Here is a 57,671-nt window from a genome sequence, read left to right as displayed (position 1 = left end):
ACATTTAAAAATTCAGACACTGCTTGTCCGCGTTCGTCACTAGATAATGTTTTCCATGCTGCCCAATCAATAGAACGTAAATCATGTAAACAATACCAGCCATCTAACGTTGTTGTTGCTTCACTCATTCTATTCACCTCAGTTAATGATATTTTACACGTTAACTATAGCATATATAGGATTAAAAACATCTAAATAAAGTTTCGGTGCATAAAACTGTCACATTTATATTTACTGGAAAACGGGAGAAAATAAGGCTTAAGTAGGCTTTTTTTCTCGGCTGAATTTTATGAAAATATAATCATTTTCATTTTATCTATTTTTTGGGAGCTATAAGTTTAAAATATAGCTGAAAAGAAGTATTCTTAAAGGTAGAGTTTTTAACATTTGTAGGAGGGTTTATTCGTGAGCAATTTATTTACAGCAGTAAAAGAAAAAGTTCAAGGAAAAGGCATTTCTATCGTACTTCCTGAAGGAACTGATGAAAGAATTTTAGGCGCTGCAGAGCGTTTAGCAAAAGAAGAGTTAGTAAAACCAATTTTAGTTGGTAATAAAGAAGAAATTAGCGCAAAAGCTGCTAGCATGAACTTAACATTAGCAGGTGTTGATATTTACGATCCAGCTACATACGAAGAGATGGATGCAATGGTAGCATCGTTCGTTGAACGCCGTAAAGGTAAAGCAACAGAAGAAGATGCTCGTAAAATTCTTAAAGACGAAAACTACTTCGGTACAATGCTTGTATACATGGGCAAAGCACAAGGTTTAGTAAGTGGTGCAGCTCACTCTACAGCGGATACAGTTCGTCCAGCGCTTCAAATTATTAAAACAAAACCAGGCGTTACAAAAACTTCAGGCGTATTCATCATGGTACGTGAAGAAGAGAAGTATGTATTCGCTGATTGCGCAATTAACATTGCACCAAACAGCCAAGATTTAGCTGAAATTGGTATCGAAAGTGCGAAAACTGCTGAACTATTCGGTATTGACCCACGCGTTGCTATGTTAAGCTTCTCTACAAAAGGTTCTGCGAAATCTCCAGAAACAGAAAAAGTTGTAGAAGCAACTCGCATTGCAAAAGAAATGGCTCCTGAATTAACTTTAGATGGAGAATTCCAATTCGATGCTGCATTCGTACCATCTGTAGCTGAGAAGAAAGCTCCAGGTTCTACAATTAAAGGTGATGCTAACGTATTCGTATTCCCAAGCTTAGAAGCTGGTAATATCGGCTACAAAATCGCTCAACGCTTAGGTAACTTCGAAGCAGTAGGACCAATCTTACAAGGTTTAAACATGCCTGTAAATGATCTATCTCGTGGATGTAACGAAGAAGAAGTGTACAAGTTAGCTTTAATTACAGCAGCTCAAGCACTTTAATTCTATAATGAATTAATATGAAAAAAGACCACCCTATTTCTTTTGAAATGAGGGTGGTCTTTTTTCAGGCTGTGGAGAAAGCCTTCTCCACAGCCTATTTTTGTGTCTGAACCTCTTTTTATGTGTCAACACTGATAAAAAAGAGGAAAAGGAGAGATTTCTTATGATGGGTGCTTTAAAAAATCATCGCGACGAGCGTGTATCTGTTTCTGTAGAAGAATTGGTTCCACAAGATCATTTCCTTCGTGCGATTGAAGCGACAATTAGTTTTGATTTTATTGAGGAGAAGTTACGCCCTTATTATTGTGAAAACAATGGCCGTCCGTCAATCCATCCTATCGTTTTATTTAAGATGATGTTTATTGGATATTTTTATGGTATTCGTTCTGAGCGTCAATTGGAAAAGGAGATTAAAACGAACATTGCCTACCGTTGGTTTTTAGGGTTCTCTCTATCAGATACAATTCCAGATCATTCTACAATCAGTTGGAATCGCCGTACTCGTTTCGTTCATACAAATATTTTCGAAGAAATTTTTGATGAGATTGTGAGACAAGCGACGGAGCGCCGTATGGTAGGAGGACGTGCGTTGATGACAGATTCCACACACATTAAGGCCAATGCCAATAAAAATAAATTTGTACATAAATATAAAAAAGAAAAGGCAAAGTTCTATATAGATGAACTAGAAGCTGCGGTAATCGAAGATCGTGAGGCGCACGGAAAAAAGAATTAAAACCTAGAAAGGAAAGTGATACCCCTACTAAAAAAACTCGGATAAGTACAACGGATCCAGATAGTGGATTTTTAATGAGAGATGGAAAACCGAACGGTTTTCATTTTTTAGATCATCGTACGACTGATGCGAAGTACAATATTATTACAGATACCTATATAACGGCTGGAAATATGGCAGATTCCGAGCCGTATTTAGCACGTCTACAAGCTCAAGTTGATAAATTCGGATTTGAAGTGGAAGCTGTAGCTCTTGATGCAGGCTATTTTACAGGATATATCTGTAAGAAGTTATCAGAAAGAAATATATTTATGGTGATGGGGTATCGCCGATTTGGAAAGAGAAATAAAGAAGTACCGAAAAGCCAATTTAAATATGTAGAAGAAATGAATGCATTTGCTTGTCCGATGGGATGTATTTTAGAATATGCGACAACGGATCGCGAAGGATATCGTCAATATAAATCGAATCCAGAAGACTGCGCTGTTTGTCCGCTACGTGAGGTATGCTTTTCAAAGAAACAAAAACAAAAAGTTATCACCCATCATATATGGGAGAAATATAAAGATATCGCTAGAAAAAACAAACTAACAGCTACAGGGAAAAAGTTGTATAAAGTACGATGTTCAACTATAGAGCGAAGCTTTGCGGATGCAAAAGAACTACATGGCTATCGATATGCTCGGTTTCGAGGGCTGAAATCTGTCCAAATGCAGGCTTACCTCACCGCCGCTTGTCAAAACATGAAAAAAATAGCCCTCCATCTAACCAAAAAGGGGTTGGTGGAGGGCTATTTTTCTAAATTCTACTATTTTTTGTTGTTTTCTTTCGCTAAAATCAAAAAAGATTCCAGAGTGTTGGGAACCCTAAAGTGATATTATCCCCTTTAATTAGACGGTGTAAAAAGACCATGTACATACATACATGGATGTTACACTATTACTTGGAGGGGATTTTTCATGACTAAAAAAGGTTCAACATTTATTACATATTCAGAAGAATTAAAGTTAACGGCTGTTCAAAGTTATTTAAACGGAGAAGGAAGTTATAATATGATAAAAGAAAAATATCAGATTAGAAGCTCTACACAACTAAAAAATTGGGTGAAAAAATATAAAGAATCTGGTGAAATTACAGATACTCGTGGAAAAAATGGTGGAATGAAAGGTATATCAAATCCTCTAAAAGGCAAACGCGTTCATTTTAAGACGATTGAAGAGGAACGTGACTACTATAAGGCACAGGTTGAATATTTAAAAAAGCAGTATCCGAATCTGTAAATGGAGGTGCACTAAAATATACGGTGAGATATCATATCATTGAATCATTAAAGGGGAAATATCCAGTTATATGGCTTACGAAATTTGCGGGTGTACATCGTTCAAGTTACTATAAGTGGATTCATACAAAAAGTATGAAAAACATACGACTAGAATCCGAGAAACGATTAAAAAAAGTAATACAATCTATTCATGTAAGGCACAAGGAATATGGTTATCCACGTATGAAAATCGCTTTACAGGAAGAGGGATACTTTATAAATCACAAAAAAGTATATCGCTTAATGAGCGAGCTCAACATTCAATCTATTATTCGAAAGAAGCGTCGCTTCTTTAAAGGGAACTATTCCAATGTTTTTCCGAATGTTTTAAACCGTGAATTCAAAGATCGCCAACAAAATGAAGCGCTTGTTACAGATATTACTTACCTACGATTCCAAGAGGGATTTCGGTATCTTTCTGTTGTACAAGATATTTATAATAACGAAGTTGTTTCTTGGAAAATATCCAAGCGCAACGATAATGAACTTGTATTAGATACAATTGAAATGTTGGCACAAAAAAGAGATGTGCGTGGAACCATTCTCCATTCAGATCAGGGATTCCAGTACACATCTCACGCCTACAACAAACGACTTTTAGGTTTAGGTATCATTGGCAGCCACTCTCGCAAAGGAAACTGCCATGATAATGCCTGTATTGAGTCATTTTTCTCCCATTTTAAATCGGAAATGTTGTATTTGAATCATTTTAAAACAGAAGCAGATTTAATACAAGCAATTGAAGAGTATATTTATTTTTATAACTATAAACGGTTCCAAAAACGACTCAACCACCGAGCTCCGATAGAATATCGAATCTCGATGGCTGCTTAGTCTTTTTAATATTGTCTACTTGACAGGGATAAGACCAAAAGGGTTTCCCAACACTCTGAAAAAAGACCACCCTATTTCTTTTGAAATGAGGGTGGTCTTTTTTGTTTATCCTTTAAAATTTAAGTAGTTTTAAATCTTTAAGGAATATATATAATTTTAATAATAGGGGGAGGGATGAAAGTGACAGTACACCAATTTATTGCGGCAAATAAAGAACTACCAGTAGGGGATTACGGAATGATTGAAGGGGATTTTATAACGATTGTGAAATTAGAAACGTACTATGAGCCGATCAAAAAACACTTTCATAAAATGTGGGTCTATGAAATGGATGGATATTTAGGGAGACCGGGGGAAGGTGTGAAAGTATTATTTCATTATATAAATAGCAATTTAAATGATGGTGAAGAAATAGAAATCTACAGTTGTTTAGATGGAGAAGAGGAACATGAGAAAGATGATAAGCTAGACATTACAATTGATTTGAAAAACCTTCAATTCGGCAAGCACATTAAGTTAAATAAGAAAAAATATATTGAACAATTAGGAGAAACATTTTTCTTAGAAGATAAGCAATTTGTTGTGGTGAAAAAATAAAAGCATGTATATAAAAAAACCGTCGCTATAGCGGCGGTTTTTATTTCTCTAAGCCAAGTGCCTTATTATTACGGTCAATAATACGTTGTAAATTCGTCTCATATAAAGGAACTTCATCTACTGTTAGCTGAGATGAGGTTAACTTTGGCGCGAATTGTTGCAACGTTTTTAAAAGGCGCATCATTAAATCTTGCACTGTAATTGTTTCGCCAAGTAATTCAGATAGTGAAGCCATCGTACTCGGTACAATTTCAGGATACGTAAATTTTGTTTCTTCGCCTTGAATTGCTACGTTGTAAAAATCACGAACGAGTGCGGCACGCTCAGATCCGCTTCCTGTCGCACATAAGTAAATTTGTACAGCAACGCCTCCGCGAATACGACGCTGAGAAATACCAGCAAATTTTTGATCGCGAATGCTCAAATCGTAGCTACCAGGACAATAAGAACCAACAATTTCTTTTGCTTCGATAGTAACATCGTAATCTTTTAACATTTCCTTAATTAAATGCCACATCGTATCGTATCCAAGGTCGATATCAATACCCTTTTCTGTTTCTTGGAATAAAAGTGATACGTTTAAAACACCTTCATCAAGTACGACAGCAAGTCCACCAGAATTACGAACGATAACATTGAAGTCGTTTTCTTTTAAAAAGGAAATACCTTCTTCTAAATGTGGTAGGCGTGAATCTTGAATGCCAAGAACAATTGTATTGTGATGAACCCAAGAGCGCATTGTTGCAGCGGATAGACCATTTCCAATACTTGTGCATAACGTGTCATCCATTGCGAATGACTGAAGTGCATGGAAAGTTGGTCCTAAACTAGACTGATCTACAATACGCCACTCTGGCTGAGATAAAATCGAACGGGAATTGCTCATATAACTAACCCCTTATTTTTAAAATGACAATCTCTATTATAGCAAAAAATGTAGAAAGGGGTTTTCTCATATATAAAGGGAAGTTTAGAGGTGAAAGAATAAAAAGGATGCATTGCATGCATCCTTTTTATTCTGCAATTTTTTCTAAGTTACCGTTTCGATCCATGCGGAAAGATGTTTGTGAGCGTTCCTCATCATCCATTACTGCTAATTTACGAGCACGGTTCATAATATTCATTAGTGTTTCGTAATCCTCTTGTACAGTATGAGATTGTTGTTCTAATTTTTCTAGTTTCTTTTCTAGTTCTTCATTTCGCAGGATTTGCGTTTTAATTTCTTGTTTCAATCTCGTATTCTCGTTTTCAAGAGCTGTTACTTTTATATTTGAAGATCCAACTGTTTGTAAAAAGTAAATAACATCTTGCATTGTTATTGAGCTTTTTGGAGCAGGGACAGTCGGCTTTTGATATGGAGTAGCTTCTGTATATTGAACAGCTGTTTCATACGGTACGTGTTCTTCATAATCAGTTATCGCCGCCGCTGAAGCTGGTGGTGTGTAAAGCAAACGTTTTTTTGTCTGTTCACCGCCCGCAGCACGCATTTTATCTTTACGATGTTTTTTTGCTAGTTGAAGAGCTTGTTCATAGCTATAGCGAACAACAGCATTCCAGCGGAAACCACAAGCAGCAGATGTACGATTTAACTGATCTCCTACTTCTTCAAAAGCATTTAATTGAGTACTTCCTTCTCGAACATGGCGAAGCACCGTTTCAGCAAGTAATAAATCGTCCTCGTCTGTCCAAGCATCTTGTCTTACTTTCATAGATTCAACTCCCTTTCTTTTTATGAACTTCCTATTTTTATAATGGGCAAAAAAATGAGCTTTTATACAAAGCTTTTAAAAATATGGTAGATTTCAATGAAGAGAAGAAATGTGGCTATGAATGATGAAAGCTTTTGAAGGAGAAAATATAAAAAATAGGTAGCTTTATATAGGAATAGAGCTACGCCCGGAGACTTGCAACAAGCTTCAAAGAGCGGTAAAATACCATTTAGTGTTTATTTTTAAATGTACTTGTGAAAAGTTTAAAATAGAGGAAGTGTTATATATAATGGGAAACGAATTTCGTGTGTGTGATGATTGTCAGGCGACGAACGTTAAAACGCTGATTCCGAAGTTAAAAAAAGTAGATTCATGTGCAACGATTGAGGTTGCATGTCAGTCTTACTGTGGCCCTGGTCGTAAAAAATCATTCGCGTTTGTAAATAATCGTCCAGTTGCGGCTCCAACAGAAGACGAATTAATTGTAAAAATTGAAGCAAAGTTAAATAAGTAAGAAAAAGAAGAGTGAACAGATTACTCTTCTTTTTTTATGCCTATGAGATAGCGTTTTGTATGAATTCGTATTTCAAAATAATGGTTGACAGTCTTTTGACGTGGTAGGTAGAATAGAAAGTGTCTGATTCTGATAATCATTATCATGAAAAAGGTCAATTCACCTAATTTTTTTATTATTATTTGAGAATAAATTTCATTTTATTAAATATATGTTGTTGGTTAGGATGGTTGAGGGATGGAAGCGAGCGCAAGGAGTATAGAACAGCAAGATGTGAATGTTAAAGAGATTAAGAGCAGACCGCTCGTTGCTTCTATTATTTTAATAGCAGGTACAATTTTGTTAGCTTTAAGCATGGCAGTTTCTATTTCGTTTGGTGCAGCAGATATTAGTTTAAATACCGTTTGGCAAGCTGTATTTCAGTTTGATGGGTCTATCACGCATCATAACGTAATTCAAGAACTTCGCATGCCTAGAGCAATAGGGGGCGTAGTTGCAGGTGCTTTTTTAGCGGTATCAGGTGCAATTATGCAAGGTATGACACGAAATCCACTTGCATCTCCATCGTTAATGGGGATTACAGATGGTGCTGTATTCGGAATTGCAATTATGTATGCATTTTTCCCTAATTCACCTTATTTAATGTTTGTTATTGCATCTTTTATTGGAGCTGCGTTTGGAGCGAGCATTGTATATGGTATTGGGTCTTCTTCACCAGGTGGATTAACGCCTGTGAAATTAGCTTTAGCAGGTGCAGCAATTAGTGCTTTATTAGGGGCAATTTCATCTGGAATTGCATTGTATTTCAACCTTGCCCAAGAGGTAAGTATGTGGAATGCAGGCGGTGTTGCCGGAGTGAAATGGCAAAGTATTAATATGTTAGTACCGATTGGTCTTGTTTGTCTCGTTATAGCAATTATGATGTCGAGATATATCACAATTTTAAGCTTTGGTGAAGAAATTGCGATTGGACTTGGTCAAAATACGACATTAATTAAATTTATCGGAACAGTACTTGTTCTTGTATTAACAGGTTCTGCGGTTTCTATGGCAGGATCAGTTGGATTTGTTGGACTTGTAATTCCGCATATGACTCGTTTCCTTGTAGGCTCAGATTATAGATGGGTTATTCCATGTTCTGCGGTCTTAGGTGGATTGCTAATTGAATGTGCAGATATGTTATCTCGCATTATTAATCCACCATTTGAAACGCCAATTGGAGCAATTACAGCGCTAATTGGGGTGCCATTCTTCCTCTACTTAGCACGTAATGAAGGGAGAGGAAAGATGTGAGGACGAGCGTCTTAACAAAAAAGAACGTTTCTATTTTAACGATTTTAGTAGGATTAATTGTTGCTATATTTTTAATAAGTTTAAATACAGGAACATTTAAAATTCCTCCAATAGATGTATTAAAGTCATTGGTTGGATTAGGTGCAGAAGATCAATCTGTTATTTTATTTGAATTTCGTATGCCACGTATGGTTATTGCTATATTAGTTGGTTCTGCATTAGCTATGTCAGGTGCAATTTTGCAAGGGTTATCACGAAATCCACTTGCTGATCCAGGTATTATAGGTATTAACGCTGGAGCGGGATTAACAGTTGTTGTATTCGTCTACTTTTTCTTTGGAAAAGTTGGAACAGGTACATTTTTATCTGTATTTATCCTTCCATTCTTTGCGCTAGTTGGTGCGATATTAGCAGCGGTTATTATTTATTTACTAGCATGGAAAGACGGCGTTTCATCCACTCGATTAATTCTTGTTGGTATCGCTGTTGCAGCCGGATTTGGTGCGGTTAGTTTAATTTTCTCTATGAAGATGACATCTAACGACTTCCGTTTTGCAACGATTTGGTTGGCAGGAAGTTTATGGGGAACAGATTGGAAGTTCGTACTAAGTGTACTCCCATGGATGGTTATTTTCTTACCACTTGCCATTAGTAAAGCGCACATATTAAATGTAATGAATTTAGGCGACTCTACAGCAGTTGGTCTTGGTGTAAACGTAGAAAAGGAAAGACGTAAATTATTATTTATTGCAGTTTGTTTAGCTGGTGCATCTGTCGCTGTTGCGGGCGGTATTGGTTTTATCGGTTTAATGGCTCCGCATTTAGCGAGAAGCCTCGTTGGTGGTAAACATCAAATTATGTTACCAACGGCTGCATTAATAGGAACGTTCTTGCTTTTATTTGCAGATGTAATTTCAAGAAGTGTGTTACCAACTTCAGAAATACCGGTCGGTCTTGTTATTTCTGTAATTGGTGCACCATATTTCATATATTTACTTATGAGGACAAAATAAAGGGAGGCTTTTTGTATGGCAACTTTAGCAGTTGATGCGGTATCTGTTGGGTATAATGAAGGGTTAATTATAGATGGATTAACAGTTGAAATTCCGGAAGGACAAATTACAACGATTATTGGACCAAATGGTTGTGGGAAATCCACATTATTAAAAACGGCTTCTCGTATTTTGAAAGCAAAACGAGGTACTGTTTATCTTGATGGAAAAGCAATTGAGAAACAGCCAACGAAAGAAATCGCAAAGAAAATGGCGATTTTACCACAAACTGCAGAAGTGCCAACAGGCCTTACTGTGTTTGAACTTGTTTCATATGGACGTTTTCCTCATCAAAAAGGATTTGGAACATTGAAAGAAGAGGATTATCGCTACATTCATTGGGCACTTGAAGTGACGGGGATGACAGAATTCGCAAATCGTCCAGCAGAAGCTTTATCAGGTGGTCAGCGTCAACGTGTATGGATTGCGATGGCTCTTGCACAAGGCACAGATTTACTTGTGTTAGATGAACCAACAACATACTTAGATATGGCTCATCAACTTGAGGTACTAAACTTACTGAAGAAGTTAAACAAAGAAGAAGGCAGAACGATTGTTATGGTTATTCACGATTTAAATCATGCTTCTCGTTTCTCTGATCATATGATTGCATTAAAAGCTGGGAAGTTAATGAAACAAGGAACGCCAGATGAAGTTATGACAAGTGAAACGCTTCGAAATGTATTTGAAATCGAAGCTCAAATCGTTCCATGTCCAGTAAACTGTAAACCAATTTGTTTAACATACGATTTAGCGATGATTAATAATCAATTGCGTAAAAAAGCGTAATTAATAGAATTTCCCCCTCTTAAAGAGGTGAGAGGGGGAGTTCTAATGGACGTTGAGCTTCTTACCCACGGATGGGAAGTTGAACGCCCGTTAGAACGGGTTATAAACAACAATTAATAAAAATATATTAATTAAATGTTGTTTCGTTTCTTATAGTTACATGCAAATTATAAGAGAAATACAGCTAGAAGGAGTCGGAATATGAAGAATTTTAAAATGGCACTATTAGCAATGGTACTAGTTGTTACTTCTGTACTATTTGCAGCTTGTTCTAACAAAGAAGAAGAAAAGAAAGCAGATGCGAAAACTGAAGAGCGCACTGTACAACACGCAAAAGGGGAAATTAAAATTCCTGCAAATCCAAAGAAAATTGCTGACCTTAGTGGTTCAACAGAAGAATTATTAATTTTCGGTATGAAACCGATTATTACTGCAAATACAACACAAGAAAAAATTGATTCACATATTGAGAAGAAATTGAAAGATGTAAAACCGGTTGGTTCTGCGTGGGGCGATAAAATTAACATCGAAGCAGTGGCTGCTGCAAAACCAGATTTAATTATTGTAAACAATCGTCAAGAAAAGATTTATGATCAATTATCTAAAATTGCACCAACAGTTATGTTAAAGACTCCATTAGACCAATGGCGTCCAAAATTCGAAGAAGTAGGTCAAATCTTCGGTAAAGAGAAAGAAACAAAAGAATGGTTCAAAAAGTATGATGAAAAAGCAAGCAAATTACATGATAAAATCGTTGCTAAAACTGGCGATGCAACATTCATGAAAATGGCTGCATATCCAAATGCATTCCGTGTATACGGTGACTACGGTTACGGTAGCGTAATCTTTGGTGATTTAAAATTACCAGCAGTTAAAGGTACACCAACTGATAAACCGTTAGTACAAATACAAAAAGAAGCTTTAATTGATTACAACCCAGATTACTTATTCGTATTTACAACTGGTGACGGTTCTCAGCGTCTAAAAGAATTCCAAGAAGAATCAATTTGGAAAAATATGAACGCTGTTAAAAACAACCATGTATTTACAATCAGTAATGAAGATGTAAACAAAGGATACTTCCCACTAGGTAAAGAAATGATCCTAGACGAAGTTACTGAGTTCATTTTAGGAAAATAATATATAAAGAAAAATCACCTTTGCTTTGGTAAAGGTGATTTTTCTTTATATAACAGGAATTAATATAGTCTTTCATTTCTTTCTGTTTCCTATATCGTTTATAATATATAGTAAGAATGCAGTAAAGAAAGGGGGTGTCGGAAAGTGGTATATTTAAACGACAAACTCAGCGAAACAAAAGTGTTTAAAGACCCAGTACATAAATATGTACACGTGCGTGATCGCGTTATTTGGGATTTAATCGGAACGAAAGAATTTCAACGCTTGCGCCGTATTAAGCAGCTTGGTACGACATTTTTTACATTTCACGGTGCAGAGCATAGTCGCTTTACTCATTCGTTAGGTGTATATGAAATTATTCGTCGTATGATTGATGATGTGTTTGATGGCAGACCGAACTGGAATGCTGAAGATAGATTGTTATGTTTATGTGCGTCATTACTTCATGATGTCGGTCACGGCCCATTTTCTCACTCGTTTGAAAAAGTATTTTCGTTAGATCATGAGAAATTTACGCAAAAGATTATCGTTGGTGATACGGAAATTAATCGTGTGTTAAGCCGTGTTGATAAGGATTTCCCGCAAAAGGTAGCAGATGTAATTGCGAAAACATCTACTAATAAATTAGCGATTAGTATGATTTCGAGCCAAATTGATGCCGATCGTATGGATTATTTATTAAGAGATGCATATTTTACTGGTGTAAAGTATGGGAACTTTGATATGGAACGTATACTGCGTGTCATGCGCCCGTACGGTAATCAAGTTGTCATTAAAAATAGTGGTATGCATGCTGTAGAGCATTATATTATGAGCCGTTATCAAATGTATTGGCAAGTATATTTTCATCCGGTAACACGTAGTGCAGAAGTAATTTTAACGAAGATTTTACACCGAGCTAAATCGTTGCATGAGAAGTATTATGCGTTTAAAAATCATCCTGTTCATTTCTATTCTTTATTTGAAGAAGAAGTGACAGTAGAGGATTATTTAAAGTTAGACGAGAACGTAATGTATTATTACTTCCAAGTATGGCAAGACGAAGAAGATCCGATTTTAAGTGACTTATGCCGCCGTTTTATGAATCGAAATCTATTTAAATATGTAGAGTTTACAGATAAGCACGGTTTAGATAATTGGATGGAGCTAAGTAGCTTATTTAAAAAGATTGGACTCGATCCAGAGTATTACTTAGTTGTGGATTCAACATCGGATTTACCGTATGACTTTTACCGCGCAGGAGAAGAAGAAGAGCGTCTGCCAATCTTACTTCTTATGCCGAACGGGGAACTTAGAGAGCTTTCGCGTGAATCGGATATTGTTGAGGCGATTACAGGTAAGAAGCGAACGGATCAAAAGCTATTCTATCCGCATGATTTAATCTATGAAGATGGAAGAAAAGGAAAATATAAAGAGAGAATTATCGAGTTGTTAGAAGGAAAGAAATAAGAAGCAGCTAAGAGCTGCTTCTTATGAAAAAACTTGAAATTATTTGTCGCTTAAGCGTTTTCCGCCAACTGCATAATGGTTTTTAGACATTTCTTCGATGAAAACAACGATGTTTTCTTCAGGAGCACCAGTTGTTTCGCTTACTGCTGCTGTTACTTTCTCAGCAAGAGCTTTCTTTTGTTCTTCTGTGCGTCCTTCTAGCATTTTCACTGTTACGTATGGCATGTATAATCGCTCCTTTTATGTAAGTTACACTCTTATTATAGCGGATTATGAGGAAGAACAATCGGAAAAACAAATAATTTCTTTTTTTGACATATGGAAGAGGAGATGAGTTATGGATCAGTTATTTAGATACCCATTGCAACAAATTCCATTGGTAGCAATGGCAATTATTATTGCGCTATCTGTGCATGAATTTGCACATGCGTATGTTGCATATAAATTTGGAGACGATACAGCGAAAAAGCAAGGACGTTTAACGTTATCACCGATGGCTCATTTAGATCCTATCGGTATGATTGCTGTACTAATTCTTGGATTCGGTTGGGCAAGACCAGTACCTGTTAATCCGTATAACTTTAAAAGACCGCGTCTTGCGGGAATATTAGTTTCTATTGCGGGACCGATAAGTAATCTTATCTTAAGTGCAATTGGTTTAATTATTTGGTATAGCTTAATAACGTTTGGTGCGTTAGATGCGATGCCACTTGCAGTAGCGGATACGCTGGATCAATTTTTCCAAATTTTTATTATGCTTAATATTGTTTTACTTGTATTTAATTTATTACCAATCCCGCCACTTGATGGTTATCGCGTTGTGGAAGATTTAGCACCAGCAAATATTCGTGCGAAAATGACACAGTATGAAAAGTATGGATCAATTGCGTTATTAATTCTTGTTATTACACCGCTTAGCAATTACACAATTCAACCTATTTTCAATGTTGTTATTCCATATGTATTAGTATTTTTACAAAATATCATTGCGCCTATTTTCAGGCTTTTTTAATCATTAAGCGAGGAGGAGTTTACATATGACAGAGAAAAAGAAAAAAATCGGTTTTAATATCGTGAAAAATGATTCAACAGATGGACATGGTGGTTTTGGCGTTGGGGCATTAAGTTTAGAAAATATTTCTCCTGTATTTGTTGATGTATTAGAGAAAACTGCGTTCGTTGATATCGGTGCGATGCATGCGCGTAGTACAGTAGAAAAAGGAATTAAGTTTTTAACAAATAAAGATGAAGTTCCAAACGGAAAACCGTTTTGGCTTGTTTGGGTAACAATTGAAAGAACACCAAACGGTGCATATTACGCAGGTGTAACTGCTTGCGAAATGACAGTTGATCGTGAAATTCGCCGCGGATATAAATCACTTCCAGAGCATGTAAATAAAATGGATAAATCCCTAAAGCGTCACATCATGATTGATCATATGGATGAATCATCTAAAAAAGTACTTGGTACATTCTTAAAAGAGCATAATGAAGCAATTTGGAACGAATCTAGTGAAGAATTGCGCCACGCATTATTAGGCGAATAAAAATAGCTGACGGATTTCCGTCAGCTATTTTTTTACCACGGGAGATATTTTTTCCACCAACCCGTCTTTTTCTTCTCTTCACTAACCTTTTCGAACTCTTCCTTATCGTCAACGTGATCCATACAATACTCTGTTGGCTCTGTACCTTTTGCGAAATACATTTTCACAGAAATGGGACAATTTTTTGTAGCAATCTTACCGTTTTCAGGATTAACATCGACTGCAACAACATCTGCTGGTTGTTTGAACTCTTGTTTAGGCTGTCCATCTAATCCTTTTTCCATTGTATCGGTCCATATTTTTTTTGCGTATCCTTGTTCTGCTACGTTTGAAATGGATTTAGGTTGATCGTATCCAATCCAAACCCCTGTTACGAGCTGCGGGGTAAATCCAATCATCCAACTATCAGTTTCTGTAGAACCAGACTTTCCAGCATATGTTCTTGATAGTTTTGATAACATCGATTGACCGGTCACAGCGGCATAACTGCTTAGTTTTTTATTAAACATACCTGCCATCATTTCTTCCATCACAAAGGCTTTGCTTTTATCTAGAACTTGTTTACTTTCTAAATGAGCATCGTATAGCATATTTCCTTCATGATCAACGATGCGCCTTATAAAGATTGGTTTTACTTCTTTCCCGCCGTTTGCAAACATGCTATAAGCATTGACCATTTCAATTGGTTTTACAGGAGATGTGCCGAGAGCAAGAGACGGAACATCTTTTAATGCGCTAGTAATACCGAATTGCTTCGCTGTTTTTGTAAGAATGTCTTCGCCTAAAAATAGATTTGTCTTCACAGCATATACGTTATCAGAAACAGCGAGTGCTTGTGCCATTGTCACAAAGTCGTCTGCATAATAGTTTTTATAATTTTTCGGTTTATATTTGGAAACACCGTCACCTAAAGTGAATACAGTGTATTCGCTTTTTAAGCGCGTAGCAGGGGTGAATCCTCGTTCTAAGGCTGCGTAATATAGGAATGGCTTAAATGTAGAGCCGGGCTGACGAGTGGCTTGTGTAGCTCTGTTAAATTGACTCGTATTATAATCAGTTCCACCAACAAGGGCAGCCACTTCACCCGTTTTTGGATTCATAGAGACGAGGGCAGTTTGGATGTTTGTTGTTTCAGGTATATGATTTTTTACAGCTTGCTCTGCTACAGATTGTAATTTAGGGTCTAGCGTTGTATAAATACGTAAGCCGCCTCGTTGTAAGGCTTGCTCATCTAATCCGATATCACGAAGAAGAGAAGCTTGTACAGCATCTTGGAAATAAGGCGCGACCTCTGCCACTTTTTTCGTATCTAATGAGGCGAAAGTTAGCGGTTCCTTTTTTGCCGAGGCAGCTTGCTGTTTTGTAATATAACCTTGTTCTACCATTTCATCTAGTATGAGGGATTGACGCCCTTTAGCACGCTCCTCTTTTAAAAAGGGAGAGTAAAAGCTAGGTCCTTTCGGAATGCCTGCGAGCATACTAGCTTCTGCTAATGTTAATTCTTTTGCAGTTTTATCGAAATACAGGCGAGAAGCAGCTTCGATTCCGTAAGCACCATGCCCGTAATAAATTGTATTTAAATATCCTTCTAAAATATGATTTTTATTATAGTTCACTTCAAGGCGAACGGTATACATTGCCTCTAATAGTTTACGCTTCCACGTTTTATCATGATCTAAGTATAGGTTACGAGCATACTGTTGTGTAATAGTACTAGCACCTTGTACTTTTGCCATTGCTTTTAAATCGGCAACAATGGCACCAACAATGCGCTTTATATCAAATCCATGATGTTTGTAGAATCGTTGATCTTCAATAGATAGTGTTGCCTCTTTTACATAAGGAGAAATTTCATCAAGAGATACATTATAGCGCTTTTGTGTTTCATTACTTTGTCCTATAACAGTGTCATCATTAGCGTAAAAGACACTCGTTTGCGGCACTGCAACAGGGGGAGGCCCCATAATTTTTGCAGCTATAATGATAATAAAAAAGGAAAAAACGAAAAAAAGAACACAAGAAAACATTACGGTGAAGAAAAGACGTTTATATTTTTTAAGTTTTGGATTCATAGTTTGATCCATCTTTTTCAGCCCCTCATTAATACAAGCATTATTGTATTAGTATTGAGGGTTTTCGTTTATTTTAAACAATGAAATTTTGAAAACAAAAAAGCCCCTTCAATTAAGAAAGGAGCTCAAAGGCACGTGCTGGCCAATCGGTAATGATGACATCTACACCATAGTCAATCATAGTTTGTAAATCTTTATATTCATTAATAGTGTAAGGACGAAAAACGTATCCTTGCCCCTGTGCTAATTGGACAAACTCTTTCGTTAATAATTGAAAGTTTGGATGTAATCCAGTCGCCTCGCGCCTTTTTGCTTCAGCAATAGGATCTGCAAGTGGTGTATCGTACAAAATCGCTCTTGGAATTTCTGGAGCAATTTCTGCTAATAATGAAACGGAATCGTGGTTAAATGATGAAAATACAATTTGATTGGATAGATGATATTCACGAACAAGAGCAACAACTTTTTCTTCAATATTTGGATAATGAAGAACATCTGTTTTTAATTCAATGTTAAGTTGTAAATTTGTTGTAGAGAGCCAAATAAATACTTCTCGTAATGTTGGGATTTTCGCCTCATGAAAAGAAGGATCTTTATGGCTACCAGCATCTAAAGCTTGTAATTCCTCTACAGTTTTCTCAGAAACAAGTCCCACGCCATTTGTTGTGCGGTCCACCGTTTCATCATGAATAACAACTAGTTCACCATCTTTTGATAGATGAACATCAAGTTCAATTCCGTGAGCACTAATGCGTTCAGCCTCTTGGAAGGCAATCATCGTATTTTCTGGATGTGTTCCTTTTACCCCGCGGTGAGCGAAAATAAGTGGTTTATTCATGTGAAAATCTCCTTATCATCTCTTTTCTTTCATTATGAAACTGCTTTGAGAAAAATACAATTCATATGACAAACATTTACAAAAGTATAACAGTTGCACAAAAGTTAACGTTAACGTAAAATGTAATAATTGGTGAAGGGAGGAATACACATGTATAAAATTGATGAAGTAACAAAGCAAGTTGGTTTAACAAAGCGTACACTTCGTTATTATGAGGAAATTGGTTTAATTCATCCCCCAGAACGCAGTGAAGGGAACATTCGCCTGTATACAGACGAGGACATTGCGAGAATTAAAAGGATTGTGGAAGCGAAAGAAGTACTAGGAATTACGCTTCAAGAAATGCAACATTTCTTATCGTTAAAAGAAAGAATGGAACAAAGAAGAAACAGTGAGAATCCGCGTGACCGTGAAGTGATTCAAGAAATTAAAGAGATGCTTGAAAAACAAGTGCAAACGTTAGACGAAAAAATGGAGCAAATGCAGCGTGTTAAGGCAGAGCTAGAGGATAGTTTAAGCCGTGCAGTTACATTTTTAGAGAATACAAAAGGAGAGTAATCAAAATGGAGAGCAAACAAAAATTAGGGAGATTGATTACAGTGGTGGCTACCTTCCTTGCCTTTTCAGGTATAGGAGTAGTCGACCCAATTTTACCAAGTATTGCTGAACAAATTGGTGCTTCGCATTGGCAAGTCGAGATGTTATTTACAGCTTATATTTTAACGATGGCAATTATGATGTTACCAGCTGGAATATTTGCATCAAGATTTGGTGATAAACGAATGATGACGATCGGTCTTGCGATTGTAACTGTATTTGCATTTATATGTGGTATATCGCAAACGATTGCTCAATTATCTCTTTTCCGCGCGGGGTGGGGATTAGGAAATGCGATGTTCTTCGCAACGGCGATGACATTATTAATTGCATTAAGTAAAGAAGTTCATGAAGCAGTAGGATTATATGAAGCAGCTATCGGTTTAGGGATGGCAGGTGGACCTTTATTAGGCGGTATATTAGGTGGACATTCTTGGCGTTACCCATTTTTTGCGACGAGTATTTTAATTTCTTTAGCATTTATTTTAGTTTTCTTTTTTGTAAAAGAACCGGAGCGAAAAGTGAAGCGTAAAGCGGCAGGCGTAGGAGAATTACTTAACCTGGTGAAGTATAAACCGTTTATGCAAGGTGCTATTTCGGGGATGTTATATTACTACGGATTTTTCGTCGTGTTAGCATATTCACCACTTATTATGCATTTATCTGCTATTCAATTAGGATTTGTATTTTGCGGATGGGGATTAGCATTAGCTTACGGATCAGCAATTTTAGCGCATAAGCTAGAAGGTAAATATGAACCAAAAACATTGTTAAAAGGTAGTTTACTCGTATTTGCGATTTTCTTAATTGCACTATTCTTCGTTAAAATCATGTGGTTACAAATCGTGTTAATCGTTCTATCAGGATTAGCATCAGGCTTAAATAACGCGTTATTTACAAGTTATGTAATGGATATTTCACCTTATGAAAGATCTGTTACATCAGGTGTTTATAACTTCGTTCGTTGGTTAGGAGGCGCGATTGCTCCAATTTTATCAGGGGTCATCGGTCATACAGTTTCACCACAAAGTCCGTTTTTAGTCGGTGGAATTGTTGTGTTAGTTGGTTGCGTAATGATCTTAATTCCGATTCGTAAACCGGTAGAAATAGAGACAAAAACCCTTTCTTAAGAAAGGGTTTTCAGGCTGTGGAGAAAGCCTTCTCCACAGCCTATTTTTGTGTCTGAACCTCTTTTTATGTGTCAACACTGATAAAAAAGAGGAAAAGGAGAGATTTCTTATGATGGGTGCTTTAAAAAATCATCGCGACGAGCGTGTATCTGTTTCTGTAGAAGAATTGGTTCCACAAGATCATTTCCTTCGTGCGATTGAAGCGACAATTAGTTTTGATTTTATTGAGGAGAAGTTACGCCCTTATTATTGTGAAAACAATGGCCGTCCGTCAATCCATCCTATCGTTTTATTTAAGATGATGTTTATTGGATATTTTTATGGTATTCGTTCTGAGCGTCAATTGGAAAAGGAGATTAAAACGAACATTGCCTACCGTTGGTTTTTAGGGTTCTCTCTATCAGATACAATTCCAGATCATTCTACAATCAGTTGGAATCGCCGTACTCGTTTCGTTCATACAAATATTTTCGAAGAAATTTTTGATGAGATTGTGAGACAAGCGACGGAGCGCCGTATGGTAGGAGGACGTGCGTTGATGACAGATTCCACACACATTAAGGCCAATGCCAATAAAAATAAATTTGTACATAAATATAAAAAAGAAAAGGCAAAGTTCTATATAGATGAACTAGAAGCTGCGGTAATCGAAGATCGTGAGGCGTACGGAAAAAAGAATTAAAACCTAGAAAGGAAAGTGATACCCCTACTAAAAAAACTCGGATAAGTACAACGGATCCAGATAGTGGATTTTTAATGAGAGATGGAAAACCGAACGGTTTTCATTTTTTAGATCATCGTACGACTGATGCGAAGTACAATATTATTACAGATACCTATATAACGGCTGGAAATATGGCAGATTCCGAGCCGTATTTAGCACGTCTACAAGCTCAAGTTGATAAATTCGGATTTGAAGTGGAAGCTGTAGCTCTTGATGCAGGCTATTTTACAGGATATATCTGTAAGAAGTTATCAGAAAGAAATATATTTATGGTGATGGGGTATCGCCGATTTGGAAAGAGAAATAAAGAAGTACCGAAAAGCCAATTTAAATATGTAGAAGAAATGAATGCATTTGCTTGTCCGATGGGATGTATTTTAGAATATGCGACAACGGATCGCGAAGGATATCGTCAATATAAATCGAATCCAGAAGACTGCGCTGTTTGTCCGCTACGTGAGGTATGCTTTTCAAAGAAACAAAAACAAAAAGTTATCACCCATCATATATGGGAGAAATATAAAGATATCGCTAGAAAAAACAAACTAACAGCTACAGGGAAAAAGTTGTATAAAGTACGATGTTCAACTATAGAGCGAAGCTTTGCGGATGCAAAAGAACTACATGGCTATCGATATGCTCGGTTTCGAGGGCTGAAATCTGTCCAAATGCAGGCTTACCTCACCGCCGCTTGTCAAAACATGAAAAAAATAGCCCTCCATCTAACCAAAAAGGGGTTGGTGGAGGGCTATTTTTCTAAATTCTACTATTTTTTGTTGTTTTCTTTCGCTAAAATCAAAAAAGATTCCAGAGTGTTGGGAACCCTAAAGGGTTTCCCAACACTCTGAAAACCCTTTCTTAAGAAAGGGTTTTCTTTCCTATTACAGAGCAATCCCTTTTCACATATATGTTAGAACCCTCTGACTAAAATATATTTTCGGTATTTTTGTACTTTTAACTATACTTTTTGGATGTTTTGTTTTATTTTTGTTAGGGGACATTAATGATGTCCCTATTATAAATTTGCATTGAAAGGCGTGATTGTACGATGGAACTATGGTTCACTGAAAAACAAACAAAGCATTTTGGAATTACGGCGCGTATTAACCGCACATTACATACGGAGCAAACAGAATTCCAAAAACTTGATATGGTTGAAACGGAAGAGTTCGGAAACATGCTTATTTTAGATGGCATGGTTATGACAACAGAAAAGGACGAGTTCGTTTATCATGAAATGGTAGCGCACGTACCTTTATTTACACATCCAAACCCTGAAAACGTATTAGTAGTAGGTGGTGGCGATGGTGGTGTTATTCGTGAAGTATTAAAACACCCAAGCGTAAAGAAAGCAACTCTTGTTGAAATTGATGGAAAAGTAATTGAGTACTCTAAACAATACTTACCATCAATTGCAGGCGCATTAGATGATGAGCGTGTAGAAGTAAAAGTAGGAGACGGTTTCCTACACATCGCAGAAAGCGAAAATGAATATGACGTAATTATGGTAGATTCTACTGAGCCAGTAGGCCCAGCAGTAAACCTATTTACAAAAGGCTTCTACGCTGGAATTTCTAAAGCGTTAAAAGAAGATGGTATTTTCGTTGCTCAAACGGACAACCCTTGGTTTACACCAGAACTAATTACAACTGTGTTTAAAGACGTAAAAGAGATTTTCCCAATTACTCGTCTATACACAGCAAACATTCCGACGTATCCAAGTGGACTTTGGACGTTCACAATCGGATCTAAAAAACATGATCCATTAGAAGTAAGTGAAGAGCGTTTCCATGAAATCGAAACGAAATATTACACAAAAGAATTGCACAATGCAGCATTCGCATTACCGAAATTTGTTGGCGATTTAATTAAGTAAGAGCGTTAAATTGAAATAAATAAAGTGTAAGTAACTCATTTAAGGTGTTTGTCTAGAAGGCTTGAACATGCTAGTTACTTACACTGCTACAAATGAAGTAGTCTTCTTGTGATAACAAGAAGGCCCAGGTAAATCGAGAAAGAGGAGCAATGCGCTCCAAATTTGAGAAATAGTGAAAGGTTGGGATACCTTAAGTTCCACATAAGGAGGAAAAGAATATGCGTTTTGATGAAGCTTATTCAGGTAAAGTATTTATTAAAAGTCATCCAAGTTTTGAAGAGTCAGAGGCAGTTATTTACGGGATGCCTATGGATTGGACAGTAAGTTTCCGTCCAGGATCTCGCTTTGGCCCTGCACGTATTCGTGAAGTATCAATCGGTCTTGAAGAATATAGTCCGTATTTAGATCGTGAACTAGAAGAGGTAAAATATTTTGATGCGGGTGATATCCCATTACCATTTGGGAATCCACAGCGCAGCATAGACATGATTGAAGAATATGTAACAAAACTATTAGATGCCGGTAAGTTTCCACTAGGTCTCGGCGGAGAGCACTTAGTGTCTTGGCCAATTTTTAAGGCAATGGCAAAAAAATATCCGGATTTAGCAATCATCCATATGGATGCTCATACTGACTTACGTGAGTCATATGAGGGAGAGCCTTTATCCCACTCTACACCAATTCGTAAAGTGTGCGATTTAATTGGTCCGGAAAACGTATATTCTTTCGGTATTCGTTCTGGAATGAAGGAAGAATTCGAATGGGCAAAAGAAGTAGGTATGAACTTATATAAATTTGACGTATTAGAACCGTTAAAGGAAGTATTACCGAAACTTGCAGGACGCCCAGTCTATGTCACAATTGACATCGACGTATTAGACCCAGCTCACGCTCCTGGAACAGGAACATTAGAAGCTGGAGGTATCACATCTAAAGAACTATTAGAGTCCATCGTAGCAATTGCAAATTCAAATATAAAAGTAGTCGGAGCAGACTTAGTAGAAGTAGCTCCAGTCTACGATCATAGTGATCAAACACCAATCGCAGCAAGCAAATTCGTGCGGGAAATGCTGCTCGGTTGGGTTAAATAAAAGCGTAGGCAGCTCGCTCAGAATCGCAGGTCATTGGAACGCTCGACCGAGAAGCGCTTTTGGCTTCGAACGAGAGTGTGAAATGGCCGGAGATTCTAGCTGCTGTAGCTGGATAAAATAAAAGCGCAAGCGGCTCGCTCAGAATGTGAGGGGGATGGAGCTTCAGACGTAGAGGCGTTTTTTGCCTCGAAGGAAGAAGCGAAGCCACCGATCATTCTAGCCGCTGTAGCTGGATAAAGTAAAAGTGAAGCCGACTCAAAAAGTATTTTGAGCCGGCTTCTTTTATTAATAGGTAGGTTATTATTGTCTTATTTAGTAGTTAAGTCGATATCCTTTGTCGAAACGTCGATATATGCGGAGTTGTGTTCAATATAATTTCACTTACCGTCACGCGACATAAAAAAGAGCTATTCTCAAACGATGAGAATAGCTCCCTTTCTTTACGCAACTTTCTCTTCCGAAGTAATTCCGCGAATTTCATCAGCAGAACGGATTGGATATTTGCGGAACACAATAGAACCGACGTATCCAACAATAGTGGTAACGATTCCACATAATACGGCAGCAATCGTTACTTTTATTACATCATTAAATCCGAACAGTACGAGAAGTCCTGGAATTGGTGATGCTGTCCCTGGTGCATTATTAACGAGCTGGAATAGCGACGTAATAATACCGGCAAGCGCACCGCCAACAAAGTTTGTCATATAGATAGGAATTGGATTTGCTGAGACAACATCGGCCTGTGTTAACGGCTCGATTGCCACGGCGATTGTATCTTTCTTTGAACAGATTTTTAGTCGTTTAAAGAAAATGAAGTTCATTGGGGCAGAAGCTGCTACGGCAAGACTACCAATTGCCATTGGTAAACCAGTTAATCCAAGCATTGCAGTTAGTGCCATAGAACTTAATGGAGATGTAGAAATAACTGTTATTAATCCACCAAGCATAATACCCATAATGATAGGACTTTCTGTAGTTGCAACTGAAATCATAGAACCGATTTTACCAAGTGTTGCGTTAACGAGTGGATCCATAAGCATGGCCATTCCGCGTGAAATTGGTGCAGCGATAAATAGGATTGCTAAAAACTCTACACCAGCTGGTAATTTCTTTTCGAGAAACTTCACGACGAAGGCACAAACGTATCCAGCGAAAAATCCTGGTAAAATACCGAATCCGCTAGTAGCGATACCGATTAAAACAGCGTATACGGGTGAGACACCGATTGCTAATGCGACTAAAATTGCCGCTGCGACACCGCTCATGCTACCAGAAGCTACTCCTACTGATTGTAAAAAGTCATTATGAAACATTTCTCCACCAATATAACGGTGAAATGCTTCAATAAGAAAACTTGCGATTGCTGCATTAGCTAAAGCGCCCATTGCTTTCATTCCGTAAGGCGCACGGTAACTGAAAAGTGTAAATAGACAAAGTACAACAAGTAATAGTGCTAAACCTTGCAAGATAGCCATTTGAAAATTGTCTCCTTTGATTTTTGTAATAAAAATTTGTATCATTCAATAATAATATAAAAGTTTGTTAAACGGAAAAATTTTTTATTGGGAAATTGCTGTAAGGTGAAAAACTCTTACAATAATGTAAGGAAAGTGTAAGGCATTTCGATAGAGTATAGTATGCCTTTTTTCGTATAATACAGGTATAGACATACGGCTAGTGAGAAAGCAGTGCAAACAGGAGGCGCATTTATGAAATTGGTAATTAAAGTTTTAGCTGTGTTCGCCATTATTTTAGGAGGAACAGCATATTATTTAAACACGAAAACAGAAGGTATGCATGCTTTTGTAGACAACTTCTTTTCAAATAAAGAAATACAAGATTATTATGCTGTTATAGATAAAAGTGAAAAAAAAGACGATGAATATTTGTATACATTTAAAGGGTATACAGAAGATGGAAAGTTACAAGTTATTAAAAGAATGGTGAACCGTGAATTGCATACGGGTGCTTTTATAAAAATTTATGCAAAAGGTATGCAGGGAAAAGGATGGGCTGAAATCTCGAAAGAATCAATCCCCCAAAAAGCGTTGCAAAAAATAGAAAAACCATAAAAGGAGCAAATCGTTCGCTCCTTTTTTAGTGCGTTAAAATGGTGATAGCTGAACTTTCTTTATTAGAAATGATTTTTACCCTTCCGCCAATTGGGAAAGTAAAAATAGGAGTTGTATGTCCGAAACTTGTATTTGCAATGATAGGTATATGTGTAAGTTCAGGCTTTGAAGCAATCATTTCTTGAATGTCTTCTATCGTACATTCTGCTCCTTTTTGCATTCGTCCTATAACAATGCCTTTTACATGTTCAAAGTCAGGTTGCTGCATAAGAGAATGTAAATATCGATCAAAAGTTTTTAGGGTAGATTTTCCTGTTAAACTATCCTCTTCAAGAAATAAAATTTTGCCCTGTAAGCTTGGCATATATGGTGTACCTTGCAGTAAATTAAATGTGCTCATATTGCCACCAATAATATCTCCTATCGCTTCCCCTTCTTGAATTGAAACATATCCTTCATTTTTAATAAATCCTCGATTTTCTTGATCCATATACCAAGAGTCATCGCTCCAAGTTTCAGCTGGTAGTATTTCAATAGGTTCATGAGAAGTTAAGCACTTTAAAAAGTAATCGGTCGTATAATCGAGCCCTTTCTCCATTCCAAATGAAGAGAAGTGAGGACCTGAATATGTAACTAAGCCTGTTTTAGCATAAATCGCGTTACTTAAAGCGGTAATATCAGAATAACCGCAGAAAATTTTCGGATTTTCTCGAATTAAATCATAATCGAGATGTTTCAATAAACCATTAGAGTTGTATCCTCCAAGTGTCGTCAAAATGGCTTTTACATTAGGATCTCTAAATGCTTCGTGGAGGTCTTGAACTCGTGAAGAAATAGAAGAGGAAGCGAATCGATCTATCTCATCAGCATATTTTGAAAATGTAACTTGAAAGCCTATGTCGGTTAATCTTTTTATAGCAAGGTCTCTGTTTTCATTTGAGACAATACTTAAACTGCAAGATGGTGAAATAATCCTTATTTCATCACCTTTTTTTAATTTTGTTAGTAGCACCAAATTCCCCCTTTGAAATGAAAGAATATTTAGATTTAAAAAATATTTTAACATATGAAATAAAGTGAAGGTGAATTATTTTTTGAAAAGGAGTTTTCCTGATTTTTCAGCAGACAGACAGAGTCTTTTTTTGATATGATAGGAAAAGTGATTTATTATAAGTAGTATTTAATATCTATAACATTTGAAGGGTGTGCAAGACGTGAAGAAACAACTTGCAGGCTTGCCGGTACACGTTCATTTCGTAACAGAAATCCGTGAAGGGGCGAGGAAGGAAACCGTTGCTTTTGAAGCAAATGGTCAATACTATGTAAAAGGTCAAGGTACATATATAACATTCCAAGAGCCGAACGAACAAGGCGAAGTGAAAACAATTATTAAAATTCAAGATGAACAAGTTCTCATTATGCGTTCAGGTGCTATTTCTATGCGTCAGACGCATGTGAAAGGTGAATGGACAACTGGTACGTATACGAGTGAACTTGGTACGTTTGCATTGCAAACGAAAACTGATAACGTTCTTTTTAAATGGTCGGATGAAAAGAAAAAAGGACAACTCTTCTTAACGTACGCATTGCTTCTAAGTGAACAAGAAGCTGGCAGATATACAATTACACTTAATTTGAAGGAGGCAAAATAATGAATTCTTTAGAACAAGTAAAAGGATTGATTAAAGAAGAAATTCAAGCTGCTGTATTAAAGGCAGAACTAGCGACAGAAGAACAAATTCCAAACGTTGTATTAGAATCTCCAAAAGATAAAACAAATGGTGACTTCTCTACAAATATGGCAATGCAACTTGCACGCGTTGCGAAAAAAGCACCTCGTATGATTGCAGAAGACTTAGTTGCAAACTTCGATAAAGCAAAAGCTTCTATTGAAAAAATTGAAATCGCTGGTCCTGGTTTCATTAACTTCTACATGGATAATAGCTACTTAACAGACTTAATCCCAACAATCGTCAATGCTGGTGAAGCATACGGTGAAACGAATACTGGTAAAGGTGAAAAAGTACAAATTGAGTTCGTATCTGCGAATCCAACAGGTGATCTTCACTTAGGACATGCACGTGGTGCGGCAGTAGGTGACACTTTATGTAACGTATTAGCAAAAGCAGGATATGATGTATCTCGTGAGTACTACATTAATGATGCTGGTAACCAAATTCATAACTTAGCTCTTTCTGTTGAAGCTCGTTACATGCAAGCTTTAGGTTTAGAGAAAGAAATGCCAGAAGACGGTTACCATGGTGCGGACATCATTGGAATCGGTAAACGCTTAGCTGAAGAGTTTGGCGATCGTTATGCAAAAGCTGATGCAGAAGAAAGCTATGAATTCTATCGTTCATACGGTTTAAAATATGAGTTAGCAAAACTTCAAAAAGATTTAGCAAGCTTCCGTGTTAACTTCGATGTGTGGTTCTCAGAAACATCATTATACAAAAACGGAAAAATTGATCAGGCTCTTGCTGTATTAAAAGAGCGTGACGAAATCTTTGAAGAAGGCGGAGCAACTTGGTTCCGTTCAATGACTTACGGTGACGACAAAAACCGTGTATTAATTAAAAATGACGGTTCTTACACATACTTAACGCCAGATATCGCTTATCACCGTGATAAATTAGAGCGTGGTTTCGATAAGCTAATCAACATTTGGGGTGCTGACCACCACGGTTACATTCCTCGTATGAAAGCTGCTATTCAAGCACTAGGTTACGATAAAGAAACACTTGAAGTAGAAATCATCCAAATGGTACAACTGTACCAAAATGGTGAAAAAATGAAAATGAGTAAGCGTACAGGTAAAGCAGTTACACTTCGTGAGCTTATGGAAGAAGTAGGCGTGGACGCAATGCGATACTTCTTCGCAATGCGTAGCGGTGATTCTCATTTAGACTTCGATATGGACTTAGCTGTATCAAAATCTAATGAAAACCCAGTATACTATGCACAATATGCACATGCTCGTGTATGCAGTATCCTTCGTCAAGGTGAAGAGTTAGGATTAGCTACAGGCGGAGACGTAAATTACAAACTTGTTACTTCTGAGAAAGAAGTAGAGTTACTGAAAAAACTTGGTGAATTCCCGGCTGTAGTTGCGGATGCAGCGCAAAAACGTTTGCCACACCGCATTACAAGCTATGCATTTGAATTAGCTGCAGCATTACACAGCTTCTACAATGCAGAAAAAGTATTAAACCAAGATAACTTAGAATTAAGTAAAGCTCGTTACGAATTAATGAAAGCAGTACGCACTACACTTCAAAACTCATTAGCAATCGTAGGAGTATCTGCACCAGAAAAAATGTAATTAAGAAGAGCGGAAGCGGCTCGTTTAGAATAGGAGGTGGATGGAGCTCCTGACAGAGAGGCGTACTTTGCCTCGGAGGAAGGCGCGAAGCCACCGAGTATTCTAGCCGCTGGAGCTGGACATAAAGAAAAGCGGAGCCGACTGTTTAGTCCCGAAGGCTAAGGTTCTTAGACGGAAGGGATTGGGAGGCAGAGCTCGCTTTAAATAAAAGGCAATCACACGATGTTGTGATTGCCTTTTTGTATGGAGGTAATAAAAAAATTATCAAACAAAAGGAGAATTTGCGTCGTCTTATATAAATGACAGGAGGTTTAAGATGGAAGAAAAGGTAGAAGAATTAATTGATATATATAAGTAAATATATTCCCTATGCTATAAATTAGCGAAAACGAAAGACAAGGGGAAGGGATAAAAGAGTTGAAGGAGATCTGTGAATCGAAAAAAGGTGTTTTTACAGTTACATTAAAAGCAAATGAAAAGTATGTGTTTAATATAAGTGGTGTAATGGTGAAAGTTGGATTTGTAAAAATAAATTGGAAAGAGAAAGAAAAGAGGCCCTGTAAAGGACCTCTTTTCTATTGAATAGTATAAGTAACAGAAAAGCTAACAGGACTGTAGTAAACGAAAGGTGCATGAAATTGAACGTACATATTTCCATCTGTTTTTGCAGTGAAAATTCGGCCGTAACCATCAGAATAACGCCCAATAAGGTTATGATTTGAGTCATAAACACTGTAACTAGGAGTTTTGCTGTTAGGTTGAATTGTTAGCTCTTGTCCCTTTTGAAGGAAAATAGGTTCTTGTTCAGAACTAGCTCCAGTTTGCAAAGAATAAAATTTTGTAAAGCTTTGTTCTTGAGCGGCAGCAGCGACTTTTGTTTCAGGAATAAACGCGGTAGCGCCAGTAATTCCTGTTAAAGTTAATGCGCCGGCTAAAATCATATTTTTCATAGTAGAAAAGCCTCCTTATTAGTTGTAATCATTTTTGTTACAGTTAATATTGTATACGATAATGAATAGGAAAAAATATGCTTTTATGCATATATATTTTTTCTCAATAAAAGACCACTAATTAAATCAGTGGTCTTTTAAATGATTAAGCAGCTTTCTGTTCAGTTTGAGCAACAGGTTTTTGAAGGGTGTTATAAACACCAGTTCCGATAACTTCCAATGCCATTTTCATACGTTCAGGAGAAATGTTTTCTAATACATTATCTTGAGGCGTGTGATATACCTTTTCGATATGATAGATTAATGGATTCCAACTATCGACGCCCATCCAAATAAATAGTGCAGAAGGAATACCCACTTCAGCAAATGGTACGTGATCACTAGAGCCAAATTTTCCTTGGAGAACGAGATCATTATTTAATTGTTTACCTGCTTGTAAGGCAGCATCTGTTACAAGGTTTGTTGAGCCATCAGGAGTCATTGCATATAAATTTTTTGCTTTATCATAATTTGTTGCAACCATGTCTGCGTTAAAGACACCTAAAATTCGATCACGTTCCTTTTGGGACAGACTATTAACATAATAATCAGAGCCAAGTAAGCCAGTTTCCTCAGAACCAAAAGCAATAAAACGAACTTCTTTATCAGTTTCTACATTTTGAAAAGCACGAGCCAGTTCTAATACTAATCCTGTACCAGAAGCATTATCATTTGCCCCAGGTGCTCCAACGACACTATCGTAGTGTGAACTTACAACGACAGCCTTTTCATTACCTGTGCTATTTTTGGGTTTCTTTTTAGCGATGACATTTAAGGATGTTAAATTAGATTCATGTCTCGCTTTTAGGGAAAGAATTGTTGTCTCTTTTTTAGCGAGTTCTTCTTTAAATGCATTTCCTTGAGCATAAGCAAGACCGAAGACAGGGATAGCCTGTTTTTTAGTTAAGCGAGGATTGAAAGTTTGTCCATAGTTTCCGCGTCCGCCAATTAAGCTGTATAAAAGAACACCTTTTGCCCCTTTACTAACAGCATTTTCAACCTGTTTATTATAATCTGCTACGGTTGCAGCTCTTTCGAATAAAACAATTTTTCCGTTTACCTCATTTGGAATATCGTCTAATTTTGTACTACCTTGAACAAAGATAAGCGGAGCTGTAACAGCTTCTGTAGAAATTAGTGCATTTGGAGCAGCACCAGCTTGCCAATTACGCTTTGTCCCTAATGGTGATTCGATAAATCCAACGTATTGATCCGGCACTTGAAAGGGCTGATACTCTACTTCATATCCCATTGATTTAAGCTTCATACCAACATAACGAGAAGCCCATTCTTCTGATTTTGTACCACCCGGACGGGGACCGATTGTTTCGGATAAGAAACGGATATGCTCGATGGCGCGGTTTGCATCAACTTGTTTTGTAATAGGTGGAGTCTGTGTAATTTCTGACGTGGAATTAGCTTTTGCTTGCCCGATTGGAGCTAAGCTAACGGCGAGTGATACAGCAAGCAAGGAGCTTACTATTTTTTGTTTCAGTGATTTTCTCATTTTTTCCTCTCCCATTCTTCTATTCTCTCTGACTGACAAAAGAAGACGGATAACGACTATATCCCGCTATTTTTGGGCAGTAGAACCCCCTTCTCAAAATTCAGCTGTAAAGCAAAGAAGTTAGATGGGAGATTAACTGCCCGTAAAAGCCCGATTGGTGTGAGCTAATAATCAATGAGGGATGGACAAAACCCTCACTGATTAAAGTTTCACTTTATCTTACCTTTATATATCTGAATTTTCAATAAATATATATTGAGAAATAAAAACGCTATATGCACATTTGCATATTTTCAGCGGATATATGTATGCTATCATTTTAAATGAAGGATCGCTTTCTGTTTTGAAGGCTCCTACATTGCATGAATCTAGTGTACCCAAACTTTAGATTATGTAGGGAAAAGAGATCCGTTATAGGATTTCTTTTCTTTTGTTTTGTTTCAATCATATGATGGTAACTATGTTTCCGCATTTCATAATTATCATCAGTGATATATGTAAGGCATCCATATGAAAATACGAGGCTGTTCAAGAGTTTTCCGTACTTTTGGACAGCCTCACCCCGTTAAAAAGACGATACTTTATGTATCGTCTTTTTTGCACAAAAAAAAACAGCCAATCAATTAATAAATTGATTGGCTGTAAAATATATTATTTATACTGTTTTTTACGTTTTGTGGCTAAAATACTTAACAATCCAGCCAGTAGAAGAACGATACCTGCTGCTTGTGTATGATCTTCTTTATGACCTGTATTTGGAAGTTTTTTATCTGTATTTTGATCATCTTGCTGTTTGTTTGTCTGTGTTTCAGGATTTCCTTTTTCTAGTTCCTCGGAAGTTTCTTTTCCGTGAGTCTCAGGATTTCCCTTTTCTAGTTCTTCGGAAGTTTCTTTTCCGTGAGTCTCAGGATTTCCTTTTTCTACTTCTTCGGAAGTTTCTTTTCCTGGTTTCTCCTCTTTATTTGGAGGAGTAATTGGTTTATCATCTCCACCTGGTGAAGATTCGATCTTCTTATTTGAAACTGTAATTTGTAGTGGTGTAGCTTGAGCTTTTTCAATTGTAAAGCTTATCGGTGAAGCATCTAATTGATAGCCTTCAGGAGCCTTTGTTTCCACTAATTGATAATTACCAGGTTTCAAATCATTTACGATTAATTTACCGTGCCTGTCTGTTTTTAGGCCTTCGCGGATTATTTTTCCATCGTAGTCTAAGATATTGAAAATGGCACCTTCAAGTGTTCCACGGTGATCAATATCAACTTTAGTTAACTCAATTGAACCTGTTGTTAAGTTATTTAAAGCTTTAACAGAGGTAACCCCAGATTGTCCCTTCGTAATTGTGAAAGGAATTGGCTTAGCACTTAAATCATAGCCAGTAGGAGCTTTCGTTTCAACGAATTGATAGTCTCCTGGACGTAAATCAGAAACGCTAATTTTCCCATCTTTATCAGTAGTTAAATCAGTACGAACATCGTGTCCATCCTTATTAACAATTTTAAATACCGCACCCTCAAGTGTTGTGTTTTCTTCAACATCGTCAATTTTAATTAACTCCACACTACCTTTCGTTAAGCTATTTGTAGCTGTAACGAAGACATGTTTTGTTTGACTTCTTTCAATTGTGAACTTAATCGGATCTTCATTTAAGTCATAATGTTTCGGAGCTTTCGTTTCAATAAATTGATAGTCTCCAGGTTGTAAGTCTTTAGCGATGATTTTTCCATCTTTATCGGTAACTAAATTTGTACGAATGTCGTTACCGTTCAGATCAGTAATTTTAAATACCGCACCTTCCAGCGTTTCTTTCGCATCTAAAGAGTCAACTTTCGTTAATTCCACGCCACCCTTTGTTAAGCCATTTTTAGCAGTAACAGAAACTCGAGTTGATTGGCTTTTCTCGATAGTGAAAGGAATCGGTGTTTTATTTAAATCATAATCTTTAGGAGCTGTCGTTTCTACGAATTGATAATCTCCCGGTCGTAAATTGGAAGCAGAAACTTTCCCGTGTTCATCAGTAGTTAAATTTGTGCGAACAACTTTACCTTTCGCATCAACGATGTTAAATACCGCACCAGAAAGTTTTGTATCTGGGTTTACATCATCTACTTTAATTAACTCTACAGCACCTTCAGTTAAGCTGTTAGTAGCAGTAACTTGCAGCTGTTCTTTTTGGCTTTTCTTAACTGCAAATTTAATTGGTGTATCATTTAATTTATAGTGTTCAGGAGCTTTCGTTTCAATAAACTGGTAGTCTCCCGGACGTAAATCAGGAACAGCAACTTTACCATATGCATCTGTCGTAAGATCAGTGCGAACATCATTACCGTTCATATCAACAATTTTAAATACAGCACCTTTAAGGACAGTACCATCAATATCATCTACTTTAGAAAGCTCGACTGCACCTTTCGTTAAACTGTTTTTAGCAGTAACAGAAATAGGTTCAGCTTGTCCTTTTTCGATTGTGAATGGAATTGGTTCTTTATTTAAATCGTAGTGTTTCGGCGCTGTTGTCTCGATAAATTGATAATCACCAGGACGCAGGTCAGAAACGCTAATTTTACCTTGTTGATTCGTGATAAGATCTTTGCGAATCACATCGCCATTCATATTAACAATTTTAAATGCTGCGCCCTCAAGAGTAGTGCCATCGACGTCATCCACTTTAGAAAGTTCCACGCCGCCTTTTGTTAAGCTATTTTTCATAGTAACAGTAGCGATACTTACTTGGCTTTTCTCAATTGTAAATACGATAGGTTTTTTATCTAAATCGTAATGTTTAGGAGCTGTTGTTTCGACAAATTGATACGTGCCAGGACGTAGGTTCTCAACAACGATTTTTCCTTCATCATTTGTTTTTAAATCTTTTTGAAGCAACGTACCGTTTTGATCCAGTAAATCAAATACAGCATTAGCAAGTTTTGTTTGATCGTTTAGATCATCAACTTTAAGTAGTTCGATACTACCTTGTTGTAAGCTATTTTCAGCAGTTAAAGAAATAGCTTTTTTCTGTCCTTTTTCGATAGTGAAACTGATAGGTGTTTCATCTAAAACGTAATGCTTTGGAGCTTTCGTTTCGATGAATTGGTAATCACCAGGACGTAGGTCTTTAACTTTGATTTTCCCTTGTTCATTTGTAACAAGGTCTGTATGAAATACATCACCATTCATATTAACGATTTTGAATACCGCACCTTCAAGAGTAGTGCCATCAACATTATCTACTTTAGAAAGTTCAATTGCACCCTTTGTTAAAGCATTCGTAGCCGTAACATGAAGAGTTTCAATTTGGCTTTTCTTAATTGTAAATACGATAGGCTTTTTATCTAAATCGTAATGTTCAGGAGCTGTTGTCTCAACGAATTGATACGTACCAGGACGTAGATTTTCAACAACAATTTTTCCTTCACTATTTGTTTTTAAGCTTTCTTCAACTAGCTCTCCGTCTGCATCTAATAAATTAAATACAGCGTTAGCAAGTTTTGTATCGATATTAATATCGTCAATTTTAGTTAATTCAACGCTACCCTTTTTTAAAGTATTTTTACCTGTAACAGTGATCTTTTTCGTTTGACTTCTTTCAATTGTAAATGGAATCGGTGTTCCGTCTAACACATAATGTTCAGGAGCCTTTGTTTCAATAAATTGATAGTCTCCAGGGCGTAAGTCAGAAACAGAAATTTCGCCGTTGTCGTCTGTAACAAGGTTTGTATGAACTTCCTTACCGTCCATGTCAACGATTTTAAAGATTGCGCCTTTCAGCATCGTACGATCGATGTCATCGATTTTTGTTAAAGTGACAGCACCTTTCGTTAAGCTGTTTTTAGCAGTAACGGTAATATTTTCTTTTTGACTTTTTCCGATAGTGAACGGAATAGGGTCTTTGCTTAAGTCATAGTCTTTTGGAGCTTTTACTTCAATAAATTGATAATCTCCCGGACGTAAATCAGAAGCGGTAACTATACCGTTCTCATCAGTCGTTAAGCCTTTGCGAATTACCTTTTTAGTGTCATGAGCGTCAACGATTATAAATTCCGCACCTTCAAGTGTAGTGCCATCAACGTCATCTACTTTTGTTAAAGTGACGCCACCTGTAAGTAAACTATTTTTTACAGTGACAGGTACAGGTAAATCTGCCTCGTTACCTTTTTTAATCGTGAACTTAATAGGTGTTTGATCTAATTTATAATGTTCAGGGGCAGCTGTTTCAATAAATTGATAATCCCCTGGTGCTAAATCAGGAATAACTAATATTCCGTTTTCATCTGTTGTTAAATCTTTCATAATTTCCTTGCCAGTTGCGTCTTGTAATGTGAATACCGCACCAGCAAGAGTTATATTGCTTTCCACATCATCTTCTTTAATTAGTTTGACTTTACCTTTCGTCAAGCTATTTTTAAATGTAAGTGGAAGGAGTTCTTTTTGACTCTTTTCAATTGTAAATTCAATAGGCTCTATATTTACATCGTAGTAAATAGGAGCTTTTGTTTCGACAATTTTGTATTTGCCAGGACGTAAATCTTTTACTACTAATTTTCCCTCTTTATCAGTAGTAAGGTTTGTATGAACGTCTTCATCTTTGTCGTTAACGATTTTAAATACGGCATCTTCAAGTTTTTCTTTATCGTTTAAAGAATCTACTTTCGTTAATTCGATACCGCCTTTAGTTAAGCTGTTTGTAGCTGTAATAGATTTTGTAGCGGTTTGACTTTTCTCGATAGTGAAATCAATCGGTTTCTTGTTTAAATCATAGTGTTCAGGAGCTTTTGTTTCGATGAACTGATATTTACTAGGACGTAGTCCAGAAACAGCTATTTTACCTTCTTTGTTAGTAATAAGGTTCATATGAACATCTTTTCCGTTTTCGTCAACGATCTTGAAGACTGCTCCTTCAAGAGCATTTCCATCCACATCATCCACTTTTAATAGTTCAACATTACCCGGTACTAAACGATTTTCTGCTGTAACAGTGATGATTTCTTTTTGGCCCTTCTCAATTGTGAAGTTGATAGGTTCTGTGCTTAGTTTATAATGCTCAGGAGCCTGTGTTTCAACAAATTGATATTTGCCAGGACGTAAATCAGAAACCTTAATTTTCCCTTCAGCATCTGTAGTTAAGTCAGTACGAACATCTTTTCCGTGTTCGTCAATAACCTTGAAGACTGCACCTTCTAGGGATTCTTTCTTATCAACGTTATCAACTTTTACTAATTCAGCGTCACCTTTCGTTAAACTGTTCTTTGCAGTAACAGAAACGAAGGAGGTTTGACTTTTTTCAATAGTGAAATCAATCGGTTCTTTATTTAATTCATAGTACTTAGGAGCTTCTGTTTCGATAAATTTATATTTACCAGGCTCTAAGTTTTTAACGATTAACTTTCCATCTGATCCTGTTTTTAAGTTTTGTTGAATTGTATCGCCTTTTTCATTGACGATTTTAAATACCGCACCTTCAAGAGTTACATTTTCTTCAACGTCGTCAACTTTCGTTAAAGTGACGCCACCTTTAATTAGGTTATTTTCTGCTTTGACAGAGACCGCCTTTGTTTGTCCTTTTTCAATTTCAAACTTAATAGGTGTCGGGTCTGTAACGTAATGAAGAGGAGCTTGTGTCTCAACAAATTGATATTTGCCAGGACGTAAGTCTTTTACTTCAATATATCCATCTTTATTTGTTGTTAATTGTTCATAGCCAGGGATTACTTTACCTTTTTCGTCTTGTAAGCTAAAAATGGCACCTTCAAGAAGTTTCTTATTCTCATCAAATTTCGTTAAGATGACTGAACCCTTCTTCAGACTATTTTTAGCAGTTACATTAATTACTGTTGTTTGATCTTCTGAGACAGTAAACCAGATTGGTTGGCTATTTAGATCATAATGAACTGGAGCTTCGATTTCTTTTAATTGATAAGTTCCAGGTTTCAATGGGTCTACAGTAATTTGTCCATTTTCATTAGTTGTTAATTTTTCGTAGCCAGGAATTACTTTGTTATTTCTATCTAGTAAGGCGAAAACTGCACCTTTAAGTGTTTCGTTATTGTTCAGGTCATCAACCTTTGTAAGCACAGCTCTACCAACGAATTTCTTATTGCTAAGTTTGTATGTTGTCGTTTCTTGTGAACCAAGTTCAACAAGTCTGCCTTGCTTTAAATCCCAGCTAATTACATACCCTGCTGGGGCCTTCGTTTCTTTTAATAAATATTTATCGCGTTTTAAGTTATTAAACTTAGCGATACCGTCTTTGTCTGTTGTTATTTTACGGATAACGGTTTTCCCTGTACGATCGTATAAAGTAAATTCTGCTCCGGCCAATGGTGCGTTCTTATTGTCGTTATCAACCTTTATAATTTCAAGGTTTCCGCGGCCTTTAGTAGCAGATCCTCCGCCCGAACCGGAAGACATTCGTACTTCAATCGTTTCGGTAGTTTCCGTATTCGTTACTGTTAACTTATTGCCTGCGATTTTCGCTTTATTACTTATTTTTTCTCTATCGTCTGCATTAATAAGTGAACGATATTCTAAAATATAAGCTCGATCAATTTTTTTCAAGAAGGCAATTTCGAAATGTTGCTTTCCGGTCTTATTGTCTGTTGTGATCGTTAACTTATAGTCTGTTCCTTTTTTTAATTCATTTGCTGTATCTTTTGTTAAATTCCCATATGGATCAACAGTAGTCGGGTATAAGTGGAATGAATCTTCCACAAGCACTTGATTATCTGTTGGATCGTCTGTTACAACCGCGTCTGCGATGGTTGATTGGCTTTCATTAATTGCGATACTCCAATTAATATAGTTGTCGTCTTGTACAGCTTTTTTTGTGACGAAGCTGCCACCTTTATTTACTTGAGCATCACCTTTAAGAGTGTTAACAATTTTAGAGCCATCTTTTAAATCGGCCTCGTTGTTGTAGGTAGCTTGGATAAGCTCACCATCAAGGCTTGTTTTAAAGATAATATAATAAGGTGAATTAATTGATTGTTTGAAATGAATCTTTAGGGTGTTGTTATTTTTATCTGTAGGTTCTTCAAGTTCATATTGCTCAGTTGGTACAGCATTACCAGGTCTTGCATTATCCGGGCTTCCATTTAAAATCATGTCACGTACTTCAATGGATCCTGGTACTAACTTTTGTTTATCTTTTATTACGTCTATAACATAAGGGTCTTTAATCTCAACATTATTATAATTGAAGCCTATTATCCAAGTAATTTCCTTTGTTTGGGCATTATAAGAACCGTATTTATATCCATTCGCCTTTGTGAAAGTATCAGGATCAAAATTCGCTGCATCTTTATTTGATTGTGGCTTAGAATCCGTATCTATCCAAGATAAGTTACCTGTATTTTTAAATGAAGTTTGGCCACTTTCTAATTTTGTATAATCAAAGTCTGTAGTATATTTTACGACTAATGTCTTTGTCATATTAGACTGATATGTACCTATAAGAGTAATATTGAAACCTTTATCCGTCACATCTAAAACATAGTCAGTCCCAGCTTGAAGAGTATAATCTCCGTCTTTAATTTCTAGTTTCTTATCTTTTAATTGCAATCCACCATGATCAAAGGTATCCGTAATGGTCGCGTTGTTTAATGGATAGTTGTTATTATTTACTATAATTGTCCAAGTTGTTGTTTTGTCTTTGTAGTTTGTTTCAGCTTTATTATTAGATTTAATAATGTTTTGCTGCTTGAAGCTAGCCTCATTTTCTTTACTTGAACCATTATCTGCGGTAACTGTATTTTTGACTTTTCCATCTTTTATGACTTTATCAGTTGGCTTTGTTTTATAAGTGATTACATAAGCACTGTTAATATCTTCATTAAATTGTAAATCGAACCCATTGTTCTTTTTGTTTACAGTGTAATTATTAGCAGTATCACCAGTCACAAGTTTTCCTTTATCATCATAAGCAGCATTTTTTATGACAATAGAATTTTCATCGAGTTCATGTGTATTGTCAAAAATATCTTTTAAAAGCGCATCTGTTTTTTTGATATCTCTTTGATCACCATTGTAAGTAATTGTCCATTCAATCATTTGCGTCTTTGGATCATATTTACTTGTTTTGTTTAAATGTGTACCACGAGAAACCGTTACAGTAGCACTTACATTTTGTTGCTTTTGATTATCACTCGTTATCGCAACGTTATTTTGGAAGTTTGTTACATTTTCATCAGTGATTTTTGTGGCATATTCGATTTGGTATGCTTTATTGATGCTATCTTTAAAAGCAATCTCCAATTTTGAACCATCTGATGAAGTGATTTTGTAATCTGCTGGATCAGCTTCTGCACCACGTGTTGCGTTCCCATTAACATCAACTTCTAAATAATAAACTTTAATAGAATCTTTATTTAAGCTTGTACCTTGTGGGATGTTATCTTTAAAAACAGCATTTTTAAGAGTATCTTTCGTTTTATTTATTTCTACTGTCCAATTAATTTCATTTGTATTAATTGGCCTATCAGGTAACCCTTTTTTATTCGTAGCTGTTTGTACATTAGGCTTAAAGTCAACTGTAATAGAAACATCTTTATCTTTAATTGGGAAAGGAATTTCTTGTGTTGTTGTACCTTTAATTTCAACTTTATTAAATTCTGTCTTTAATTGTAGATTACCAGCAACATCTGGATGTTCTTCAACATAATCGTTGAATGTCATCGTGACTTTTCCTTCTTTTGTAACAGTAAAGTTCCCAATTGGGTTGTTGTCGCTATCGTATAAAGGACTGTTAATTGTATTGTGAATTTTAAAATGTTTAGGAAGATCAAAAATATAGTAATCTCCACTTTTTACATTCATCGATTTTAAAAGTTCCCATGTAAACTCAATGTTGGCAGGGGAATCTGTACTTGGACGGTTATCCTCTATAAATGGTTTTCCGTCTTTGTCCGTTAACTTTACACCCGTTAAAATATTTGTTGTTATTTGCTTTGGACCTGAATTTTTATTCTCAGCAGGATTGCTTGCTAGATTTTGTTCTGGGGTGTCAGTGTCTTGTTTAGCTGCTGGGTTTTGCTCCGGATTGTCAGTAGCAGGTTTAGCTGCTGGGTTTTGTTCCGGATTGTCAGTAACAGGTTTAGCTGCTGGATCTTGCGCTTGTTTATTAGTATCCTGTTTGGTTTCATCTTCTTTAGAATCTTCTACTTGAACAGGAACTGATATAGGATGAACCATTGTTCCTAAAGGAAAAGCGATTTGAACTGATTTTTCTCCAGTTTTTAAAGTTGGATTAAATACAGTTTCAAGTTTAATTTTACCTTTAGCATCTTTTGAAGTTTCTACTTGATCATTAAATATTAGTTTCAGTTTGTTATCTTTAGCTGTCACAAAATATTGACCAATATTTTTTTGATCAACCACCAAATCTCCTTGCGTATCTTTAGATACTTTTAATGCAAGTGGTATTTGAAGCACTGCTGTATCGTTTGCATGTAAAACTTGAGAATCTTTTATTGACCAAGTATATTCTAACTGAATGGTTGATCCTATCTTTATTAAGTTTTTAGGATTTAATGCTTCGTCAATAATATGATTAGTTGCATCTTTCATTTCAACAGTGTCAAATAATGAATTACCTGTTAAGGATTCCGCTCTCACTTGATTGTATGGAAAACTAGCAAGCTGCGAAAATAGTACGAATATAATTAAACATGCATTGAAAAGTTTTTTCATTGTTCCTCCTTTGTTAATCCTTCTATTGTATAAAACTGAATTTTGAAGGGCTTAGTTATTATGGATCAATGGATTTTGGATTGTATGATTCCTCCTTTACTACGTATGCTCTTTGACAAAATTATTCATATTCAAAGTAATATAACGTAAAACAAAATGTATATTTTAATAATGCAGAGAATTAATATACAAATTTCGACAAAAAATGTCGAAATAAATACTGATAAGGAATGATATCAGACCTTTATAGGACGAGATTTGTTGTGTGGATTTCCATAAAATAGGCGTATGCAAAAAATATTCAATGAGCTGCTTAACCTATTTTCTGATGAATACCATTCTTCAATAGATAAAAAATGGTTATAAAGGTAAGTTTTACGATACATGCTAACCAAAGTAATGTATCCCATTGTGAAGGCTTGTTTTTCGCCTTAAAGTTATGTGGAAATAAAAAATCTCGATAGGGTTGATTTTGGTCAGGATGAAGACAATATGTACTTTGAAAATAGCCAACTATTTTGTCTAAAGAGAGTTGTACGATTAATGGACCGAAGTTACGATACGATTGTTCCTTTCGTCATTAGAGGAATATAAGTTGTTTGGAATATCCGACCAAATCGTTACTACGGTCATTTTTGGAGCTGTTTTACATAATAAAAAGAAGGTATTTTATGTCTTAGCGCGATTATCTTTTGGCAAAGATAACCCTAAATAACCTCCGCTAAAAATTATATACTTAAATGATAAAGAGTTCAATAATAGTCCGTATATTTTCCAAAAATGTAAAAATGACCGTTTCAGTAGAAGGAATCTACAAAACGGTCATTTTATATTATATTTCTGTTAAGATAATCGGTTCACCGCGTGTTACAACAACTGTATGTTCACATTGTGCAACAAGGCTTTTATCTGGTGTAACGAATGTCCAACCATCATCACCGCGCTCAATAATATGATCAGCTTTCATAGAAATAAATGGTTCTACAGCGATAACAAGGCCGTCTTTTAGAAGCGCATTATCCATTGGATCATAGTAGCTTAAAATGTGGTTTGGAGCTTCGTGTAAGCTAAGACCAATACCGTGACCAGTTAAGTTTTGGATTACATTATATCCATTTTTATGTGCAAAGTTAGAAACAGCACGACCAATTTGATTTTGTTTTGAGCCAGCTTTTACTTTTTTCATTGCTTCCCAAAATGAGTCTACTGCTGCTTGGCAAAGTTTTTCTTTTTCTTCATCGTCGCCAAGAACAAATGAGATACCTGTATCTGCATAATATCCGTCAAGTGCTGCTGATACGTCTACGTTTACTAAATCGCCTTCTTTTAATACGCGATCGCTTGGAATGCCGTGAGCAACTTCTTCGTTTACACTAATGCAAGTTACACCTGGGAATTTATATTCTTTTTCAGGCGCTGAAATAGCACCGTGCTCATCTAATACTTTTTTACCAATTAAATCAAGCTCTTTCGTTGTCATACCTGGCTTCGCTTGCTTTTTCATTTCTTCGCGTGCAAGTGCAACGATGCGGCCGATTTTTCGTAAACCTTCTAAATCTTGTTCATTACGAATAATCATGAAAACCACTGTCCTTCCTCGAATATATGTCTTATCCGATTGTATCATGTTTATTTTTGTACTGCTACTCGCGTGCGGTATGCGGGTTGATTCCTCTCATAAAGAATACATGACAATTGTCATATTGATGTCATGACGCATCATACTGTTTCCTAACTTTTCCAGAGCATACAATGTAAATATAAGAAACGGCGGGGGTGGAGAGATGGAAAAGATTATTGAAGTAAATGGTGTTTCTAAAACATTTAAACATAAAAAAGCAGTAAATAACGTTTCATTTCATGTAAATAAAGGGCAAATAGTAGCATTACTCGGTCCAAATGGTGCGGGGAAAACAACGACAATTTCAATGATGCTCGGATTAAAAGATCCGACAGAGGGGAATGTCTCTATATTTGGAAAGAGTCCGAAGCATAGAGATGTTCGTAATAGCCTTGGTGCGATGCTACAAGAAGTAAGTGTGATTGATAGTATCACGGTAGAAGAGGCAATTGAGTTATTCCGTAGTTATTATACGAATCCTGTAGAGAAAGAAACATTACTGCAGCTATCGAACTTAGAATCAGAACGAAAGCAAAGATGTGAGAAATTATCGGGCGGTCAAAAAAGAAGGTTAAATTTTGCGGTGGCACTTGCAGGGAATCCAGAGTTGTTATTTTTAGATGAACCAACTGTAGGGATGGACATAACATCTCGAAAAACGTTTTGGGAAACGATTAGAAAATTAGCAAGTGAAGGGAAAACGATTATTTTAACAACACATTATTTAGAAGAAGCGGATGCGCTAGCAGATCGAATTTTATTATTTGCGAACGGAAAGATTATCGCAGATGGCACACCAGATGAGATGAAAGCGACGATTTCTAGAAAAACAATCTCGTTTTATTCGAAAGAGAAAATTCCTAAGAGTTTACTAAAGGAATTACCGCATGTAACAGAAGTACAGTCAAATGAAGGGCGCTTCACTTTAACGACGGAAGATACAGATGCCACTTTACAAGCAATTTATCAGAGGAATCTACCTGTAACAGACGTTTCAGTTGAACGTGGAAGCCTCGATGAAGCATTTGAACAGTTTGTTGCAAATCAGAAGGAGGGAATCGCATGAGAGCATTATGGATGCAATGTAAAATAGAGGTTTTACGTACGTTCCGCAATAAATTATTCATCTTTTTCTCATTATTAATGCCAGTTATGTTTTATTACATCTTTACAAATGTTGTTCAAGTCCCGCAAAACGGAGATGCATGGAAAGCACATTATTTAATTTCAATGGCGACTTTCAGTATTGTAGGGACTGCCCTTTTTAGTTTCGGTGTGAGACTTTCTCAGGAAAAAGGGCAAGGATGGACACATCTTTTAAAAATTACACCACTTCCAGAGGGGGCATATTTAGCAGCTAAAATTATTGCCCAAACAGTAGTGAATACTTTTTCAATCTTAGTTATTTTTATGGCAGGAATATTAATTAATAATGTTGAGTTAACAGTAGGTCAATGGATTGGTGCCGGATTATGGTTATTATTAGGCGTGACACCATTTTTAGCACTCGGAACAGTAATAGGTTCAATTAAGAAGGCGGATGCAGCTGCTGGCCTGGCTAATATTTTAAATATGAGCTTAGCGGTAGTTGGCGGATTATGGATGCCGATAGAAGTATTCCCAAAAGTATTAAGGTCTATTGGAGAATGGACACCGACATATCATTTTGGTAGTGGGGCATGGGATATTGTAGCTGGGAAGTCAGTTGGGTGGGAAAATATCGCGGTACTAGGAGGTTATTTCCTTATATTTGTTGTAGTATCAATATATATAAGAAAAAGACAGGAAGCGGTATAAATGATAGAGAAGAAGAGGTTTGAAGTTTTTCCGAAACAGATGGGTTTCTTCCCGTATATGTGGCTCGTGTATTTATTATTTCCAATCTATAATTTAACGCAAGTATCAGGATGGAAGCTTGTAATAGGGATCGGTATGTTGATAGTCTTCACCGTCACATACCGTCAACTTTATTTTGTTAACAAAACGTTCATTTTGTGGGCGTGTATTCAAATGGTGCTCACATTCTCATTTGCTTTATTTTATAATCCCTTCATGATATTGTTCGGATATTTTACGGCGAGTGCGATGGGATTTGCGCCAAGTAAGAAGGCATTTCGTGTGTTGTTATGTTTATTAGTTGTAATGCTTGGAGCTTTTATATTTGTAAATGTTAATCAACTAACAATCCCGAGTTTAGTGAATATAGTTCCAATGTTTATTTTAATGCTTCTTACGCCATTTGGAATGCGTAATTTTAATCAAAAAAAGATGTTGAAAAATCAATTAAACGAAGCAAATGAACAAATTAAAGACTTAGTAAAACGTGAAGAGCGCCAGCGAATTGCAAGAGATCTTCATGACACGTTAGGACACACATTATCTCTTATTACTTTGAAAAGTCAGCTCGTGGAGAAGTTAATTGTGAAAAATCCAGATCGTGCAAGTATGGAAGCGAAGGAAATTACACAAACATCTCGCACCGCTTTAAAACAGCTGAGAGAATTAATTTCTGATATGCGTATGATTACAGTGGAAGAAGAACTTGAGCAAATAAAAGCGATTTTGCAAGCTGCCAATATTGAATTAGAAGTAAAGCAAGAGGCTAATTCTAGTTCGCTATCGCCAATTGAGCAAAATATTTTAGGCATGTGTTTACGTGAAGCTGTTACGAATGTAGTGAAGCATAGTAAGGCGACAGTGTGCATTGTTTCTATATTAGAATCACAAGGTGAATTGATTTTAAAAGTAGAAGATAATGGCGTCGGTTTAGAGGAGCAAAATCATGATGGAAACGGCATTCGTGGTATAAAGGAACGAATGGCCTTAATTGACGGTCTAGTGGAGCTAGATACGATTAATCCGGGGACGCTGTTAACAGTGAAGGTTCCAATTGTAATTAGAACAGGAAAAGATGAGGTGAGGGCATGATTCGAATTATTATTGCAGAAGATCAGCGAATGCTTCGTGGTGCGTTAGGAGCCCTGCTTGATCTAGAGGATGATATTGAAGTAGTTGGTCAGGCTGCGAATGGGGAAGAGGCGTTAAAATTAATTGAATCGTTAAAGCCGGATATAAGTATTATGGACATTGAAATGCCGATTCAAAGTGGATTGGATGTTGCTGAAACTTTAAAGAAAGAAAAATCATTATGCAAAGTAATGATTTTAACAACATTTGCAAGGCCAGGGTATTTTGAAAGGGCGATGAAAGCTGGTGTGCACGGATATTTGTTAAAAGATAGCCCGAGTGAAGATTTAGCCGCAGCAATTCGTAATGTAATGAAGGGAAAACGAGAGGTTTCTCAAGATTTAATGTTTGGTTTATGGCAGGAGCAAAATCCATTATCAGATCGTGAAAAAGAAGTATTGTTACTTGCTAAAGAAGGAAAGACGGCAAATGAAATTGCGAAAACACTTTATCTTTCACCGGGTACAGTACGTAATTATATTTCCGAAGTGTTAACGAAGCTCGACGCAAAAAATAGAATTGAGGCAATTACAATTGCGGAAGAAAAGGGATGGATATAAAAAGAAGTTTACCTATAGTCGGTAAACTTCTTTTTTTCTTATCTTCCTTGTTGTACTTCTACTACTTTATTAATTTTTGCTAGTGCTTTATATCCATGTGCTTGAAAAGCCTTTTCGAATTCTGTTGCTGTCGTATTACCATATAAGTCTTTTGCAGCTTGTACAATGTGAGATTGAAGTGATTCAAAATCTTCTGCTGAAGTTGCGTAGTTTTGCAATGCACGCATAACAACTTTACTTACTTTTTCATTTCCGTGTCTTTGAACAGATATACCGTTATACGTTTTACCTTCAGCTAATTGATATAATACATGGCTAATGATTCCGGAATTCACATGAGATTCTTGATTATTTCCATCATTATGGAAATCTTGTAAGTTTGTGTATAGTTTGTTGCCGCCGTCACCAATTTCCCCTGGGATGTCACGAATTGTTAGACCACCTAACGTATCACCCATAATCCAATTTCCTTTATCTTTCTTTACGTAATATTCTATTTGTGTACCCCAAAAATCTGCTAAACCTTCATTTAGCGCAGATGTTTCAGCACTTGGATATCGCACAATTTTATTTTTCGTCGTACCACTAAATACAGCATGTCCAAATTCATGGGCTGTTACGTCAAGAGCAGAGGTTAATTTTCCATTTAGCCCGTCACCAAAGACCATTTGATTCCAACCTGGATGCCAAAATGCATTTACATAGTTTTCTTTTACACCATCACTAACTTCAGTAGAATCAAATCCATGGACGCTAGCAACAACTTTTGAGTCTTTATTATCGTAACTTTTCAGATTATGTTCTTTCTTAAAATAGTCGTAAATATCACTCATATTTTTCATAACACCAGCTGCTTCTTTATCTAAGAAGTTAGAGTTATCGCTTGAAATAAGTGTCCCTGGATAACCAGCTTGGCTATCGCCACCAAGAGAATCAGCGTAGTTTGCGTTGTAAATATAAATACCATTTCCGCGGGATAAATCAGCTAAATAAAATTTTCCATCAGAGCCTTTCGCAATATTAAATAATACATTTTCTTGTAGCGCATTTTTCCCAGTTCCTTGTTCTTTCGCTGGTGATAGTTTAGGTGCTGTTACTTGATTAATAGTTTTATTCTCTTTATTTTTAATAAACTTTTCTTGGAAAAGTACTTCACCAGTTTGTAAGTCCATGATTGCATTTCCGTTTATAACTTGTTCATTGTTTTCATAAGTAAATGTAAGGACCGTTGCGTATGTATAGTAGCCATCTTTTTTCTTATAAACTACCGTTTCGCTAGAAAATTCTGTTTCTGTCGCATCACTTGGAATTTGAAGTATATTGCGTAATTTAGATTTTACTTCATTTTTCGACAAAAAATTTGTTATAGTAAGATTAAGTTGTTGGTCTAAATTTTGGGCAACTTTACCACTAACAGTTGTAATTACTCCATTTTTATCTACTTTTACAATGAGATCTTGACCATATACTTTATAGTTTTTGTATGTTTGTGCAAGGCGTAATTCGGTTTGATTTTCTTTTGTTTCTGTATTTGTAGGTTGAAAATCGACATTCTTTTCAGTAGTAACTTGCTCTTGTTGAGCTTTAGCCCCATTTACCTCACCTTTTAAATACTTTTTAGCAATATTCTCTTTTGTATCGTTTTGAGGTTGTGTTAATTTTCCGATTGTTAAACCAGGCTGAGCAATTTCAACTTTCACTTCATTTTTATCTAATTCTTGAGCGTGAATAACTTCTGTTGATAAAGGACAAAGAAGACCGAATGTAACGAAAGCACTAGCAAGTTTTCTATAATTCATCTATAACACTCCTAATCTTGTATTGTGTATGTGAGATGAATTGTATGAGGAATTTGCCGAATTTTATATATATTATGCATTATTTCATATCAAAAATTGTCGAATGCACATTATTGTAGTGGTATGACAACTTAAAAAATTAGATTGTTATAATGGGACGGTGAGCAAGTATGCACGCAGAAAAACTAGGAAGCGAAATAAAGAAAATTAGGGGAATGAGAGGATTAACACAGAAACAACTCTCCGATAATGTATGTCATCAATCGGAGGTAAGCAGAATTGAGTCGGGCGCGGTATACCCAAGTATGGATATATTGCAAGGTATTGCAGCAAAGTTACAAGTTCCCATTATTCATTTTTATGAGGTACTCATTTATTCTGATATCGAGAGGAAAAAGCAGTTAAAAGATCAAATCATTATGCTTTGTAAGCAAAAGAAATATAAAGAAATATATAATAAAGTATGGAATGAACTGAAAAAGGAAGAATATCATCCTGAGTTTCAGCAGTTTCTTCAATGGCAATATCATGTATCTGCGTATGTGCTAAAGAAGATTGATTATGAATATTGTATTCTGGAGCTAAAAAAGCTACTAAATCAACAGTTAACTGGAATAGACGTGTATCAAAAACTTTATATAGAAAATGCAATTGCAAATATTTATGCTGAAAATGGTTATTTTAAGAAGGGTATGGAGTTATTTGAAGGTATATTAAAGCAATTAGAGGCATTGCCTGAAAATAAAGAGTTTGATGTGAAGGTAAGACATAATCATGCAAAAACATTATACTTAGATAATCAATATGAAGAAGCGCTTTATCAAATAAATAAAGCCATTGAAATATCATGTCGAATTAATAGTATGGCATTGATTGGACAGTTATACTATCAAAAAGGTGAATGCTTAGAAAAGCTAGAGTATGATGGGGCAGAGATTGAAGATGCTTATGAAAAAGCTTGCTTCTTTTTCGATATATTAGAAATGCATGCGTATAAAGAAACGCTTATAAAAAAAATGAAGAAATAAAAACGACCTAAAAAATAAATATGCATAATTGCATACGATATGGATAAATTTTCATGATATATTAAAAGAAAAATGTGGGTGATGGAATATGAAAAAACTACTTATTGGTAGTCTATTAACGTTAGCGATGGCATGGGGTATTTCATTAGCAGATACAGCTTTAGAGAAAAGCCAAGTAATTTCTCATAATGATCAAGAGGTACAATTAGCTTCAGATATGCCTTTTGAGTATTAAAAAGCAACCGTCTTACTTAGACGGTTGTTTTTTTGTGGAGTAACATCCAAACATCTTTACTAGAAACTGGTTTGCTAAAGAGGAATCCTTGAATGTGGTCACAGTTTTGTTCGTGTAAAAACTTCCATTGTTCTTCTGTTTCTACACCTTCCGCAATAACCTCTAAATTTAATTCTTTTGATAGCGTAATAATGGAAGCGATAATCGCTTCTTCTAAAGGGCTATTTGTAATTCCACAAATAAATTCTCGAGCAATTTTTAATGTATTGATTGGATATTTCGTTAAATAAGCTAAAGAACTATAACCAGTTCCAAAGTCATCAATTGAAATTTGGATACCGAGATTTTGAAGTTCTTCTAGTTTAGCAATTACAGAATGATTTTGATTAATCGCGATACTTTCTGTAATCTCAATATCTAGCGCTTCCGGCTTTAGTTCGGTTTCTTCCAAGACTTTTGAAATAGTTGATATTAAATCTGCGTGATTGAATTGAACAACAGATAAATTTACACCAACCTTTAAGTGAGAAAATCCTTGGTTATGCCACTTTTTTGCTTCTAAGCAGGCGGTACGTAAAATCCAATTACCAAGTTCAATAATAAATCCTGTTTCCTCTGCTAGAGGAATGAATTGGGCAGGCGATACAATTCCGAGTTTTGAATGTTTCCAGCGAATTAATGCCTCAAAACCGATAATTTGTTTTGTTTTTGTATTTACTTGTGGTTGATATTCAAGGAAAAATTCATTTTGTTGTAGAGCTTTTGAAAGTTCACCTTCTAGGAAGTGTATTTCATTTTGCGCAATACTCATTTCTTTTGAGAAGAAAATAAATCTATTTTTTCCATTAGCCTTTGCTCGATACATAGCCATATCTGCATTTTTCATTAATTCGGTTACATCGGTTCCGTAGTCAGGGTACATCGCAATTCCGATACTCGGTGTAACAGAAAGTTCTTCATCTTTAATAAAGTAAGGCTTATTTAAAATAGTTAAAATTTGTTCAGCCATAAAAGAAGCACTTTTTTCAGAGTACATATCTGGTAATAGAATCGTAAATTCATCTCCGCCTTGGCGGGCAACGATATCTTTTGAACGCAAACATCCACGTAATCTTTTTGCTACTTCAATTAATAATAAATCCCCGACATCATGGCCGAGTCGATCGTTAATTTTTTTAAATCGATCTAGGTCGAGGAACATAACCGCAACGTCATTAGTGTTGTTTTGAGCTAGATTTAAAATCGTTTTTAAATCTTTTTCGAATTTCCGTCGATTCGGTAGTCCTGTAAGTGCATCATGGAAAGCCATATGCTCTACTTGCTTTTGTTTTTCATATAAAGTTGTAATATCACGTGCGATACCAAACATCCCAACAACTTCTTTATTTATAAAAATAGGGATGAATGTAATGTGAAGGTGATAATAATAGCCTTCTTTTTCTTTTGTACGAATTTCTAGAGTTTGTGGTCTACCTTCTTTTGTAATTTGTAAAGATTTCTTCAATAATTCATGATCTTGTGGATCAATGAAGTGTTGAAGAGAATAGCTTGTTACTTCACAATAATAGGCTGTAAATAAACTTTCACAAGCCTTATTAGATTGTTGAAAAATCCCGTTCATATTTAAAGAAAAAACAGCATCAGGATGATCTTCGAATAAAGATTTATAACGTTGTTCACTTTTTGATAGGGCAGATACGCCTTCTTCAACTTCATCTTCTAGTTGTGTAGTCAACTGTTCATACGTATCGATTAATACTTGATTATCTTTCCACATGTAAAGTTGTCGTAGGAATAATAATACTAGTGATAATACTAGACCGATTAGCATGAACTTATCATCCCAAGGTTGAATAACAACAAAGGAAAAAGTAATGATTATACTAAAATAAGGTAATATAAAGCGTACATAATCGAATCGATAATATTTCGTTTTCGTTTCATGTTGCATTGGTTTATCCAAAATGTACAGTATGGACGATAAACCGATTAGTAAAATCGAAGCAGTATGTATTAAATACGAGACTTCAGAAGAAGTTCCCATTCCCGTGTTTAATTGGAATAGATGTATATATCCGTATACAAGTATAATAGTAAAGCCAATAATTAATGAGATTCTACTAGAAGAATACCGTTCTCTTCTATATAGGCTAATAACGGCGTAAATTACTAATGATTGTGCGATAAAATACCCAATCAAAATCCACGTTTCCTTCGTTAACATACGAAAGCTTGAAATATCTAAAATAAAGGTTAAGGTAAAATAAATATTCATAATAACAATAAAGATGCTGTCAAATGAAAATTGAGCAAGGCCTCTAATAGAGTAATGTTTTATAAACTTTATAGCAAAGCCAGAAAAGAGCAAAATATATTGTATGATGAAAAAAGGCAATGCCTTATATGAGAATATGACTTGATCATATATAGAAAGTGAATGAAGAAACAAAGTTATCTCCATAGCTAATCCGCATATACAAGTACATAGTACTAGAACCCAAAATAGTTTGTCACCGTGCTTCATCTTCTTAATTGCTTTATATAAGCAATAGCAAGAAAAGAGTGTAGCAAAACAAAATAAGAAGAGAATTCCAATTTCTTTTATATTTAAATCCTTAGGGATAAGGAATATCCAAAGAGAAAATATAATTATATACATCATGACAAATTGTACATATTTTTTTTGATTGATCATATAATGGCTCCATTTCAATAAAGTTGAATCACAGGGGGAAAATGCTAATTTAAATAATAGCATATAAAACAGGAGCTTTTTTACTATAAGAAATACTTTTTGAAAAAAATAGCGCAACGTTACAATTTACCATTGTAGTGTTGCGCCTTTTATTCTTTTCACTCCCCTTATAGAAGAGATTTCATCTATTAACTGAAGAAGTGCTAAATCCTTTTGTTTACTTTCAATCATAATATCGAAATCATGATTAATTTTTTTGTAATGTGTAAAAAGGGTTTAATAAATTCTAAATCAATATAATCTGCGTGGGCCCTAAATTCTTTTTCTGATCTAGGAGAAGAAATATGAACTTTAGGAAGGACATTTGTATGTGACCAAGTTTTAAATATCATAGGAAGCAATTCTTCTAGCGGTTCATTACAAAGGTTCGCTATGTGATGATGATAATCGAACACGAAAGGGATTTTTTCTTTTTGACAAATAGCCAAAGTTTCAGAAGTTGTATACGTTTTATCGTCATTTTCAAGAGTCATTTGTCTTTTTATATGGTAAGGGAGTTTTTGTATATTTTCATGAAAACGTTCGATTGCCTTCTCCTTATTTCCATACGCACCACCTACATGGATATTAATGTAGGAAGAATCCGCAATTCCCATAGCATTTAACACATTATAATGATAGCTCATATCTGTAATAGCATTAGTTGTAATATGTGGTTTGTCGCTTGTAAATAGTGTGAATTGGTTGGGATGAAAACTTACGCGTAAATTGTGTTCTTGAATTAATGCTCCTATTTTACGCCATAGTGGAGCAAATATTTGAATGTAATCAAATTCAACTTCAGGATGTGTTGCAAGCGGGACGATAGAAGATGATAAACGATATAATGGAATTTCGTGTGCAATATTGTAATGAAGGATGCGTATTGTATGTTCTAGATTTTGCAGTGTAACATTATATAATTTATCTTCACGCTCTTGTTTTTTTAGCTTTTTCCAGCTTGTAAATGTCATTGTTTTGGCAGGCGAACAGTCCCATAATGCCGTAGCATGTGAGACATATCCAAATCTAATTATCATATGTGATGCACCTCCTTGGCCCTTGAAATTTCTCTATAAAAAGAACGCGAGTATCGTTCCTATCCATTCCTTTCCTCTATCGATAATGGAGAGAGGATTGACATCTTCGAAGGAAAGTAATAAGGAGCGTTCCAAATCTTCCTCGAATTTACATTTTACTTCTTGTATGAAATGTTTATCGTATAAAAGGCAATTGATTTCATGGTTAATATATATACTTCTCATATCGAAATTAGCAGTTCCGATATCACAAGTATGATCGTCTACTATAATAATTTTTGCGTGGAAAAATCCTTGCTGAAAAGCGTAAATATTACAACCAGCTTGTATTAACTTTCGGCAATATGGGAATTTTGCTTCTCGAACGAGGGCGTGATCAGCCTTTTGTGGAACGAGAATAGTTATTTGAACCCCACGTTTTCGCGCTTTTAATAATGCATTCATAATTTTTTTTCCAGGAATAAAATATGGTGTACCGATAAAGAGTTCTTTTTTCGCGCTTTCGATTAAATGTAAAAATGTATTTTGTAAATAGGCACCATCAGTAGGGATGAAACGATGTAGAATGGTCCCTGGTTGTTGCATAGGAAAATAAAGAGATGAATCTAATAAATTTTGGTCTGTATCGTCGAGCCAATCATGTAAAAATTGTTTTTGTAAATCTTGTATCCCTTCTCCTGTAAGACGTAAATGATAATCTCGCCATAACCCTAACCTTTGATTATGCCCTAAATATTCTTCGCCAATGTTAAATCCACCAATATAACCAATTTTTCCGTCAATAACTGTAATTTTTCTATGGTTTCTTTGATTTGCAGAAAAGAAAGGAAAAGGAAATTTCACTTTATGACAAAATGAAAAAGAGACACCATGTTTTTGTAGGGAGTAAATTGCTTCTTTTGATAAATAATGACTTCCAAACCGGTCGAGTAAAAGTCTTACTTCAATTCCTTCTTGTGCTTTATCGATAAGTAACTTTAAAAACGTACGGCTTATATCATCGTTTTTTACAATGAAAAATAAAACGTGCACATGGTGTTTAGCTTGTTTTATATCAGTAAAGAGAGCATCGTATAGATCATTTCCGTATGTATAAAGGCGAAAATCACTTTGACGTAAAGGGAAAGAACGAGAACGTACACGCTTTAAATGAACAATTCTCCCATATGAAAGGTCGATTGTAATCCAGAGAGCGCTGCCTAATAACAAGAGAGATAAGAAAAACATAAGTAAATTCCCTCCTTCACGGTCTTTTCACCATCAATTTTTTACAAATCAAAATTTCACTGTATCCCGCTATTTGCGGACAGTAAGACGCCCACCTAAAGCAAAGAAGTTGGTTGGGATTCAGGCCGCCCGTAAAAGCCCGATTGGTGAGGGCTTTTACTCAGTGGGGATGAATAGCTCTCCGCCGATTAAAGTTTCACTTTATAGTTTCACCGAAATAAACAGCTTTATTAAAAAATGTGTTGTTGTATAACAAAAAACTGTTGACTGAATGCTCACTCATTATATAATGGGAATAGGGGATATAATTCAGAAAATTATATATTTTCGAAGATTCTAAAAAAGAAAGAGAGCTTACAAAGAGAGGGGTAGCATAAAATGAATAGCTTACTAATCATTAATTGGCTGGCTGCCATTGCTGTTATTGCTTATGCGGGGTATTTGTTTGTATATCTTATACGAACAAGGATGGCCTACATACAATTAGGAAAAAAGATCGAATTTGACCGTCGTTTTAAAGAGCGTTGGGATCTTCTTAAGGTCAATGTTTTCGGTCAGAAAAAGCTGCTGAAAGATAAAAAGAGCGGCATCATTCACGTTATGTTCTTTTACGGATTTATTCTTGTCCAATTTGGAGCAATTGACTTCGTTTGGAAAGGACTTGCACCAGGATCGCATCTTCCACTTGGACCACTATACCCTGCATTTACATTCTTCCAGGAAATTGTCACACTCGTTATTTTAATTGCAGTCTTTTGGGCTTTTCATAGACGCTATATTGAAAAGCTTGTTCGTTTGAAACGTAATTTTAAATCAGGCCTTGTTCTTATCTTTATTGGTGGCTTAATGATTTCTGTGCTACTTGGTAATGGGATGGGAATTATATGGCACGGCGAGGAGCTTTCATGGAGTGAACCTATCGCTTCTGCAATCGCTTACGTTTTCTCGGGATTAAATGAAACCGTAGCCATTTCAGTGTTCTATTTCTCTTGGTGGGTGCATTTACTAATTTTGTTAACGTTTTTAGTTTATGTTCCACAATCAAAACATGCGCATTTAATTGCTGGACCAGTTAACGTGTTTTTTGGTCGTCTTTCAAATCCGGGAAAACTTGAAAAAATTGATTTTGAAGATGAAACACAAGAAACATTCGGTGTTGGTAAAATTGAAGACTTTAGACAAAATCAACTTATCGACTTATATTCCTGCGTCGAATGTGGTCGTTGTACAAATATGTGTCCGGCAACAGGAACAGGGAAAATGTTATCACCGATGGATTTAATTTTAAAACTTCGTGATCATTTAACTGATAAAGGAGCAGCGGTAACATCAAAAGCACCGTGGGTTCCAGTTGTTGCTTTTAATAATACACAAGGAAATCAGTTAGCGATGATGGCAGCTGGAAAAGGACAACAAGAATCAGCGGCTACAGCGCTAGCGTACGACCCAAGTTTAATCGGAGACGTTATTACAGAAGAAGAGATTTGGGCATGTACAACGTGCCGTAACTGTGAGGACCAGTGCCCAGTTATGAATGAGCATGTTGACAAAATTATTGATTTACGCCGCTATCTCGTTTTAACAGAAGGAAAAATGGACGCGGAAGCGCAGCGTGCAATGACAAACATTGAGCGTCAAGGTAATCCGTGGGGACTGAACCGTAAAGAGCGTGAAACATGGCGCCAAGGTGACGATGAAGTAACAGTTCCAACTGTAAAGGAGAAATCAAAAGCTGGCGAAGAGTTTGAATACTTATTCTGGGTCGGATCAATGGGTTCGTATGACAATCGCAGTCAGAAGATTGCGATATCGTTTGCGAAGCTAATGAATGAAGCAGGCATTTCATTCGCAATTCTTGGTAATAAGGAAAAGAACTCTGGTGATACACCGCGCCGCCTTGGAAATGAATTTGTATTCCAGGAAATGGCGACTAAAAATATTGAAGAATTTGAAAAAGCAGGAGTGAAGAAAATCGTTACGATTGACCCTCATGCTTATAACACTTTTAAAAATGAGTACCCGGACTTTGGCTTACAAGCAGAAGTCTATCATCATACAGAATTACTAGCCCAGTGGGTGAAGGAAGGTCGTTTAAAACCTGTCCATTCTATTGAAGAGACAGTTACGTACCATGATTCCTGTTACTTAGGAAGATACAACGAAGTATACGAAGCGCCGCGCGATATTCTAAAAGCAATTCCAGGTGTAAACCTTGTAGAAATGGCGCGTAACCGTGAAACGGGAATGTGCTGTGGTGCGGGTGGCGGCCTAATGTGGATGGAAGAAACGACAGGTTCTCGTATTAACGTTGCTCGTACAGAACAAGCGCTAGCTGTACAGCCGTCAATTATCGGTACAGGATGCCCGTATTGCTTAACGATGATTAGTGACGGAACGAAAGCGAAAGAAGTTGAAGAAACAGTTCAAACTTTGGACGTAACAGAGATTTTAGAACGCTCAGTTATCGGACAGAAGAAAGAAGCAATGTAGTTTGTAGGAATGCATTCAAATTTAGAAAGAGGTGCAATAATTGCACCTCTTCTAGGCGCAAGGATACCGAGCGAGCGCTCGGTGCTAAAAAAAGAAATGGGGGAAAGAAACATGAGTAAAACAGTTATTTTAAGTGCTGCAAGAACACCGGTTGGAAAATTTGGAGGAACTTTAAAAGACGTGAAAGCAACAGAGCTTGGAGGAATCGCAATTAAGGCAGCGCTTGAAAGAGCGAATGTTTCCGCTAGTGATGTTGAAGAAGTTATATTTGGAACGGTTATCCAAGGAGGGCAAGGACAAATTCCATCACGCCAAGCAGCAAGAGCGGCCGGCATTCCTTGGGAAGTGCAGACAGAAACAGTAAATAAAGTTTGTGCATCAGGGCTTCGCGCAGTTACGTTAGCAGATCAAATTATTCGTACTGGTGATCAATCACTGATTGTAGCTGGTGGAATGGAATCGATGAGTAACAGCCCTTACATTTTACGAGGGGCAAGATGGGGATACAGAATGGGTAACAACGAAGTTATCGATTTAAACGTTGCAGACGGTTTAACATGCGCATTTTCAGGTATACACATGGGTGTTTATGGCGGAGAAGTTGCGAAGGAAGATGGAATCTCTCGCGAAGCACAAGATGAATGGGCATATCGTAGCCATCAACGTGCGGTTTCGGCACATAAAGAAGGGCGTTTTGAAGAGGAGATTGTACCAGTAACAATTCAGCAAAGAAAAGGCGATCCTATCGTCGTGGCTAAGGATGAGGCGCCGCGCGCGGATACAACGATTGAAAAATTAGCGAAGTTAAAGCCTGTATTTGATAAGACGTCAGCGGTGACAGCAGGTAATGCTCCGGGACTAAATGATGGCGGTGCTGCACTTGTATTAATGAGCGAGGACAGAGCGAAGCAAGAAGGAAGAAAACCATTAGCGACAATTTTGGCGCATACGGCGATTGCGGTAGAATCGAAGGATTTCCCAAGAACGCCAGGTTATGCAATTAATGAATTGCTGAAAAAGACAGGTAAGACAATTGAAGACATAGATCTATTTGAAATCAATGAGGCATTTGCGGCTGTAGCAATTGCAAGTACAGAAATCGCAGGGATCGATCCGGAAAAATTGAATGTAAATGGCGGTGCTGTAGCAATGGGGCATCCAATTGGAGCGAGCGGAGCACGTATTATCGTTACACTTATCCATGCACTGAAGCAGCGCGGCGGCGGAATTGGAATTGCTTCTATTTGTAGCGGTGGCGGTCAAGGTGATGCAGTGATGATTGAAGTTCACTAATTAAGATTAGAAGATATATAGTTTATTAACAATTAAGGGGGAAGAAAAAATGAGTGTACAAAAGATTGTTGTAATTGGTGCAGGGCAAATGGGTTCAGGTATCGCACAAGTGTGTGCAATGGCAGGCTATGATGTGAAAGTGCAAGATTTAAAGCAAGAGCAATTAGATAGAGGGCTAGCTGTTATTTCAAAAAATTTAGCCCGCCAAGTAGAAAAAGGCCGTATGAAGGAAGAAGAGAAAGATGCGACTTTAAATCGTCTTACATGGACGCTCGATTTAAATAGTGTCAAAGAAGCTGATCTTATTATTGAAGCAGCTGTTGAAAAAATGGATATTAAAAAGAAAATTTTTGCGAATTTAGATGAAATCGCTCCAGAACACGCAATTTTAGCGACGAATACGTCATCGTTACCAATTAC

The 57,671-nt window shown here is 36.3% G+C and carries 45 protein-coding genes and 3 pseudogenes (2 of these 48 running past the window's edge); 32 read left to right on the top strand and 16 right to left on the bottom strand.

Translation table 11 applies throughout. The features are described 5' to 3' along the window. A protein-coding gene (gene hemQ, locus JFU23_RS15005; protein WP_201032194.1) for a hydrogen peroxide-dependent heme synthase crosses the window boundary here: on the bottom strand, positions 1 to 128 show its start. It extends 616 nt beyond the left edge of the window; only the first 128 of its 744 coding nucleotides appear in the window; the start codon lies at positions 126 to 128; its stop codon lies off the left edge, out of view. A 277-nt stretch (positions 129 to 405) separates the two neighbouring features. On the opposite strand from hemQ, the gene pta reads away from it, so the two are divergent. The 5 genes from pta (at position 406) to JFU23_RS14980 (ending at position 4,865) form a co-directional block, all read left to right on the top strand. After that, on the top strand, positions 406 to 1,377 hold the full coding sequence (pta, locus tag JFU23_RS15000) for a phosphate acetyltransferase (RefSeq protein ID WP_002016367.1): 972 nt from the start codon (positions 406 to 408) through the stop codon (positions 1,375 to 1,377). Positions 1,378 to 1,540: 163 nt separating this feature from the next. Then, positions 1,541 to 2,988, top strand: a protein-coding gene (locus tag JFU23_RS14995; RefSeq protein WP_374191748.1) for an IS1182 family transposase whose coding sequence is annotated in 2 segments (ribosomal slippage) — positions 1,541 to 2,102 and positions 2,102 to 2,988 — 1,449 coding nt in all. Because the reading frame shifts where the segments join, the coding sequence is not laid out codon by codon here. A gap of 84 nt (positions 2,989 to 3,072) precedes the next feature. Next, entirely contained in the window at positions 3,073 to 3,393 is a 321-nt protein-coding gene (locus JFU23_RS14990) for a helix-turn-helix domain-containing protein (RefSeq protein WP_201031485.1), read from the top strand. Between the two features lie 23 nt (positions 3,394 to 3,416). Further along, positions 3,417 to 4,268 (top strand): IS3 family transposase, encoded by an 852-nt coding sequence (locus JFU23_RS14985; RefSeq protein ID WP_172805416.1) that lies wholly within the window; start codon positions 3,417 to 3,419, stop codon positions 4,266 to 4,268. Between the two features lie 180 nt (positions 4,269 to 4,448). Beyond that, positions 4,449 to 4,865, top strand: coding sequence for a hypothetical protein (locus JFU23_RS14980; RefSeq protein WP_201032193.1), 417 nt, complete (start codon positions 4,449 to 4,451; stop codon positions 4,863 to 4,865). 40 nt (positions 4,866 to 4,905) lie between these two features. Here JFU23_RS14980 and lipL read toward each other — a convergent pair whose 3' ends face one another. After that, complete coding sequence (lipL, locus tag JFU23_RS14975) at positions 4,906 to 5,751, bottom strand: octanoyl-[GcvH]:protein N-octanoyltransferase (protein WP_201032192.1); 846 nt, start codon at positions 5,749 to 5,751, stop codon at positions 4,906 to 4,908. A 127-nt stretch (positions 5,752 to 5,878) separates the two neighbouring features. Continuing rightward, the gene (locus JFU23_RS14970; protein WP_002016365.1) at positions 5,879 to 6,574 is read right to left on the bottom strand and encodes an RsfA family transcriptional regulator; all 696 of its coding nucleotides are present in this window, start codon (positions 6,572 to 6,574) and stop codon (positions 5,879 to 5,881) included. 289 nt (positions 6,575 to 6,863) lie between these two features. On the opposite strand from JFU23_RS14970, the gene JFU23_RS14965 reads away from it, so the two are divergent. The 6 genes from JFU23_RS14965 (at position 6,864) to JFU23_RS14940 (ending at position 12,811) form a co-directional block, all read left to right on the top strand. Then, positions 6,864 to 7,088: a YuzB family protein gene (locus tag JFU23_RS14965; RefSeq protein ID WP_000526075.1), complete on the top strand. Its 225-nt coding sequence runs from the start codon at positions 6,864 to 6,866 to the stop codon at positions 7,086 to 7,088. Positions 7,089 to 7,325: 237 nt separating this feature from the next. Next, positions 7,326 to 8,381: a FecCD family ABC transporter permease gene (locus tag JFU23_RS14960; protein WP_201032191.1), complete on the top strand. Its 1,056-nt coding sequence runs from the start codon at positions 7,326 to 7,328 to the stop codon at positions 8,379 to 8,381. Next, positions 8,378 to 9,394, top strand: coding sequence for a FecCD family ABC transporter permease (locus tag JFU23_RS14955; protein ID WP_201032190.1), 1,017 nt, complete (start codon positions 8,378 to 8,380; stop codon positions 9,392 to 9,394). The genes JFU23_RS14960 and JFU23_RS14955 overlap by 4 nt, the downstream gene beginning before the upstream one ends. A 15-nt stretch (positions 9,395 to 9,409) precedes the next feature. Next, a complete protein-coding gene (locus tag JFU23_RS14950; protein ID WP_000212073.1) occupies positions 9,410 to 10,222 on the top strand; it encodes an ABC transporter ATP-binding protein in 813 nt (270 codons plus the stop codon). Positions 10,223 to 10,423: 201 nt separating this feature from the next. Continuing rightward, complete coding sequence (locus tag JFU23_RS14945; protein ID WP_002138981.1) at positions 10,424 to 11,362, top strand: ABC transporter substrate-binding protein; 939 nt, start codon at positions 10,424 to 10,426, stop codon at positions 11,360 to 11,362. A gap of 144 nt (positions 11,363 to 11,506) precedes the next feature. Further along, a complete protein-coding gene (locus JFU23_RS14940) occupies positions 11,507 to 12,811 on the top strand; it encodes an HD domain-containing protein (protein ID WP_002143908.1) in 1,305 nt (434 codons plus the stop codon). A gap of 39 nt (positions 12,812 to 12,850) precedes the next feature. On the opposite strand, the gene JFU23_RS14935 is transcribed toward JFU23_RS14940, so the two are convergent. Further along, complete coding sequence (locus JFU23_RS14935; RefSeq protein ID WP_001147171.1) at positions 12,851 to 13,036, bottom strand: 2-hydroxymuconate tautomerase; 186 nt, start codon at positions 13,034 to 13,036, stop codon at positions 12,851 to 12,853. A gap of 112 nt (positions 13,037 to 13,148) precedes the next feature. Here JFU23_RS14935 and JFU23_RS14930 point away from each other — a divergent pair, with 112 nt between their 5' ends. Next, positions 13,149 to 13,823, top strand: a complete 675-nt coding sequence (locus JFU23_RS14930) for a site-2 protease family protein (RefSeq protein ID WP_201032189.1) — start codon at positions 13,149 to 13,151, stop codon at positions 13,821 to 13,823. Between the two features lie 25 nt (positions 13,824 to 13,848). Beyond that, the gene (locus JFU23_RS14925; RefSeq protein ID WP_000136685.1) at positions 13,849 to 14,358 is read left to right on the top strand and encodes a YwhD family protein; all 510 of its coding nucleotides are present in this window, start codon (positions 13,849 to 13,851) and stop codon (positions 14,356 to 14,358) included. A 32-nt stretch (positions 14,359 to 14,390) separates the two neighbouring features. Here JFU23_RS14925 and JFU23_RS14920 read toward each other — a convergent pair whose 3' ends face one another. Together JFU23_RS14920 and JFU23_RS14915 are read right to left on the bottom strand one after the other, a co-directional pair. Further along, positions 14,391 to 16,442: a transglycosylase domain-containing protein gene (locus JFU23_RS14920; protein WP_088040486.1), complete on the bottom strand. Its 2,052-nt coding sequence runs from the start codon at positions 16,440 to 16,442 to the stop codon at positions 14,391 to 14,393. 100 nt (positions 16,443 to 16,542) lie between these two features. Continuing rightward, entirely contained in the window at positions 16,543 to 17,268 is a 726-nt protein-coding gene (locus JFU23_RS14915) for a glycerophosphodiester phosphodiesterase (protein WP_002034922.1), read from the bottom strand. 150 nt (positions 17,269 to 17,418) lie between these two features. Here JFU23_RS14915 and JFU23_RS14910 point away from each other — a divergent pair, with 150 nt between their 5' ends. From JFU23_RS14910 to speB, 5 genes are all read left to right on the top strand, one after another. Beyond that, positions 17,419 to 17,826, top strand: a complete 408-nt coding sequence (locus JFU23_RS14910) for a MerR family transcriptional regulator (RefSeq protein ID WP_002016353.1) — start codon at positions 17,419 to 17,421, stop codon at positions 17,824 to 17,826. Between the two features lie 5 nt (positions 17,827 to 17,831). Then, positions 17,832 to 18,995, top strand: a complete 1,164-nt coding sequence (locus JFU23_RS14905; protein ID WP_002016352.1) for an MFS transporter — start codon at positions 17,832 to 17,834, stop codon at positions 18,993 to 18,995. A 109-nt stretch (positions 18,996 to 19,104) separates the two neighbouring features. Then, a protein-coding gene (locus JFU23_RS14900; RefSeq protein ID WP_374191747.1) for an IS1182 family transposase occupies positions 19,105 to 20,567 on the top strand; the annotation gives its coding sequence in 2 pieces (ribosomal slippage) (positions 19,105 to 19,666 and positions 19,666 to 20,567; 1,464 coding nt in all). A gap of 200 nt (positions 20,568 to 20,767) precedes the next feature. Next, complete coding sequence (gene speE / locus JFU23_RS14895; protein WP_000424693.1) at positions 20,768 to 21,595, top strand: polyamine aminopropyltransferase; 828 nt, start codon at positions 20,768 to 20,770, stop codon at positions 21,593 to 21,595. A 218-nt stretch (positions 21,596 to 21,813) separates the two neighbouring features. Next, positions 21,814 to 22,686 carry an agmatinase gene (gene speB / locus JFU23_RS14890; protein WP_002016350.1) on the top strand — a complete coding sequence of 291 codons (873 nt, stop codon included), beginning with the start codon at positions 21,814 to 21,816 and terminating at the stop codon, positions 22,684 to 22,686. A gap of 440 nt (positions 22,687 to 23,126) precedes the next feature. Here the strand turns inward: speB and JFU23_RS14885 are convergent, their stop codons facing one another. Next, a complete protein-coding gene (locus JFU23_RS14885; protein WP_002130098.1) occupies positions 23,127 to 24,164 on the bottom strand; it encodes a PTS sugar transporter subunit IIC in 1,038 nt (345 codons plus the stop codon). 234 nt (positions 24,165 to 24,398) lie between these two features. Between JFU23_RS14885 and JFU23_RS14880 the strand changes: the two genes are divergently transcribed. Next, on the top strand, positions 24,399 to 24,761 hold the full coding sequence (locus JFU23_RS14880; RefSeq protein ID WP_201032188.1) for a YxeA family protein: 363 nt from the start codon (positions 24,399 to 24,401) through the stop codon (positions 24,759 to 24,761). A gap of 25 nt (positions 24,762 to 24,786) precedes the next feature. Here the strand turns inward: JFU23_RS14880 and JFU23_RS14875 are convergent, their stop codons facing one another. Continuing rightward, on the bottom strand, positions 24,787 to 25,827 hold the full coding sequence (locus JFU23_RS14875) for a S66 family peptidase (RefSeq protein ID WP_201032187.1): 1,041 nt from the start codon (positions 25,825 to 25,827) through the stop codon (positions 24,787 to 24,789). A gap of 148 nt (positions 25,828 to 25,975) precedes the next feature. Between JFU23_RS14875 and JFU23_RS14870 the strand changes: the two genes are divergently transcribed. The 4 genes and pseudogenes from JFU23_RS14870 to JFU23_RS14860 all read left to right on the top strand — a co-directional run. Beyond that, complete coding sequence (locus JFU23_RS14870; protein WP_002089794.1) at positions 25,976 to 26,413, top strand: YwiB family protein; 438 nt, start codon at positions 25,976 to 25,978, stop codon at positions 26,411 to 26,413. Next, complete coding sequence (gene argS, locus JFU23_RS14865; RefSeq protein ID WP_137059265.1) at positions 26,413 to 28,083, top strand: arginine--tRNA ligase; 1,671 nt, start codon at positions 26,413 to 26,415, stop codon at positions 28,081 to 28,083. Before JFU23_RS14870 ends, argS begins: the two co-directional genes overlap by 1 nt. Before the next feature lie 227 nt (positions 28,084 to 28,310). Continuing rightward, positions 28,311 to 28,438 (top strand): annotated as a pseudogene (locus JFU23_RS31070) (RNA polymerase sigma factor); the annotation flags it as partial. Between the two features lie 35 nt (positions 28,439 to 28,473). After that, positions 28,474 to 28,665 (top strand): annotated as a pseudogene (locus JFU23_RS14860) (hypothetical protein); the annotation flags it as partial. Here the strand turns inward: JFU23_RS14860 and JFU23_RS14855 are convergent. The 4 genes from JFU23_RS14855 to map form a co-directional block, all read right to left on the bottom strand. Continuing rightward, positions 28,659 to 29,033: a hypothetical protein gene (locus JFU23_RS14855; RefSeq protein ID WP_085312869.1), complete on the bottom strand. Its 375-nt coding sequence runs from the start codon at positions 29,031 to 29,033 to the stop codon at positions 28,659 to 28,661. The pseudogene JFU23_RS14860 and the gene JFU23_RS14855 sit on opposite strands and share 7 nt — an antisense overlap. 145 nt (positions 29,034 to 29,178) lie before the next feature. Then, complete coding sequence (locus JFU23_RS14850) at positions 29,179 to 30,579, bottom strand: M28 family metallopeptidase (RefSeq protein WP_201032186.1); 1,401 nt, start codon at positions 30,577 to 30,579, stop codon at positions 29,179 to 29,181. A 651-nt stretch (positions 30,580 to 31,230) separates the two neighbouring features. After that, the gene (locus tag JFU23_RS14845; protein WP_201032185.1) at positions 31,231 to 40,257 is read right to left on the bottom strand and encodes a SpaA isopeptide-forming pilin-related protein; all 9,027 of its coding nucleotides are present in this window, start codon (positions 40,255 to 40,257) and stop codon (positions 31,231 to 31,233) included. A gap of 832 nt (positions 40,258 to 41,089) precedes the next feature. Continuing rightward, a complete protein-coding gene (gene map / locus JFU23_RS14840; protein ID WP_061673820.1) occupies positions 41,090 to 41,884 on the bottom strand; it encodes a type I methionyl aminopeptidase in 795 nt (264 codons plus the stop codon). A gap of 157 nt (positions 41,885 to 42,041) precedes the next feature. Here map and JFU23_RS14835 point away from each other — a divergent pair, with 157 nt between their 5' ends. Genes JFU23_RS14835 through JFU23_RS14820 form a run of 4 tightly spaced genes read left to right on the top strand, consistent with a single transcriptional unit; the run spans position 42,042 to position 45,405 of the window. Continuing rightward, positions 42,042 to 42,944 carry an ABC transporter ATP-binding protein gene (locus JFU23_RS14835; protein ID WP_201032184.1) on the top strand — a complete coding sequence of 301 codons (903 nt, stop codon included), beginning with the start codon at positions 42,042 to 42,044 and terminating at the stop codon, positions 42,942 to 42,944. After that, positions 42,941 to 43,675 carry an ABC transporter permease gene (locus JFU23_RS14830; RefSeq protein ID WP_201032183.1) on the top strand — a complete coding sequence of 245 codons (735 nt, stop codon included), beginning with the start codon at positions 42,941 to 42,943 and terminating at the stop codon, positions 43,673 to 43,675. The genes JFU23_RS14835 and JFU23_RS14830 overlap by 4 nt, the downstream gene beginning before the upstream one ends. Then, positions 43,676 to 44,806: a sensor histidine kinase gene (locus JFU23_RS14825; protein ID WP_201032182.1), complete on the top strand. Its 1,131-nt coding sequence runs from the start codon at positions 43,676 to 43,678 to the stop codon at positions 44,804 to 44,806. Beyond that, the gene (locus tag JFU23_RS14820) at positions 44,803 to 45,405 is read left to right on the top strand and encodes a response regulator transcription factor (RefSeq protein ID WP_085312865.1); all 603 of its coding nucleotides are present in this window, start codon (positions 44,803 to 44,805) and stop codon (positions 45,403 to 45,405) included. The genes JFU23_RS14825 and JFU23_RS14820 overlap by 4 nt, the downstream gene beginning before the upstream one ends. Before the next feature lie 38 nt (positions 45,406 to 45,443). Here the strand turns inward: JFU23_RS14820 and JFU23_RS14815 are convergent, their stop codons facing one another. After that, the gene (locus tag JFU23_RS14815; protein ID WP_201032181.1) at positions 45,444 to 47,204 is read right to left on the bottom strand and encodes a M4 family metallopeptidase; all 1,761 of its coding nucleotides are present in this window, start codon (positions 47,202 to 47,204) and stop codon (positions 45,444 to 45,446) included. 170 nt (positions 47,205 to 47,374) lie between these two features. Here JFU23_RS14815 and JFU23_RS14810 point away from each other — a divergent pair, with 170 nt between their 5' ends. Both JFU23_RS14810 and JFU23_RS14805 read left to right on the top strand, forming a co-directional pair. Beyond that, on the top strand, positions 47,375 to 48,232 hold the full coding sequence (locus JFU23_RS14810) for a helix-turn-helix domain-containing protein (protein WP_044438295.1): 858 nt from the start codon (positions 47,375 to 47,377) through the stop codon (positions 48,230 to 48,232). Positions 48,233 to 48,320: 88 nt separating this feature from the next. Next, entirely contained in the window at positions 48,321 to 48,467 is a 147-nt protein-coding gene (locus JFU23_RS14805) for a quorum-sensing peptide PapR (protein WP_002068556.1), read from the top strand. A gap of 16 nt (positions 48,468 to 48,483) precedes the next feature. On the opposite strand, the gene JFU23_RS14800 is transcribed toward JFU23_RS14805, so the two are convergent. From JFU23_RS14800 to cls, 3 genes and pseudogenes are all read right to left on the bottom strand, one after another. Further along, entirely contained in the window at positions 48,484 to 51,162 is a 2,679-nt protein-coding gene (locus JFU23_RS14800; protein WP_201032180.1) for a DUF4084 domain-containing protein, read from the bottom strand. A gap of 126 nt (positions 51,163 to 51,288) precedes the next feature. Next, positions 51,289 to 52,241, bottom strand: a pseudogene (uvsE, locus tag JFU23_RS14795) (UV DNA damage repair endonuclease UvsE). A 33-nt stretch (positions 52,242 to 52,274) separates the two neighbouring features. Next, entirely contained in the window at positions 52,275 to 53,468 is a 1,194-nt protein-coding gene (gene cls, locus JFU23_RS14790; RefSeq protein WP_201032179.1) for a cardiolipin synthase, read from the bottom strand. Positions 53,469 to 53,846: 378 nt separating this feature from the next. Here cls and JFU23_RS14785 point away from each other — a divergent pair, with 378 nt between their 5' ends. The 3 genes in view from JFU23_RS14785 to JFU23_RS14775 are tightly spaced (at most 49 nt apart) and all read left to right on the top strand, a layout consistent with a single transcriptional unit that may run on beyond the window. Beyond that, on the top strand, positions 53,847 to 55,958 hold the full coding sequence (locus JFU23_RS14785; protein WP_002130078.1) for a (Fe-S)-binding protein: 2,112 nt from the start codon (positions 53,847 to 53,849) through the stop codon (positions 55,956 to 55,958). 9 nt (positions 55,959 to 55,967) lie between these two features. Then, positions 55,968 to 57,251 (top strand): acetyl-CoA C-acetyltransferase, encoded by a 1,284-nt coding sequence (locus JFU23_RS14780; protein ID WP_078204707.1) that lies wholly within the window; start codon positions 55,968 to 55,970, stop codon positions 57,249 to 57,251. Positions 57,252 to 57,300: 49 nt separating this feature from the next. Further along, positions 57,301 to 57,671, top strand: partial view of a 3-hydroxybutyryl-CoA dehydrogenase gene (locus JFU23_RS14775; protein ID WP_002016322.1) — the 5' portion only. The gene runs 481 nt beyond the window's last position; the window shows 371 of its 852 coding nt (coding positions 1-371); its start codon is at positions 57,301 to 57,303; the stop codon falls past the right edge of the window.

Source organism: Bacillus sp. TH50 (genome assembly GCF_016650565.1).
Taxonomy (GTDB): Bacteria; Bacillota; Bacilli; order Bacillales; family Bacillaceae_G; genus Bacillus_A; species Bacillus_A mycoides.
This window is presented reverse-complemented; position numbering and strand designations above follow the sequence as displayed.

Coding starts and splice junctions, on each gene's coding strand:
- JFU23_RS14990 (WP_201031485.1), top strand. CDS start 3,073: ATGACTAAAAAAGGTTCAACATTTATTACATATTCAGAAGAATTAAAG.
- lipL (WP_201032192.1), bottom strand. CDS start 5,751: ATGAGCAATTCCCGTTCGATTTTATCTCAGCCAGAGTGGCGTATTGTA.
- JFU23_RS14970 (WP_002016365.1), bottom strand. CDS start 6,574: ATGAAAGTAAGACAAGATGCTTGGACAGACGAGGACGATTTATTACTT.
- JFU23_RS14965 (WP_000526075.1), top strand. CDS start 6,864: ATGGGAAACGAATTTCGTGTGTGTGATGATTGTCAGGCGACGAACGTT.
- JFU23_RS14960 (WP_201032191.1), top strand. CDS start 7,326: ATGGAAGCGAGCGCAAGGAGTATAGAACAGCAAGATGTGAATGTTAAA.
- JFU23_RS14950 (WP_000212073.1), top strand. CDS start 9,410: ATGGCAACTTTAGCAGTTGATGCGGTATCTGTTGGGTATAATGAAGGG.
- JFU23_RS14945 (WP_002138981.1), top strand. CDS start 10,424: ATGAAGAATTTTAAAATGGCACTATTAGCAATGGTACTAGTTGTTACT.
- JFU23_RS14935 (WP_001147171.1), bottom strand. CDS start 13,036: ATGCCATACGTAACAGTGAAAATGCTAGAAGGACGCACAGAAGAACAA.
- JFU23_RS14930 (WP_201032189.1), top strand. CDS start 13,149: ATGGATCAGTTATTTAGATACCCATTGCAACAAATTCCATTGGTAGCA.
- JFU23_RS14925 (WP_000136685.1), top strand. CDS start 13,849: ATGACAGAGAAAAAGAAAAAAATCGGTTTTAATATCGTGAAAAATGAT.
- JFU23_RS14920 (WP_088040486.1), bottom strand. CDS start 16,442: ATGGATCAAACTATGAATCCAAAACTTAAAAAATATAAACGTCTTTTC.
- JFU23_RS14915 (WP_002034922.1), bottom strand. CDS start 17,268: ATGAATAAACCACTTATTTTCGCTCACCGCGGGGTAAAAGGAACACAT.
- JFU23_RS14910 (WP_002016353.1), top strand. CDS start 17,419: ATGTATAAAATTGATGAAGTAACAAAGCAAGTTGGTTTAACAAAGCGT.
- JFU23_RS14905 (WP_002016352.1), top strand. CDS start 17,832: ATGGAGAGCAAACAAAAATTAGGGAGATTGATTACAGTGGTGGCTACC.
- speE (WP_000424693.1), top strand. CDS start 20,768: ATGGAACTATGGTTCACTGAAAAACAAACAAAGCATTTTGGAATTACG.
- speB (WP_002016350.1), top strand. CDS start 21,814: ATGCGTTTTGATGAAGCTTATTCAGGTAAAGTATTTATTAAAAGTCAT.
- JFU23_RS14885 (WP_002130098.1), bottom strand. CDS start 24,164: ATGGCTATCTTGCAAGGTTTAGCACTATTACTTGTTGTACTTTGTCTA.
- JFU23_RS14880 (WP_201032188.1), top strand. CDS start 24,399: ATGAAATTGGTAATTAAAGTTTTAGCTGTGTTCGCCATTATTTTAGGA.
- JFU23_RS14875 (WP_201032187.1), bottom strand. CDS start 25,827: ATGTTAAAATATTTTTTAAATCTAAATATTCTTTCATTTCAAAGGGGG.
- argS (WP_137059265.1), top strand. CDS start 26,413: ATGAATTCTTTAGAACAAGTAAAAGGATTGATTAAAGAAGAAATTCAA.
- JFU23_RS14855 (WP_085312869.1), bottom strand. CDS start 29,033: ATGAAAAATATGATTTTAGCCGGCGCATTAACTTTAACAGGAATTACT.
- JFU23_RS14850 (WP_201032186.1), bottom strand. CDS start 30,579: ATGAGAAAATCACTGAAACAAAAAATAGTAAGCTCCTTGCTTGCTGTA.
- JFU23_RS14845 (WP_201032185.1), bottom strand. CDS start 40,257: ATGAAAAAACTTTTCAATGCATGTTTAATTATATTCGTACTATTTTCG.
- map (WP_061673820.1), bottom strand. CDS start 41,884: ATGATACAATCGGATAAGACATATATTCGAGGAAGGACAGTGGTTTTC.
- JFU23_RS14835 (WP_201032184.1), top strand. CDS start 42,042: ATGGAAAAGATTATTGAAGTAAATGGTGTTTCTAAAACATTTAAACAT.
- JFU23_RS14830 (WP_201032183.1), top strand. CDS start 42,941: ATGAGAGCATTATGGATGCAATGTAAAATAGAGGTTTTACGTACGTTC.
- JFU23_RS14825 (WP_201032182.1), top strand. CDS start 43,676: ATGATAGAGAAGAAGAGGTTTGAAGTTTTTCCGAAACAGATGGGTTTC.
- JFU23_RS14820 (WP_085312865.1), top strand. CDS start 44,803: ATGATTCGAATTATTATTGCAGAAGATCAGCGAATGCTTCGTGGTGCG.
- JFU23_RS14815 (WP_201032181.1), bottom strand. CDS start 47,204: ATGAATTATAGAAAACTTGCTAGTGCTTTCGTTACATTCGGTCTTCTT.
- JFU23_RS14810 (WP_044438295.1), top strand. CDS start 47,375: ATGCACGCAGAAAAACTAGGAAGCGAAATAAAGAAAATTAGGGGAATG.
- JFU23_RS14805 (WP_002068556.1), top strand. CDS start 48,321: ATGAAAAAACTACTTATTGGTAGTCTATTAACGTTAGCGATGGCATGG.
- JFU23_RS14800 (WP_201032180.1), bottom strand. CDS start 51,162: ATGATCAATCAAAAAAAATATGTACAATTTGTCATGATGTATATAATT.
- cls (WP_201032179.1), bottom strand. CDS start 53,468: ATGTTTTTCTTATCTCTCTTGTTATTAGGCAGCGCTCTCTGGATTACA.
- JFU23_RS14785 (WP_002130078.1), top strand. CDS start 53,847: ATGAATAGCTTACTAATCATTAATTGGCTGGCTGCCATTGCTGTTATT.
- JFU23_RS14780 (WP_078204707.1), top strand. CDS start 55,968: ATGCATTCAAATTTAGAAAGAGGTGCAATAATTGCACCTCTTCTAGGC.